The 57671-nt window shown below is 65.4% G+C and carries 48 protein-coding genes and 1 pseudogene (1 of these 49 running past the window's edge); 25 read left to right on the top strand and 24 right to left on the bottom strand.

Translation table 11 applies throughout. The features are described from left to right. Positions 1 to 1896, top strand: the 3' portion of a protein-coding gene (locus BMF89_RS02630; RefSeq protein WP_078105522.1) for a DNA topoisomerase IV subunit B. It extends 213 nt beyond the left edge of the window; the window shows 1896 of its 2109 coding nt (coding positions 214-2109); its start codon lies off the left edge, out of view; the stop codon is at positions 1894 to 1896. A gap of 32 nt (positions 1897 to 1928) precedes the next feature. On the opposite strand, the gene BMF89_RS02625 is transcribed toward BMF89_RS02630, so the two are convergent. Both BMF89_RS02625 and BMF89_RS02620 read right to left on the bottom strand, forming a co-directional pair. Then, the gene (locus BMF89_RS02625) at positions 1929 to 2921 is read right to left on the bottom strand and encodes a M56 family metallopeptidase (RefSeq protein ID WP_078105521.1); all 993 of its coding nucleotides are present in this window, start codon (positions 2919 to 2921) and stop codon (positions 1929 to 1931) included. Positions 2922 to 2927: 6 nt separating this feature from the next. Continuing rightward, entirely contained in the window at positions 2928 to 3314 is a 387-nt protein-coding gene (locus BMF89_RS02620; protein ID WP_078105520.1) for a BlaI/MecI/CopY family transcriptional regulator, read from the bottom strand. Positions 3315 to 3588: 274 nt separating this feature from the next. On the opposite strand from BMF89_RS02620, the gene BMF89_RS02615 reads away from it, so the two are divergent. From BMF89_RS02615 to cydD, 3 genes are read left to right on the top strand one after another with little or no spacing between them, the layout of a single operon-like run. Continuing rightward, the gene (locus tag BMF89_RS02615) at positions 3589 to 5202 is read left to right on the top strand and encodes a cytochrome ubiquinol oxidase subunit I (RefSeq protein ID WP_078105519.1); all 1614 of its coding nucleotides are present in this window, start codon (positions 3589 to 3591) and stop codon (positions 5200 to 5202) included. Positions 5203 to 5222: 20 nt separating this feature from the next. Next, complete coding sequence (gene cydB / locus BMF89_RS02610; protein WP_078105518.1) at positions 5223 to 6320, top strand: cytochrome d ubiquinol oxidase subunit II; 1098 nt, start codon at positions 5223 to 5225, stop codon at positions 6318 to 6320. 3 nt (positions 6321 to 6323) lie between these two features. After that, positions 6324 to 9728, top strand: a complete 3405-nt coding sequence (gene cydD, locus BMF89_RS02605) for a thiol reductant ABC exporter subunit CydD (RefSeq protein ID WP_078105517.1) — start codon at positions 6324 to 6326, stop codon at positions 9726 to 9728. Between the two features lie 244 nt (positions 9729 to 9972). Here cydD and BMF89_RS02600 read toward each other — a convergent pair whose 3' ends face one another. Then, positions 9973 to 11055, bottom strand: a complete 1083-nt coding sequence (locus tag BMF89_RS02600; protein WP_078105516.1) for a nitronate monooxygenase — start codon at positions 11053 to 11055, stop codon at positions 9973 to 9975. 8 nt (positions 11056 to 11063) lie between these two features. Continuing rightward, positions 11064 to 11582: a DinB family protein gene (locus tag BMF89_RS02595; RefSeq protein ID WP_078105515.1), complete on the bottom strand. Its 519-nt coding sequence runs from the start codon at positions 11580 to 11582 to the stop codon at positions 11064 to 11066. Between the two features lie 125 nt (positions 11583 to 11707). Here BMF89_RS02595 and BMF89_RS02590 point away from each other — a divergent pair, with 125 nt between their 5' ends. Further along, positions 11708 to 12088, top strand: a complete 381-nt coding sequence (locus BMF89_RS02590) for a glyoxalase (RefSeq protein WP_078105514.1) — start codon at positions 11708 to 11710, stop codon at positions 12086 to 12088. A 56-nt stretch (positions 12089 to 12144) separates the two neighbouring features. Here the strand turns inward: BMF89_RS02590 and BMF89_RS02585 are convergent, their stop codons facing one another. Continuing rightward, positions 12145 to 14682 carry a DNA topoisomerase IV subunit A gene (locus BMF89_RS02585; RefSeq protein WP_078105513.1) on the bottom strand — a complete coding sequence of 846 codons (2538 nt, stop codon included), beginning with the start codon at positions 14680 to 14682 and terminating at the stop codon, positions 12145 to 12147. 54 nt (positions 14683 to 14736) lie between these two features. Between BMF89_RS02585 and BMF89_RS02580 the strand changes: the two genes are divergently transcribed. From BMF89_RS02580 to BMF89_RS02565, 4 genes are all read left to right on the top strand, one after another. Continuing rightward, positions 14737 to 17430 carry a GNAT family N-acetyltransferase gene (locus BMF89_RS02580; protein WP_078105512.1) on the top strand — a complete coding sequence of 898 codons (2694 nt, stop codon included), beginning with the start codon at positions 14737 to 14739 and terminating at the stop codon, positions 17428 to 17430. Positions 17431 to 17496: 66 nt separating this feature from the next. Next, the gene (locus BMF89_RS02575) at positions 17497 to 18225 is read left to right on the top strand and encodes a DUF5998 family protein (protein WP_078105511.1); all 729 of its coding nucleotides are present in this window, start codon (positions 17497 to 17499) and stop codon (positions 18223 to 18225) included. Next, positions 18225 to 19454, top strand: coding sequence for a nucleotide pyrophosphatase/phosphodiesterase family protein (locus tag BMF89_RS02570; protein ID WP_078105510.1), 1230 nt, complete (start codon positions 18225 to 18227; stop codon positions 19452 to 19454). Before BMF89_RS02575 ends, BMF89_RS02570 begins: the two co-directional genes overlap by 1 nt. After that, positions 19447 to 20163: a thymidine kinase gene (locus tag BMF89_RS02565; protein ID WP_078105509.1), complete on the top strand. Its 717-nt coding sequence runs from the start codon at positions 19447 to 19449 to the stop codon at positions 20161 to 20163. The genes BMF89_RS02570 and BMF89_RS02565 overlap by 8 nt, the downstream gene beginning before the upstream one ends. A 23-nt stretch (positions 20164 to 20186) precedes the next feature. Here the strand turns inward: BMF89_RS02565 and sepH are convergent, their stop codons facing one another. Continuing rightward, complete coding sequence (gene sepH / locus BMF89_RS02560; RefSeq protein WP_078105508.1) at positions 20187 to 21569, bottom strand: septation protein SepH; 1383 nt, start codon at positions 21567 to 21569, stop codon at positions 20187 to 20189. A gap of 284 nt (positions 21570 to 21853) precedes the next feature. Here sepH and BMF89_RS02555 point away from each other — a divergent pair, with 284 nt between their 5' ends. Beyond that, positions 21854 to 22153: a DUF4193 domain-containing protein gene (locus tag BMF89_RS02555; RefSeq protein WP_078105507.1), complete on the top strand. Its 300-nt coding sequence runs from the start codon at positions 21854 to 21856 to the stop codon at positions 22151 to 22153. Here BMF89_RS02555 and BMF89_RS02550 read toward each other — a convergent pair. Continuing rightward, a complete protein-coding gene (locus tag BMF89_RS02550) occupies positions 22150 to 22650 on the bottom strand; it encodes a DUF3093 domain-containing protein (protein WP_078105506.1) in 501 nt (166 codons plus the stop codon). The two genes, BMF89_RS02555 and BMF89_RS02550, sit on opposite strands and share 4 nt — an antisense overlap. 108 nt (positions 22651 to 22758) lie before the next feature. Between BMF89_RS02550 and dut the strand changes: the two genes are divergently transcribed. The 4 genes from dut (at position 22759) to BMF89_RS02530 (ending at position 25261) form a co-directional block, all read left to right on the top strand. Then, the gene (gene dut, locus BMF89_RS02545; RefSeq protein ID WP_253190670.1) at positions 22759 to 23271 is read left to right on the top strand and encodes a dUTP diphosphatase; all 513 of its coding nucleotides are present in this window, start codon (positions 22759 to 22761) and stop codon (positions 23269 to 23271) included. A gap of 109 nt (positions 23272 to 23380) precedes the next feature. Next, the gene (locus BMF89_RS02540; protein ID WP_078105505.1) at positions 23381 to 24130 is read left to right on the top strand and encodes a DUF3710 domain-containing protein; all 750 of its coding nucleotides are present in this window, start codon (positions 23381 to 23383) and stop codon (positions 24128 to 24130) included. Further along, on the top strand, positions 24123 to 24473 hold the full coding sequence (locus BMF89_RS02535) for a hypothetical protein (protein ID WP_078105504.1): 351 nt from the start codon (positions 24123 to 24125) through the stop codon (positions 24471 to 24473). Before BMF89_RS02540 ends, BMF89_RS02535 begins: the two co-directional genes overlap by 8 nt. Continuing rightward, complete coding sequence (locus tag BMF89_RS02530) at positions 24470 to 25261, top strand: DUF3159 domain-containing protein (RefSeq protein ID WP_078105503.1); 792 nt, start codon at positions 24470 to 24472, stop codon at positions 25259 to 25261. The genes BMF89_RS02535 and BMF89_RS02530 overlap by 4 nt, the downstream gene beginning before the upstream one ends. Here BMF89_RS02530 and BMF89_RS02525 read toward each other — a convergent pair. Then, positions 25231 to 25962 (bottom strand): NAD-binding protein, encoded by a 732-nt coding sequence (locus tag BMF89_RS02525; RefSeq protein ID WP_078105502.1) that lies wholly within the window; start codon positions 25960 to 25962, stop codon positions 25231 to 25233. The genes BMF89_RS02530 and BMF89_RS02525 overlap by 31 nt on opposite strands. After that, positions 25959 to 26633 carry an NAD-binding protein gene (locus BMF89_RS02520; protein ID WP_078105501.1) on the bottom strand — a complete coding sequence of 225 codons (675 nt, stop codon included), beginning with the start codon at positions 26631 to 26633 and terminating at the stop codon, positions 25959 to 25961. The genes BMF89_RS02525 and BMF89_RS02520 overlap by 4 nt, the downstream gene beginning before the upstream one ends. Before the next feature lie 110 nt (positions 26634 to 26743). Here BMF89_RS02520 and BMF89_RS02515 point away from each other — a divergent pair, with 110 nt between their 5' ends. The 9 genes from BMF89_RS02515 to BMF89_RS02475 all read left to right on the top strand — a co-directional run bounded on the left by BMF89_RS02515 (position 26744) and on the right by BMF89_RS02475 (position 39328). Beyond that, positions 26744 to 28717 carry an APC family permease gene (locus tag BMF89_RS02515; protein ID WP_078105500.1) on the top strand — a complete coding sequence of 658 codons (1974 nt, stop codon included), beginning with the start codon at positions 26744 to 26746 and terminating at the stop codon, positions 28715 to 28717. Continuing rightward, positions 28717 to 30114, top strand: a complete 1398-nt coding sequence (locus BMF89_RS02510) for a TRAM domain-containing protein (RefSeq protein WP_078105499.1) — start codon at positions 28717 to 28719, stop codon at positions 30112 to 30114. Before BMF89_RS02515 ends, BMF89_RS02510 begins: the two co-directional genes overlap by 1 nt. A gap of 139 nt (positions 30115 to 30253) precedes the next feature. Further along, positions 30254 to 33067: an aconitate hydratase gene (locus BMF89_RS02505; protein ID WP_078105498.1), complete on the top strand. Its 2814-nt coding sequence runs from the start codon at positions 30254 to 30256 to the stop codon at positions 33065 to 33067. Positions 33068 to 33220: 153 nt separating this feature from the next. Beyond that, positions 33221 to 35194 carry a 1-deoxy-D-xylulose-5-phosphate synthase gene (dxs, locus tag BMF89_RS02500; protein WP_078105497.1) on the top strand — a complete coding sequence of 658 codons (1974 nt, stop codon included), beginning with the start codon at positions 33221 to 33223 and terminating at the stop codon, positions 35192 to 35194. Between the two features lie 94 nt (positions 35195 to 35288). Next, positions 35289 to 35849, top strand: a complete 561-nt coding sequence (locus BMF89_RS02495; RefSeq protein ID WP_078105496.1) for a hypothetical protein — start codon at positions 35289 to 35291, stop codon at positions 35847 to 35849. A 30-nt stretch (positions 35850 to 35879) separates the two neighbouring features. Further along, on the top strand, positions 35880 to 36095 hold the full coding sequence (locus BMF89_RS02490) for a hypothetical protein (RefSeq protein WP_028266791.1): 216 nt from the start codon (positions 35880 to 35882) through the stop codon (positions 36093 to 36095). A gap of 39 nt (positions 36096 to 36134) precedes the next feature. Beyond that, the gene (locus BMF89_RS02485) at positions 36135 to 37112 is read left to right on the top strand and encodes an aldo/keto reductase (protein ID WP_078105495.1); all 978 of its coding nucleotides are present in this window, start codon (positions 36135 to 36137) and stop codon (positions 37110 to 37112) included. Between the two features lie 10 nt (positions 37113 to 37122). After that, positions 37123 to 38184, top strand: coding sequence for a nucleoside hydrolase (locus BMF89_RS02480; RefSeq protein WP_078105494.1), 1062 nt, complete (start codon positions 37123 to 37125; stop codon positions 38182 to 38184). A 40-nt stretch (positions 38185 to 38224) separates the two neighbouring features. Next, complete coding sequence (locus BMF89_RS02475) at positions 38225 to 39328, top strand: FUSC family protein (protein WP_078105493.1); 1104 nt, start codon at positions 38225 to 38227, stop codon at positions 39326 to 39328. A 23-nt stretch (positions 39329 to 39351) separates the two neighbouring features. Here BMF89_RS02475 and BMF89_RS02470 read toward each other — a convergent pair whose 3' ends face one another. The 9 genes from BMF89_RS02470 to BMF89_RS02430 form a co-directional block, all read right to left on the bottom strand. Then, positions 39352 to 41502 carry a 3-hydroxyacyl-CoA dehydrogenase NAD-binding domain-containing protein gene (locus tag BMF89_RS02470; RefSeq protein WP_078105492.1) on the bottom strand — a complete coding sequence of 717 codons (2151 nt, stop codon included), beginning with the start codon at positions 41500 to 41502 and terminating at the stop codon, positions 39352 to 39354. Next, positions 41499 to 42791: an acetyl-CoA C-acyltransferase gene (locus BMF89_RS02465; RefSeq protein WP_078105491.1), complete on the bottom strand. Its 1293-nt coding sequence runs from the start codon at positions 42789 to 42791 to the stop codon at positions 41499 to 41501. Before BMF89_RS02465 ends, BMF89_RS02470 begins: the two co-directional genes overlap by 4 nt. A 280-nt stretch (positions 42792 to 43071) precedes the next feature. After that, positions 43072 to 44424 carry an HRDC domain-containing protein gene (locus BMF89_RS02460; protein WP_078105490.1) on the bottom strand — a complete coding sequence of 451 codons (1353 nt, stop codon included), beginning with the start codon at positions 44422 to 44424 and terminating at the stop codon, positions 43072 to 43074. Positions 44425 to 44493: 69 nt separating this feature from the next. Beyond that, positions 44494 to 45159 carry a DUF3000 domain-containing protein gene (locus tag BMF89_RS02455; RefSeq protein ID WP_078105489.1) on the bottom strand — a complete coding sequence of 222 codons (666 nt, stop codon included), beginning with the start codon at positions 45157 to 45159 and terminating at the stop codon, positions 44494 to 44496. A 61-nt stretch (positions 45160 to 45220) separates the two neighbouring features. Then, positions 45221 to 46321 (bottom strand): low specificity L-threonine aldolase, encoded by a 1101-nt coding sequence (locus BMF89_RS02450; protein WP_241708334.1) that lies wholly within the window; start codon positions 46319 to 46321, stop codon positions 45221 to 45223. 21 nt (positions 46322 to 46342) lie between these two features. Then, positions 46343 to 47074, bottom strand: coding sequence for an SDR family oxidoreductase (locus BMF89_RS02445; RefSeq protein ID WP_078105487.1), 732 nt, complete (start codon positions 47072 to 47074; stop codon positions 46343 to 46345). Next, complete coding sequence (locus BMF89_RS02440; RefSeq protein WP_078105486.1) at positions 47071 to 48441, bottom strand: DUF6421 family protein; 1371 nt, start codon at positions 48439 to 48441, stop codon at positions 47071 to 47073. The genes BMF89_RS02445 and BMF89_RS02440 overlap by 4 nt, the downstream gene beginning before the upstream one ends. Before the next feature lie 215 nt (positions 48442 to 48656). Beyond that, the gene (msrB, locus tag BMF89_RS02435; protein ID WP_241708291.1) at positions 48657 to 49148 is read right to left on the bottom strand and encodes a peptide-methionine (R)-S-oxide reductase MsrB; all 492 of its coding nucleotides are present in this window, start codon (positions 49146 to 49148) and stop codon (positions 48657 to 48659) included. Positions 49149 to 49162: 14 nt separating this feature from the next. Beyond that, positions 49163 to 49654: a hypothetical protein gene (locus BMF89_RS02430; RefSeq protein ID WP_078105535.1), complete on the bottom strand. Its 492-nt coding sequence runs from the start codon at positions 49652 to 49654 to the stop codon at positions 49163 to 49165. 142 nt (positions 49655 to 49796) lie between these two features. On the opposite strand from BMF89_RS02430, the gene BMF89_RS02425 reads away from it, so the two are divergent. Continuing rightward, a complete protein-coding gene (locus BMF89_RS02425; protein WP_253190669.1) occupies positions 49797 to 51047 on the top strand; it encodes an alpha/beta fold hydrolase in 1251 nt (416 codons plus the stop codon). A gap of 30 nt (positions 51048 to 51077) precedes the next feature. On the opposite strand, the gene ybaK is transcribed toward BMF89_RS02425, so the two are convergent. The 3 genes from ybaK to BMF89_RS02410 all read right to left on the bottom strand — a co-directional run bounded on the left by ybaK (position 51078) and on the right by BMF89_RS02410 (position 53054). Continuing rightward, on the bottom strand, positions 51078 to 51569 hold the full coding sequence (ybaK, locus tag BMF89_RS02420; RefSeq protein ID WP_078105485.1) for a Cys-tRNA(Pro) deacylase: 492 nt from the start codon (positions 51567 to 51569) through the stop codon (positions 51078 to 51080). A 17-nt stretch (positions 51570 to 51586) separates the two neighbouring features. Then, positions 51587 to 52042, bottom strand: coding sequence for a SufE family protein (locus tag BMF89_RS02415; RefSeq protein WP_171983380.1), 456 nt, complete (start codon positions 52040 to 52042; stop codon positions 51587 to 51589). A gap of 88 nt (positions 52043 to 52130) precedes the next feature. Continuing rightward, the gene (locus tag BMF89_RS02410; RefSeq protein WP_078105484.1) at positions 52131 to 53054 is read right to left on the bottom strand and encodes a sulfurtransferase; all 924 of its coding nucleotides are present in this window, start codon (positions 53052 to 53054) and stop codon (positions 52131 to 52133) included. A gap of 209 nt (positions 53055 to 53263) precedes the next feature. Here BMF89_RS02410 and zapE point away from each other — a divergent pair, with 209 nt between their 5' ends. Then, positions 53264 to 54301: a cell division protein ZapE gene (gene zapE, locus BMF89_RS02405; protein ID WP_078105483.1), complete on the top strand. Its 1038-nt coding sequence runs from the start codon at positions 53264 to 53266 to the stop codon at positions 54299 to 54301. Positions 54302 to 54319: 18 nt separating this feature from the next. On the opposite strand, the gene BMF89_RS02400 is transcribed toward zapE, so the two are convergent. From BMF89_RS02400 to BMF89_RS02395, 3 genes and pseudogenes are all read right to left on the bottom strand, one after another. After that, on the bottom strand, positions 54320 to 55537 hold the full coding sequence (locus tag BMF89_RS02400; RefSeq protein ID WP_078105482.1) for a benzoate/H(+) symporter BenE family transporter: 1218 nt from the start codon (positions 55535 to 55537) through the stop codon (positions 54320 to 54322). A gap of 266 nt (positions 55538 to 55803) precedes the next feature. Beyond that, positions 55804 to 55932 (bottom strand): annotated as a pseudogene (locus BMF89_RS22310) (antitoxin); the annotation flags it as partial. A gap of 69 nt (positions 55933 to 56001) precedes the next feature. Continuing rightward, positions 56002 to 57462: an amino acid permease gene (locus BMF89_RS02395; RefSeq protein WP_078105481.1), complete on the bottom strand. Its 1461-nt coding sequence runs from the start codon at positions 57460 to 57462 to the stop codon at positions 56002 to 56004. Positions 57463 to 57671 lie beyond the last annotated feature (209 nt).

The raw sequence follows: 57671 nt of genomic DNA, 5'->3' as shown, positions 1-57671 counted from the left end.
ATCCACGACGACGGCCGTGGGATCCCGGTGGACCTGGAGCCCAAGACCGGGCTCACCGGCGTCGAAGTGGTCTTCACCAAACTGCACGCGGGCGGAAAGTTCGGCGGCGGCTCCTACACGGCGTCCGGCGGCCTGCACGGCGTTGGCGCGTCCGTGGTGAACGCGCTCTCCGCCCGTCTTGACGTGCAGGTGGACCGCGGAAGCAAGACGTACCAGATGTCGTTCCGCCGGGGCGAGCCTGGACGGTTCAAGGACACCGGCTCGAAGCCGAGCCCGACGTCGGTCTTCGAACCGTTCGTCGAGAACTCGGTGCTCGACGTCGTGGGCAAGGCCAAACGGGGTGTCACCGGCACCCGCATCCGCTACTGGGCGGACCGGCAGATCTTCACTCCGGACGCGAAGTTCGCCTACGAGGATCTTGCAGCCCGCGCCCGCCAAACGTCCTTCCTGGTTCCGGGACTCAAGCTCACTGTCCGCGACGAGCGCCGGCTCCCCGGCACCCCCGGCGAAAACGGACCGCACCAGGAGGTGTTCCACCACGACGGCGGCATTTCCGAGTTCGTCGACTTCCTCGCCGCGGATTCGGGCGTCACGGATATTTGGCGGCTCCATGGCGCGGGCAAGTTCAAGGAGACCGTTCCGGTCCTCGACGAAAACGGGCACAGCAAGATCGCCGAAGTGGAACGCGACTGTGAAGTGGACATCGCGCTGCGCTGGGGGATCGGCTACGAAACCACCATGCGGAGCTTCGTCAACATCATCGCCACGCCCAAGGGCGGCACGCACCAGGCAGGCTTCGAGCAGGCACTCCTGAAGACGTTCCGCAAGGCCGTCGAAACGAACGCGCGCAAGCTCAAAGCGGGCAACGACAAGATCGAGAAGGACGACGTCCTGGCCGGCCTCACCGCGGTGCTGACGGTCCGCTTGGCGGAGCCGCAATTCGAGGGCCAGACCAAGGAAATCCTGGGCACTTCGGCCGTCAGGGCCATTGTTGCCAAGGTGGTCGAGGACGAGATCACGGGGCGCCTGACCTCGGCGAACCGCAACGACAAAGCCCAGTCCGCGCTGCTGCTCGAGAAGATCGTCAGCGAGATGAAATCCCGCATCTCAGCCCGTGTCCACAAGGAAACGCAGCGCCGGAAGAACGCGCTGGAAACGTCGTCGATGCCCACCAAGCTGGCGGATTGCCGCACGGACGACGTCGGACGCTCCGAGCTCTTCATCGTGGAAGGCGACTCCGCCCTTGGCACCGCCAAGCTGGCGCGCTCTTCGGACTTCCAGGCGCTGCTGCCGATCCGTGGCAAGATCCTGAACGTGCAGAAAGCCTCGGTGGGGGACATGCTCTCCAACGCGGAGTGCGCAGCCCTCATCCAGGTGGTGGGTGCCGGTTCGGGCCGGAGCTTCGACATCGACGCTGCGCGTTACGGCAAGGTGATCCTCATGACCGATGCGGACGTCGACGGCGCGCATATCCGTACGCTGCTGCTCACCCTGTTCTTCCGATACATGCGTCCGATGATCGATGAGGGCCGCGTATACGCGGCCGTCCCGCCGCTGCACCGCGTGGAAGTCATCAACGCCGGCCAGAAAGCCAACGAGATGATCTACACGTACTCGGAGGCCGAACTGCACGTCCTGCTGGCCAGGCTCGCCAAGGAAGGCAAACGCTACAAGGAGCCGATCCAGCGCTACAAGGGCCTGGGCGAGATGGACGCCGAGCAGCTCGCCGAGACAACCATGGATCCGCGCCACCGTACCCTCCGCAAAGTGGGAATCGAGAACGCCAAGATGGCGGAGGATACTTTCGACCTGCTGATGGGATCGGACGTCGCCCCGCGCAAGGACTTCATCATCGCCGGCGCGGCGGACCTGGACCGGGAGCGCATCGACGCCTGATCCGGCGGGCCTACCTAGGCCGGCAGACCTGTTCAGCCCAGCAAGCCCGGCACGATCAGCAGGCCGGTCGGCACCGCGAGCAGCATTGCCGAGGCGGCAAGCACCAAGGAGCGCTGGGCTGCCGGAAGCGGCGGTTTGGGTGAGAGCAGGCGGCTGACGCGCGACGCCGTCGTGCGCGGTGAGTCGGCGCCGCCGGTGCCGCTCAAGGAGCTGTTTTCGGGGGAGGCGTCCTGCCCGCTTGTTCCGGGTGGCGCGAATTGCTCCACGGGACGGGCGGAGCCGCTGGCGACGATCGCGATCGCCTTGATGAGCGTTCCCTTGCTCTCGGTGCGCAGGGCCACGTCATCGGCGAGCATTTCGATCAGGGAGTTGACCGCCACCTGGGCGAGCCGGGTAGTCGGGAACCAGGGGAGTGCCTGGCGCCACGCGGCGAAGGCCCACAGAAGAAGGTCGTGGCGTTGCGAGAGATGGGCGTTTTCATGGATGAGGACGGCCCGGAGCTCGGCCGGCTCGAGGGCAGCCATGAGGCCGTCGGACAGGACGGTCACCGACCGTGCGCCGCCCGGCAGGCAGTAGGCAACGGGGGAGTCGTGGTTGATGACCACGGTGCCGGGGCCGTCGTCGGACGGTGAGGCCAGGAGGGCGAGGAGCTCGCGGTGCCTCCGCCGCTGCCGTTCGATCTTGACGTAGGTGAGCAGCAGGGTGAATACGAGGTGGGCGCTCAGCAGCGCCGCGGCGGACAAGGCGAACAAGTGCCAGAAACCCAGCGCCGTGGTGGGCTCGTTGTGGAGCACCATGCCAGCCAGGGAGCGCAGGCCTGCGATGAGGTTGTCGCCGATGGGCTCAAGCCCGTAGACGAGCATGGCACCGATCATGGACAGGCCACCGGCGAGTGCGATGGCCTGCCAGAGGACCATGGCCATGAAGGGTGCGCGCGATGGCCATTCGGCGCGCGACAAGAGGACGGGAACCGGCCAGGCCAACACCAAAGCAAGGACCGCCAGAAAATATGAGGTCCAGAACATGGGTGGTTAGTTTTTGCCGAGCAGCTTGCGCAGCGTGGCGGCTTCACTCTCGCTCACGGAACCGATGAACCGGGCCAGCACGGCTTCGCGGTCCGGCGCGGAGCCGAGTGCCTCGTGCATGAGGTCCGCCGTGTGGTCCGCGCGGCTCGAAACAGCCTGGTAGCGGTGTGGGCGGGTGCCGCGTTCGCGCTCGACGAGGCCTTTCTTCTCAAGGCGGGACAAGACCGTCAGCACTGTGGTGACTGCGAGGTCCTTGCCCTGGTGTCCTGCAATGCCGTCCGTGGCGGCAGAATCCTGCGCCAGCAGATCACGAAGTTTGTTGGCTGTCGCAGCCTCCTGGCCCGCCCAAAGGAGGTCCATGACCGCCCGTTCCAGTTCGCCAAGACTTGCCATCAATGCATCCCTACTTTCCGCATTTCCCTCCCCGTCTCATGGGCCGGGGGAAGTGCGATGTTCCAACATTCCACCTTCAATCTACCGCTTTTCAGGCGGCGATTCTACGTGAGGTAGAACATGCGGCGCGCCGTGTCCTTGCGGCACTGTGACGCCGCTGGAAGAGTGGTGAGCAGATCGCAGCGGGTTTGTTCTACACTGTGTAGAAGAAACAAGTTCTACGCTAGGTAGAAATGGACGCCGCTTCGCGGGCAGCCGGATAAAAAGGACAGCAATGGACGCCTTGGAAATCGCACGCTGGCAATTTGGAATCACCACGGTCTACCACTTCATGATGGTGCCGTTGACCATCGGACTGGGCCTTGTCGTGGCTGTCATCCAGACCCTTTGGTATCGCACCGGCAAGGTTGAATACCTCCGGATGACCAAGTTCTGGGGCAAGCTCTTCCTCATCAACTTCATCATGGGCGTGGCCACGGGCATCGTGCAGGAATTCCAATTCGGCATGGCCTGGAGCGAATACAGCCGGTTCGTCGGCGACGTGTTCGGTGCTCCCCTCGCCTTGGAAGCCCTTCTGGCGTTCTTCGTGGAATCGACCTTCTTGGGACTCTGGATCTTCGGCTGGAAGCAACTCAAGCGCGGCGTCCACCTCGCGTGCCTCTGGATCGCGGTGATCGGCTCGGTCTTCTCGGCCTACTTCATCATTGTGGCCAACTCCTGGATGCAGCACCCCGTCGGCGTCACGATGGTCAACGGGCGTCCCGTCATGACCGACGCGTGGGCGGTATTCACCAACAACACCGCGATGGTGGCCGTACCCCACACCCTCTTCGGCGCGCTGGCCGTCGCCGGTGCGTTCCTCCTGGGCATCGCCTGGTACCACCTCTGGCGCCGCCGCCACGACGGCATCGACACTGTCGGAACGGATGGCCGCGCCGTCGCCGGCGAAGCCGACATTCCCGGACGGGACAAGGCCGACTACAGGGTGTGGATCACGTCCCTGCGGATCGGCGCCGTCGTCGCCATGATCTCCTTTGCCGGTACCGCCATCACCGGCGATATGCAAGGCAAACTGATGTTCGAACAACAGCCCATGAAGATGGCCGCGGCAGAGGCCGCGTGCCACGACGGCACCGGGTTCTCCGTGCTGAGCATCGGCAACCTCGGGTCCAAGAACTGCAACGACATCGTGGCCGTGATCGAGGTCCCCGGTATCCTCTCCTTCCTGGCCAAGGGGGACTTCAACACCGAAGTGAAGGGGGTCAACAGCCTCCTCGACGAGTACAAGGCCAAGTACGGCACCCACCTGCCGAACAATCCCCTGTACGGCGACCGGGCAGGCCAGGAAATCCAGTACGTGCCCGTCATGGAAGTGACCTATTGGGGCTTCCGCATGATGATCGGCTTCGGCGGGATCGCCGCCCTTGCCGCTTTGCTGGCCCTGTGGGTCACGCGCAAGGGCCTGGTCCCGCAGTCCCGCTGGATCATGCGCCTCGCGGTCTTCGGCATCCTTGCTCCCTTCGGCGCCAACGCCGCCGGCTGGATCTTCACGGAAATGGGGCGGCAGCCGTTCGTCGTCGCGCCCAATCCGGACGCCAGCGGCGTCGACCAAGTGTTCATGTTCACGGCCGCGGCCGTCTCGCCAGGCGTCTCCGCCGGAGAGCTCATCACCTCGCTGGTGGTGTTGGCCTCCATCTACGCGGTCCTGCTCGTGGTGGAAGTCCGGCTGCTGGTCAAATACGCCCGCGGAGGCGTGGTGTCCGCGATGCCGGAGCTCGCTGAGGCTCGCGGGAGCGAAAAGAAGGAAAAGAAGGACGACGACGGCGGGACGCCGGGCGCCCCGGGCCAACCCGGCGACAGCGACGACGTCTTGGCATTCGCCTACTAGGAAGCAGAGGGAATTTTCGAATGGAACTGTTGCCTACCGTCTGGTTCGTGGCCATCGCCGTGCTGTGGACGGGTTACCTCTTCCTTGAGGGCTTCGACCTCGGCGTCGGAATGCTCATGAAGCTCTTCGCCCGGAACAACACCGACCGCCGGGTTCTGCTGAACACGGTCGGTCCGGTGTGGGACGGGAACGAAGTGTGGCTGCTGACCGCGGCCGGTGCCACCTTCGCGGCCTTCCCGATGTGGTACGCCTCGCTGTTTTCGGCGCTCTACCTGCCGCTGCTGATTGTCCTGGTGGCCCTGATCTTCCGTGCCGTGGCTTTCGAGTACCGGGGCAAGGTGGACACTGCGCGTTGGCGGACAGTCTGGGACTGGGCGATTGCCTTGGGTTCGTTCACGGCGGCGTTCGGCATCGGCGCCGCGCTGGCGTTGACCACCACCGGGCTGCCGATCGACTCGAACGGCGACCGTCAGGGCGGCCCCTTTGCCTGGTTCAGCGGATACGCCCTGCTGGGCGGTTTGGCCGTCGTCGCGTTCGCCTTGGTGCACGCGCTGGCGTTCCTGGCACTGAAGACCGACGGCGACGTGCGGCACCGTGCGCGCCGCTGGTTTGTGCGGCTCGCCCCGCTCGGATTGCTGCCGCTGCTTGCGTGGATGGTGGCCCTCCAGCTGCTCAGCGGCAAGCCGTTGACGTGGATCCTGGTCCTCCTCGGAGTCCTGGCGGGTGCAGCGGCCTGGGTCCTCGCCCGCAAGGGGGCTGAGGGCAAGGCCTTTGGAGCCCTGGGTGCTTTCCTGGTGTGCGCCACCGCTTCCATCTTCGGCGCGGCGTTCCCCGTGGTCATCCCTTCCACCGTGAACCCCGCCTTCAACCTCACGATTTCCAACGCCTCATCGTCGGCCTACACGCTGGGGCTGATGAGCATCGTGGCCGCCGTCGGCTTGCCGCTGGTCATCGCGTACCAGGCCTGGACCTACTGGGTGTTCCGGCGCCGTGTGAGCGCAGCCCACATTCCCGCCGCGCATGGCTTCCTGCCGGCCATTGCGGCCAAGGTGCTGGTGGGCCATGCGGCTCCGGGCGGACCGGCTGCCAAACACGCACCGCAGGACGCCGGCGAGTAGCGGATGAAGCCGCAGCTGCCGGCCGGAGCGGCCACCCGATCCGCCTTGTACGTCCTTGGTCTGCTGTCCTCGCTCAAGGCTTTGTCGCTGGTCCTGATAGCGCAGGCCATCGCGGGGATGTTGTCCGGCATTGCTGCCGGCGGCATGGGGTGGCGCGAAGGACTCGCCTGGGGAGCCGCCGGCGCCGTCCTGCGCTCGCTGACGGTCTGGGGCCAGGGAGTCGCGGCGCGCCGGGCAGCCCTCGGGGTCAAGGAAGAGCTGAGGCTCCGGCTGCTGGGGCGCGCCCTCGGCCCCGGGGCTGCGGGACGGGTCGGAGACGTGAACGACGGCGGTCTCGCCGTGCTCGCGACCCGCGGACTTGATGCGCTGGACAACTACTACACCCAGTTCCTGCCCGCCTTGGTCAATTGCGCTGCGCTGCCCTTGCTCCTTGGCGCGCGGATACTCTTCGCGGATTGGGTCAGTGCCGTGGTGGTGGTGCTGACCGTGCCGCTGGTCCCGCTGTTCATGGTGCTGATCGGCCGCCACACCGAGGACCGGGTCCACGAAGCCCAATCCACGCTGCGGAGGCTCTCCGGGCACATCCTGGAGTTGGCCAAGGGCCTTCCCGTGCTGGTGGGACTGGGCCGCGCGGGCGAACAGCGTGCAGCCCTCGAGGACCTCTCCGAGGAATACCGCTCACGGACCATGGGAACCCTGCGGACCGCGTTCCTCTCCGCGCTCGCCCTGGAACTGATAGCCACCATCTCCGTCGCTGTCGTGGCCGTCTTCATCGGCGTGCGGCTCGTTGCGGGCGACATGGGCCTGGAAGCCGGCCTGCTGGCCCTCATCCTCGCCCCCGATTGCTATCTTCCCTTGCGCGAGCTGGGTACGGCCCACCACGCCAGCGACGACGGGCGCGAGGCCTTGGCCGCAACCAACGCCGTGCTGGAGTCGCCGGCGGGCCGTTCGCTGAATGATGATTCCGGTGCTGAAGCGCACGACGCCGGAGCTTCCGCCGGCGTCGTAGTCACCGGGCTGACGGTGACGTACAGGGGAAGGGCAGGTGCCGCCGTCGGGCCTATCGACTTCGAGGCTCCGGCCGGGCGGATTACCGCACTGGATGGCCGCAGCGGTTCAGGCAAAAGCACCATCCTTGGCGTTCTCGCCGGCACGATCGGCGACGGTCCGGAGGCAACCATCGAAGGTTCCGTCACCGGACTGGATGCGCGCTCGGTGGCGTGGGTACCGCAGCATCCCGTCATGGTCGCCGGTACTGTCCTGGACGAGGTTGTCCTTTACCTGAACGGCGGCGACGCGGACTTCGCGTCGTCCGTCACTGGATCCACGCCGGACGCTGACATCGCGAGGGCCATGCGTTGCTTGGAGCAAGCCGCCGCGGAGCACCTCGCGTTCAAACATCCTGCCGAGTTGAGCCCTGGCGAAGTGCGGCGGGTGGCCGTGGCCCGCGGCTTGGCGCGCCTCGACGCCGGTGCCACGGTCCTGCTGCTCGACGAACCCACCGCCCACCTCGACGTCGCGTCCGCGGACGCCATTCGTGCGGCGATCGCGAGGCTGCGGGGGGCCGCGGCTGTCATCCTCGTGGCCCACGACGCCGCGACCCGGAAACTGGCGGATTACGTCGTGAGCGTCGACGGCGTGACGGCGCAGGAGCATGCCGGCCACGTGGCCCCGGAATCCGCTGTGTCCGTGCCGGCTCCGCTCCAGGGGGACGCGAATCCCGGAAGCACACCGGACGGGGGAATGGAACCCCCCACCGCCATCTCCATGCTCAAGGCCCTGGCGAGCATCCTGGCGCCCGTCCGTTACAAGTTCGCCGGTGCCGTGCTGCTTGCGGCGCTCGCCGCCCTGTTTGCCGTGGCGTTGTCCGGGCTGTCCGGCTGGCTCATTATCCGCGCCAGCGAGCAACCGCCCATCCTGTACTTGCTGGGAGCAATCGTCGGCGTGCGGTTTTTCGGCATAGGCCGGGCCGTGCTGCGCTACTCCGAGCGGCTCGTCGTCCATGACACGGTTTTCGCGGCGATGACAAGGCTCCGCGGCGCGCTCTGGGCGAGCCTCAGCGCGCGGGCCCTGTCCTTGCGGCGGCTCCTGCTGGGCGGCAATGTCCTCGGAGCGGTGGTGGACGACGTCGACACGCTGCGGGACGTGCTGCCGCGCGTCGTCCTGCCGCCCCTCTCCGCGGTTGCGGTCGGGGTGGCGGCGGTGGTCGCCTCGGCCCTGCTGGTTCCCGCCGCTGTGCCGGTGGTGGTCGCCACCGCCGTGCTCGGCCTTGTCGCAGCTCCTCTTCTTGCCCTGGCGGCCGACCGCAACGCGGCCCGCTCAGAGCAGCAACTGCGCTCATTGGTGCTTCGCGATGTTGCCGCAGCGCTCGACGCCCGTGCCGAGCTCAGCGCCAACGGCGTGGCGGGAATGGTTTTGTCGTCCTTGGCCCGGAGGGACAGCGCGGCCACTGCGGCGGCGCAGCGTTCCGCGTGGGCGGATGGCATCGGCCAGGGATTGACCGTGCTGGCGTGCACCCTGGGAGCGCTGGCGGCCGGAATCCTCGGCGCCCCCTCGGTGCAAACCGGAACTGTCGCGCCGGCTGTGCTGGCCGTCGTCGTCCTGGTTCAGCTGGCCCTCGCTGAGCCCTACGGAGCAGTTGTGTCCGCCGTGCGGCAGGGTCCGGCTTTGGCCGCGGTGCTGCGGCGGATCGCGCAGTCCGGAGCCTTCGACGCCTCGGATGCCGGCGGCGGCGTGCTGAGGCTGCCGGAGCGGCCCGACGGTGCCGCGGGGCTTTTGCTGGATGGCCTCGAAGCGTCATGGCCGGGTGGAACCCCCGTGTTCAGCGGGCTCAGCGCCGAAGCGGCTCCCGGGCAGTGGCTCGCGGTCACGGGACCCTCCGGTTCCGGGAAATCCACGTTGCTCTCCGTGCTGCTTGGCTTCCTGCCCGTGTCTTCCGGCAGGGCATGCGTCACCGGGAATGCCGCCTGGTGTCCCCAGGAGGCCCACCTCTTCGACTCCACCATCCGCGGCAACCTGCTGCTCGCCCGCCCGGCCGGCCACAAGCCTTCCGAAGCGGACATGCACAAGGCGCTGGGCGCCGTCGGGCTCTCAAGATTGGCATCCGGACTTCCGAAGGGCCTGGATACCCGCATAGGCCCCTCCGGTTCGTCCCTGAGCGGCGGCGAACGCCAGCGGCTCGCCATGGCCCGCACGCTCCTCACCGGCGCAAAAGTCCTGCTCCTGGACGAGCCAACCGCCCATCTCGACGCCGAGGCCGGGCGGCTCATGATGGCGGAGCTGCGCGCCGGACTGAAGGATGTCACCGTGGTGCTGGTGACCCACAACCCGGCCGACATCGCCGGGGGAGACGCCCGCCTGGATCTCGGCTCGCCGTCGGCACTCCCGATGCTCGTGCGCGGAAACTAGTGGTCATTTTCGTTGATTCTCGTTATTTCTAGTTATTCGTCGGGGGTTTAGGGGCCAAGTCCTCTTCGCGTCGGGAGGACATGCCCGTTCTTCGCGGCCGCGACCGGACATAACGGGAATATGTCCATCCGCTAGCGCTGGCGAGGGGCATGTCCAGGAGCCCGGCATAAGCGGCGAATCGAATTCAAGTATGACCGCGGCTTCTCGCCTCTCGCGACGTCAACGGGAAGTTAGCAGACGGAAACTAGCCGAGGAGGCGTCCGAAGGTGGCGTCCACGGACTCGACGATGTTCGCCACCAACTTCCGTGCGTCGTCCTCCCTGATGAGCGGCGTCGATTGACCCGCCCACAGCGACATCAGGTCAGGGACTCCCTGAGCCGCGGCAGCGGGCCGGAATTTGCCGGTCAGCCAGTTTTGGATCGGGAACGGGGCATGGGCGGAAGGATCGGCGAGTTCCGCGATGATCCGGTTGGGGATGCCGCGTGCCAAGCGGCCGCTGAGTGCGCGGGTCAGGACAGTATGGGCGGCGTCGGGTCCGCGCATCGCGGCCAGGTGCGCGGGACTGATGGCTGATTGCCGCGTGGCCAGGAAGGCCGAACCGATCTGGACCGCGTCCGCGCCAAGGGCCAACGCGGCAGCGACTCCGCGGCCGTCGGAGATACCACCTGCGGCGATGACCGGAACCGAGACTGCATCCACCACCTGGGGCACGAGGGCCATGGCCCCGACGAGGGAGTCCTCCGGCGCGCGGAGGAAGGAAACCCGGTGCCCGCCGGCCTCCATGCCCGTGGCGACGATCGCGTCAACGCCGCCGTTATCCAACGCCACCGCTTCGTCGACGGTGGTGGCAGTACCCACCACCACGATGCCATTCCGGTGGGCCTCCTCGATGACGGCCGCGGACGGAACGCCGAAGACGAAGCTCAGCACGGCGGGCCGGGCATCGATGGCCGCCTGGATCTGTTCCTGCAGATCGGGCTGGTAGGCATCCGGTTGCGCGGGTGGTTCTACGCCAACCAGCTCGAAATACGGCCGGAGGATGTCCACGTAGGCGGCAAACTGCCGGGCGTCCGCGGTTGGTGGCTCTTCACCCTCGATGGGGAGCCAAAGGTTCAGCGCGAACGGTTTCCCGGTGGCCTCCTGGAGTTCGCGGGCCGTGTCGGCAATCCGTTCCGCGTCGTAGCCGTAGAGGCCGTACGAACCCAGGCCGCCAGCCTCGCTGACCGTGGCCGCGAGCTCCACCGAGGACAGGCCACCGAACGGACCGAGGACGATGGGCAACCCAATGTTGAGGAGGCGGGTAGCCCGCGTGTCTTTCCACGACATCGCAGCGCCTAGCCGTCCACGTCGTGGAGGTGATGGACTACGTCGTGCAGGAAGTACTGGGCGAATGTCAGCACGGTGAAGGTGGAGCCGTTGCTGCGGACCCCGGTGCGGGGCCACTCATCCTCGTGGACAGCGGCGAAGGAGTTGGCAATTTGGGTGCCCTCGGCGGCCAGCTGCGTAGCCACTTCTGCCGGGTCCGCGTTGGCGTAGTCGCCGTCGATCGCGGCCTTGTCCTGGTCCCAATTGGCGAAGTGGGCGTCGTCCTCCCGCAGCATCAGGTTCAGGCGCTGGTCGAACAGGCTGAAGACGTCCCGCACGTGGCAGGCATACTCCAATGGCGACCATGTGTGCTCGTCCGGGCGGGTGGACGCGTCTTCCCGGCGCAGAACGGCCCGCCACCGCGGCAGCATGTTGAGGACTGTCCCCGGGACGGTGGACGGGGTCACGGTGGCGGCGTCGAAGCCGCATTCGGGACAGGGCGTGGACAGGACCCAGGTCCAGTCCTTGTCATCAGGAATGATCGGCATGGCAGTAGTCTAGGGCCCGGATTCCTGATCCGGTCACACTGCCCGGAGAGAGGCACATCCCCGGTCTGATCAGCCCGATCAGGAGTAAAGTTAGGTGCTGGGGAAGCCTGGAAAGTGAAATTGCCATGCTTAAGGATCTAAACGTCGCCGGTGTGCTCCCTGCCAGCGATATCGCCCGCGCCCGCGACTTCTATCGTGACAAGCTCGGTCTTGAACCGGATAATCCGGAGGCAAGCGACAACCTGATGTACAAGTGCGCCAACGGCACAGCCTTCCTGCTCTACGAGACGCCCAACGCCGGAACCGCCAAGAACACCCAACTTGGATTCCAGAGCACGGACCTGGACCAGGACATGGCCGATCTCAGGACGCGCGGAGTCGTTTTCGAAGAATACGATTTCCCTGGCCTGAAGACCGAAAACGGCGTAGCCACTTTGCCGGACGGCGAAAGGGGAGCCTGGTTCCTCGACTCGGAAGGAAACATCATCAGTATCGCGACGATGTAGGCCAGCGGGGCCAGGACGTGGCCAGCCGGGACGTAGCAGTCAACGGCGGCTTCCGGTCAATTCTCCCCGGCGTTTCCTTCTTCCCACGCCATGCTCGCACCGATGGCATCCACGGGCTGGGAGAGGGGAACACCGGAGCCGTCGCGGCGGCCGTGCTCTTGCGGGAGGGACCGGGCAACGCCGGCGCTTGATGACGCCTTCGCCGGACCGTGACCCGCCCATCCGAGCAGCAGAGTGTCTTCACCCTTGAGGAAGCGGTGGGCCCGCACGCCTCCCGTGGCCCGGCCCTTGGCCGGGTACTCCTCGAACGGGGTGATCTTCGCCGTGCCTGGAGCGGTTCCCGGCAGCGCACCGTTGCTGCCGGCAATCGTTACGACGACGGCGGCAGGGTCGGTGGCGCGCACTGTGCCGAAGTGGATGACGTCGTCGCCGTCACCAAGCTTGATTCCCGCCATGCCGCCCGCGGTGCGGCCCTGCGGCCGGACGGCGGAGGCGCTGAACCGCAGGAGCTGCGCAAGCCGGGTCACGAAGACGAGGTCGACGTCGTCGTCCTGGGCAGGCTCCACGCCCACCACAGCGTCCTTGTCCTTGAGGGCAATGATTTCCCAGTCTTCGCGGTTCAACGGGTAGTCGGGCTGGACGCGCTTCACCACGCCCTGGACCGTTCCGATGGCCAACACGGCATCCAGCGGCACGAACGCCACAAGCGATTCGCCCTTGAGCAGGGTGATGAAGTCTTTAGCTGCGACGCCCCCGGCAAGATTGGGCAGGCCGGACATGGGCGGGAGCGCCGGCATGTCCATCACCTGTACCCGGAGCATCCGGCCCTGCGAGGTGACCGCGCCGATCTCGCCGCGCGCGGTTGTCTTGACCACCGAGCGGTAGACATCGTGCTTGCTCCGCGGGCCGGATTCGGCCAGCGGCTCCTGGTTGGAGGTACGCGCGATCTGGCCGGAGGCGCTGAGGATTGCCCAGCAAGGGTCGTCGGGTATTTCGAGCGGGAGCGCGGCGGCCTTGCCCTTGCCGGCCGGGACGGCTGCTGCGAGCGCCGCTGCGACGGTGGGAGATACGGCCTCGGATTCGAGGAGGACCGTGCGCCGCGGGGTGCCGTATTTCTCGGCCACTTCGGCCAATTCTCCGGACACCAGCTCGCGAAGGAGCACGTCGGACGCCAGGATCGCCTCGAGTTCGGCGATCTCCCGGCGCAGTTCTTCCTGTTCTTTCTCGAGTTCGATCCGCGAGTACTTGGTCAGTTGGCGCAGGCGGAGTTCCAGGATGTAGTTGGCCTGGATCTCTGACAGGTCGTAGATCGACATCAGCCGTTCGCGGGCCGCCGATGCCTCGTCGGAGGAACGGATGATCTGGATGACCTCGTCGATGTCGACGATGGCGATCAAAAGGCCCTCCACCAAGTGGAGGCGGTCCTTTTTCTTGCCCAGGCGGAAAGCAGTGCGGCGGCGCACCACGGACAGGCGGTGGCCGACATAGACCTGCAGGAGCTGGAGCAGGCCCAAAGTCTGAGGCTGCCCGTCCACCAAAGTCACGTTGTTGATGCCGAAGGAGTCTTCCATCGGGGTGAACCGGTAGAGCTGCTGCAGCACGGCGTTGGGGTTGAAGCCGTTCTTGATCTCGATCACGAGCCGCAGCCCGTGCTTGCGGTCGGTGAGGTCCATGACATCGCTGATGCCGGTCAGCTTTTTGGAGTTGACGGCATCCTTGATCTTCTCGATGACCTTCTCCGGACCCACCATGTAGGGGAGCTCGGTCACCACCAGGCCGGTGCGGCGCGCGGTCAGCTGCTCGATCTCCACCTTGGCGCGGGTCTTGAATGAACCACGTCCGGTGGCATAGGCATCGCGGATTCCGTCGAGTCCCACGATCCGGCCGCCGGTGGGCAGGTCCGGGCCGGGCACGAACCGCATGACGTCTTCCAGCGTGGCGTCCGGAGTGGCGATGAGGTGCCGGGCGGCCGCGATGACTTCCACGAGGTTGTGGGGAGCCATGTTGGTGGCCATGCCGACGGCGATGCCCGTGGTGCCGTTGACCAGCAAATTGGGGAAGGCCGCGGGCAGTACGTCCGGCTGGGTGAGCTGGTTGTCGTAGTTGGGGACGAAGTCCACCACGTCTTCGTCGAGGTGCTCGGTCATCGTCATCGCGGCCGCGGCGAGCCGGGCTTCCGTATAACGCGGTGCGGCCGGGCCGTCGTCGAGCGAACCGAAGTTGCCGTGGCCGTCGATCAGGGGCAGGCGCAGTGAGAAGTCCTGTGCCATGCGCACCATGGCGTCATAGATGGCTGCATCACCGTGGGGGTGCAGCTTTCCCATGACTTCGCCCACCACGCGGGCGCTCTTCACATGCCCGCGGTCGGGGCGCAGGCCCATGTCGCTCATCATGTACAGGATGCGTCGCTGAACGGGCTTGAGGCCGTCGCGCGCATCGGGGAGCGCGCGGGAATAGATCACCGAATACGCGTACTCCAGGAAGGAGCCTTCCATTTCGGAAGTGACGTCGATATCGATGATGTTCTCGGTGAAGTCCCCGTCGAGGGCGGCCGAGGCCGCGTTTGCGCGGGAGGGACTTTGGCTGCGTGCCATGGAGTCGGTGGATCCTTAAACGTGTACTGCGGAAGACTTGGCTAGGCTAAGCCTATGGTGGATCAGCCCGGCGCCGGCGTATATCCGGAATATTGGGAGGCCGATGTCGTGCTTCGCGACGGCGGAACGGCCCACTTGAGACCAATTTCACCCGGGGATGCCGACGCGCTCCAGGCTTTCCACGCGGCGCAGTCAGAGACCTCCATCTATATGCGGTTCTTCTCGTTCAAACCGAGACTCTCCACCAAGGAACTGCACCGCTTCACCGAAGTGGACCATAAAGACCGGGTGGCGTTCGTCATCACCATCGGTGGAGAGATCGTCGGCGTCGGCCGCTACGACCGGCTCGATGACCCGACCGAGGCCGAAGTCGCCTTCAATATTTCCGATGTCCAGCAGGGCCGGGGCATCGGCTCCATCCTCCTCGAACACCTGGCCGCGGCCGCACGGGAGAACGGCATCCGCCGTTTCACGGCCGAGGTCCTGCCGGAGAACCGCAAAATGCTCCGCGTGTTCGCGGACGCCGGGTACGAGCTGGTGCGCAAATTCGACGACGGCGTGGTGAGCGTTGATTTCAACATCGACCCCACCGAAAAATCCCTGGCCGTCATGGAATCGCGGGAACACCGTGCCGAGGCCCGCAGCGTGCGCGACTTGCTGGCGCCGTCGTCGATCGCCGTGGTGGGTGCCAGCCGCAGATGGGGGACCATCGGGCACCAGTTGCTTGAGCACATCGTGGAAGGCGGCTTCAAAGGCGCGGTCTACGCCGTCAACCCGGAGGCGTTCGAACTTGCCGGCATGAAGTCCTTCGCCCGGATCGCCGACGTGCCCGGGCCGGTGCAGCTCGCAGTCATCGCAGTACCGTACGAAGAAGTTCCGAAAGTAGTGGACGAGTGCGGTGCAGCCGGGGTCAAAGGCCTCGTGGTCGCCACAGCCGGGTACGCGGACGACGGCGAACGGGGGCTGCGGAAGCAGCGGGAACTCGTGCGCCGGGCCAGGTCCTCTGGGATGCGCGTGATCGGCCCTGAATCGTTGGGGATCGTGAACACCAACCCGGAGGTTTCGCTGAACGCGTCCATGGCTCCGAAGCTGCCCGGGCGCGGGGGACTGGGGCTGTTCACGCAGTCAGCGGCCATCGGCGTTTCCGTCTACGCCGCCGCAAGTCGCCGCGGCCTGGGTCTTTCCTCGTTCCTCTCCACCGGCAACCGCGCCGATGTCTCCGGCAACGATGTCATGCAGTTCTGGGAAGACGATCCCGATACCTCCGCCGTCGGACTCTACCTGGAGTCGATCGGCAATCCCCGCAAGTTCTCCCGGCTGGCCCGGCGCTTGTCGCGCAGCAAGCCTGTCATCGTGGCCAAATCGGACGTCACCGGTCTCCGCCTTCCCCCGGGGCACGTGGTCAGGACCACGCTCGCGCCCGTGGCAGCCCTGGACGCGATGATGCGGCAAGCCGGGGTCATCGCCGTGGAGACCATCGAACAGCTCATGGACGTGGCGCAGATCGTTTCCAGCCAACCGTTGCCCAAGGGCCCGGCGCTCGCCGTCTACAGCAATTCAGCGGCCTTCGGGAAGGTCGTGGCGGACAACGCGGCGCCGCAGGGACTCGTCGTCGACCGGATCGTCACCGACGTGGACCTGGACGCGGGGATGTCCGCAGCGCGGGAAGGGCTGCGGCGCAGCCTCCGGAAGACACTTGCGGACGATGCCGTGCATGCCGTGGTGGCGGCGATGGTCCCGTCCCGCAGCCTCACGATGGACGCGATCGCGGGAGTGCTCTCCGAATGTGCGGCAGAGGCCGGCAAACCCGTCGTGGCGGCATTCACCGGGATCCTCGACACGTCCGTGCAATTGGACCGAGTGATCGCTCCCGGCGGAGAGTCCGGCCCGGCACTGCCTTGCTATTCCAGTGCGGGCAGCGCAGTGGCGGCCCTGGCGGCCGTGGTCCGGTACGCAAAATGGCTGGACCGGGACCAGGGCATCTTCGTGGAGCCCGCGGGTTGCGACCGCGAGGGTACCCGCGAACACATCGCACGGCTCTTGTCCTCCGTCCCGGGGGAGCAATTGATCCGGCTCGACGACGGCGAAGCGGCCGCGCTGCTGTCCCGCTACGGCATCAACGTGGTGCCGTCGGCCGTGTTCGAGAGCGACGACGAAGCGGTAGCCGCCGCCGAACGGCTTGGCTGGCCCGTGGTGCTCAAGACCACGGATCCCGCCCTTCGACACCGCCTGGACCTGGGAGGTGTGCGTCTGGACATCGAGGATGCGGACTCGCTTCGGCGCAATATCGCGCAGATGCGTCGCGCACTCGAACCCTACGGTTCATCGGCCATAGAGGTGCAGGCCATGGTTCCCGTGGGGCAGGCCTGCACCTTCCGGGCCATCGAGGATCCGCTCCTGGGGCCCGTGGTCTCTTTCGGTCTGGCGGGTGACGCCGTGAACCTCCTGGACGATTGGGCGCACCGGGTGCCGCCCTTGTCCACTACTGATCTGCACGACTTCATCAGGGCACCCCGGGCTTCCCTGAAACTGTTCGGATACCAAGGGCTGCCGGCAGTGGACGTGGCCGCCCTCGAAGACCTGGGAGCACGGCTGGTCCGGCTCAAGGATGAACACCCCGAAATCGCGCTCGTGGAGTTCAATCCCGTCCTGGCCGGGACTCAGGGCGCGAAAATCCTTGCCGCCGAGGTGTGGATCGGGAACGCCGCACAGCGCACGGACAGTGCCCGCCGCGCGATGCTCAGCTGACCGGACAGTTGACCGCCGGAGGCCGGACAGTTATGAAGTCCCCAGCCGATCTGTGAAAATGGGGGAATGAGCTCGAAGTCCCCGACGCCTCCGTCCGGTCCGGCTACCACCGGGCACCATGCAGCACACAACCACAGCTCGCAGGGGCAGAGCCTGGACCAGGCACTTCAACGGGCAGGTTTCTACCCTGTCCTTGTTGCCGATGTTGTGGCCGATGCCTTGGACGGGCGTGACTGCCTCGCGCACCTGGTGCATTTGGAAACGCATTTCGACCGGGCCGAGGTCCGGCGGCACATCACGGTCCTGGTCCTCACCGAAGACATGCTGGTGATCACCCACGTCGACGACCAGCAGCTCGACGAAGCCGGAGAGCAGATCGTCGCCCAGATTTCCACGGAGTCCGTGCCCGTGGCACAAATCCGCTCTGTGGTCCTCAGCTACATGTATGCGCAGCCCCAGAACTACACTCCAAGCGACCCCGTCAGGGAGCTCACCCTGTCCATTGCCTGGTCTGGTGGCCAACGCCTGGACGTGGGCCCCGCCAGCTGCGGCGATCCCCAGTGCGAAGCCGACCATGGATACACGGGCACCATCTCCCAGGAGGACATCGTGCTGCGGATCAGCTCCGAGGCCGACGGACCCAGGGCTGTCCAGGACGCGAAGGTCTTTGCCCGGGCCCTGCGGGCTGTGAACACAGGCGCTCCCGGGCCATCGGTCCACCCCGGTATGATGTCCGCTCCGCGGCTCCGCTCGGGCGTCTTCGGCAACAGGCTCAGCCGCGGGCACCAGCGCTGATGGCGACGTCGGAACCCATCGCCCAGGACACCGTCTCCGTTTCCAGCGCCGTCACTGAGCTTCCCGCTGCGCCGCTGTACGGCAACAAATCGATCGCCGAGGTCTTCACCAGCGCCGCAGCGAGCATGGGGCTGCCCGGCTTCGAAAACAAGCTGCAATTGCCTTCGTCGCAACGCGTGTGCGTAGTCCTCGCAGACGGACTGGGGCGCAACCTCCTGAAGCAGAAGGCCGCCCACACTCCGTTTCTGAGGTCAATAGCGAACGCGGGACAGGGAGCCGTCCCTGCGTGGCTTGACGCGGCTTTTCCTTCCACCACGGCATCGTCCTTGGCGAGCCTTGGAACCGGCCGTACGCCGGGCGAACACGGCATGGTGGGCTATGACGTCCTGGATCCCGACCAGGACAAGGTAGTCAACCTGCTCGGCAACTGGGACGCCGGTGTCGACCCCCTGCGCTGGCAGCCGTTCCCCACAATTTTCGAACGCGTGGCGGCCGACGCCGACGTCGTCACCGTGAGCCTGCCGCAATTCGGCGCGTCACCGATGACCCGCGCGGCGCTCCGGGGAAGCCGGTTCGTGGGCGGCAGCTCGCCCCATGCCCGGACGGCAGCGGCGGGGGAGGAGATGGCGGCTGGAACCCGTTCGCTCATGTACTTCTACGTCAACGAACTGGACAAAGCCGGGCACCGCTACGGCTGCCACTCCGATCGCTGGGAGCACCAGCTCGAGGAATTGGATGCAACGGTCAAGAGGCTCTCTGCCGCATTGCCCGCGGGGACTACCATCCTGCTCACCGGCGATCACGGGATGGTGGACGTCCCGGAGTCGCAGCGCATCGACTACTCGGCCGATCCCGCCCTGATTGCCGGGGTCCGGCACACTGCAGGCGAGCCACGCATGGTTCACCTGTACTTCGAACCCGACGCCGGGGAGCTCCAGCGGGAAGCCGTGTTGGATGCCTGGCGCGCCCGCTTCGGCGATCGGATCTGGGCCTTCACCCGCGGGCAGGCCCTTGAAGCAGGACTCTTCGGGGTCCATCGGCCGGAAGTTTCCCGCCGGATCGGGGATGTCATGATCGCCGCCAAGGATGCCTTGGCGCTCTACGACGTCCGCCGTGTCCGTCCAACTGCCTTGGAAGTGGTGGGGCAGCACGGTTCGCTGACCAAGGCGGAACGCGAAGTTCCGCTGCTATGCTTCCGAGCCGGAGGTCCCAAGGGCCGCCGTGGCTGAGCTCATTTTCTTCTCCGGAACCATGGACTGCGGCAAGTCCACCCTTGCTTTGCAGATGGACTACAACCACCGTGCCCGTGGCCGGGGCGGGGTCCGCTTCAGCTGCAACGACCGTGCCGGCGGTTCCGTCATCTCCAGCAGGCTCGGACTCCAGACCGACGCGGTGGAAGTCATCGACACGACGGATTTCTGGGACGAGGTGGTCCGACGCCGGACCACAGGCCTCACGGTGGACTACCTCATCTGCGACGAAGCCCAGTTCTACTCACCGGAGCAAGTGGAACAACTCGCGCGCGTCGTCGATGAGATAGGCGTAGACGTGTTCGCTTTCGGAATCACGTCCGACTTCCGCACCCGTCTTTTCCCCGGATCCCAGCGTTTCGTGGAGCTCGCCGACAGGGTCCAGGTACTGCAGGTCGAGGCGCTTTGCTGGTGCGGCCGCCGGGCAACCCACAACGCGCGGACCGTGGACGGCATCATGGTGGTCGAAGGCGAGCAGGTCGTGGTAGGCGACGTTGCCATGGAGGCCGGCCGGGCCGAGGCTGCCCCGGCGCAAGCCGAAGGGTCACACCCGGTGGTCGGATACGAGACCCTATGCCGCAGGCACTACATGCGCCGGGTCACGGCACACGGGGCCAACCTCATGGCGAGCCGGGATCAGTTGCTGCCTTTCGACGTCGACGCCTGCCTTTGGCGCGGCGCCAGCTGAAGCTGCCGCGAAGTGAGAGCTTCCTAGTCTCCGCGGGTTCCGAAGAGGATGTCATCCCAGCTCGGAATGCTGGAGCGCTTGGGCCGTGACGGTTGGCGCTCGGCCACTGCGGCATCTGAAGGCTCTTCATCCTTCTGGCCGGAGGGGGTGGGCTTCGGCTCTTCGCGTTCCCGTCGGGGAGCTCCGCCGAGCAGTTCGTCCAGACCCGCCCGCGGTGCGGCCGCTTCCTGGGTTTGGGAGTCGTCGCGGCCGGTCCGGGCATCATTGCCGGCCCGGGCGTCGTCGTCGTTCCTGCCGCGCAACAGGGTCACGGGGCGCAGCGGACCCGGTACCACTGTGATTTCCCTGGTGTTCGTGCTGACCCCATCGTGAAGATGGAGGGAGTCGTTTTCGTTGTCGTCATGCTTCGGGGCCAGGCTAAGCCGCGAGAGCATGGATGCGCGAGCGTCACGGCGGCTGGGAGCGGGTTCGGCTTTTGCCTGCTCGTCCGTGTCGTCTGATTCCGTGTCAGTTGATTCGCTGTCAGCGGATCCGTCTTCGACGTCGCCGGGCCGCGGATGCGCTGCGGGAACGCCACTGCTGAGCAGCAGCGCCAAAGCGTCGTCGCTGTCTTCGTCCAGTCCCAGCCGCTGTCCGCGACGGGAGCGCAGCATGTCCAGGAGCCCGTCGGCTTCCTTGGTGGCAGCCGCGGCGGCCGCACGGGCGGCGGTTCCGGCGTCGGCCTCAAAGTCGAAGGGCCGGTCCGAAACGGCCGCGAGCCGTCGCGCCGGTACTGGTCCATCGAGGGGTTCCAGTTCGCTGAGCTGCTGGGCCCAGCGGTTGGCGTTCTGGATGGATTTGCGGGCGGGATGGAACGTCCACATCGCGGGCGGCTCTTCGCCGATGCTCTCCAGGCTGCCCGGCTTGGTTTCGAAGCGCGCGACGACGGTCCACGTGCCGTCGGTCCGGCGCCAGGAGTCCCATTCCACCGCCGAAGAGTCGATCCCGTGGGCAGTGAGCCGGTGGGCAACCATTTCGCCGAGGCTTGCAGGTTCGTCGCCGAACGCCGCGCGGTAGGTTTCCTGGCCGGGGGCAGGGGCTGCGACTTCGACTTTGCGGGCTTGTTGGGCGATGTATTCGCGCTCGGCAAGGACAGGACCTTCGTACCGCTGCACATTGGCGAGCGGGAGCCCTGAAAGCTCCGCCACCTCCGCGGCCGTAGCACCGCTGCGGATGCGTGACTGAATATCACGCGGGGACATGGCGACGGGCGTGATGGAGGCACGTGCGGCCACCTGGGCAGGTGTCCGGCTCGCTGCAACCCGCAACGCCTCATCAATCGGAAGCTGGAACATCTCGCCGCCGGTACCGCTCAACAGAAGATGTCCGCCGTCGTCGTGGACGCCAACCAGCCGTAGATCCCGCATAAAATCCTCCACCATGGCCTATCTGACATTCGAAACTCTGCCACCCGGTAGGGCCTTTTCCTACTAGGACAAAGGGCGCGCCGCGATATTCCGCGATTTTCCGGCATTCTCCCGTTCAGGCGGCCGCCAGGGGGTATGGACATCCTGGTCTGCCGGGAGGACAATCTGCCCGGTATCGGGCACAAAAATGCAGCCTGCCGCGTTACATCCTTAGACCGGAGCAGGTTCCGGCCGACAGGACCGCGAGCCCTGCGTGAAGCACAAGGGAGAACGAAGAAGGGACCATGGCAACGGACTACGACGCCCCTCGGAAGACGGAAGAAGACACCGAGGACTCGATCGAGGAACTCAAGTCGCACCGCACGGAGAAGCAGTCGTCATCGGCTGTTGACATCGATGAGACTGATCTGGCTGATGCCTACGAGCTCCCCGGGGCGGACTTGTCCGGCGAAGAGCTGCTGGTCCGTGTGCTCCCGCCGCAGGCGGACGAATTTACGTGCTTCAACTGCTTCCTGGTCAAGCACCGCTCCCAGATTGCGCGGGAGAAGGACGGGCACCTGTACTGCAAGGAATGCGAAAGCTAGCTTCGGGAGCCCTGCTTCGACAATGCTGCCACCAGTTCGTCGGGGTGGCGAGTGGAGGTCAGCCAATACGGAGTGCGGTCCGCGGGGTCGGTGATTTCAATGCGCACCACGGGATCAATCCAGCCGCGGAGGCACAGGAACGCCAGTCCATGGAGCCGGACGCCCCGCTCCGCGGTGGCTTCGTCCTTGCGGAACGCGGTGACGGCGCCGACAAACTCGCGCTGGATGCTGGCCCGGCCCACTTGGACGGTGTCCTGGTCCACCACGATCGAGGGAGTGGACGTCACCAGCAAGACGGTGGTGATGGCGAAGAGAACCAGCGCGGCGATAATGCCCGCGGTGATGCTGATCGGCGCGAACATGAGGATGCCGGCGGCGGAGAAGCCCACCACGACAATCCAAATCCAAGGGGAGGGCCGGAGCTTTTCCGTATACAGGACGCCCGATTCGCTTGAGGAATGGTGCGGCACGGGTACGGAAGCAGTCGATTCAGGCATGCCACCAGCTTATCGGGACTGTGCCCTCGGGAAATAACGCGCCTTTGCCGTGCGCTGCCCTCCGACCGCAATCGTGGCAGTATCCCGCGGACGATAGAATGTGTGACTGTGAGCCACGAGACAGCAGTAGCCAACCCAGCAGACACCTCCGCCGAATACGGTGCGCCGACCCTTCAGGTCCAACTGAAAATGCTCGACGCCGGTTTGGAAGCGCCGTCCTACGCGCACCCCGGTGACGCAGGCGCGGACTTGCGCGCCCGCGCGGACGTGTCGCTCGCTCCGGGAGAGCGGAAGCTCGTAGCAACAGGCGTCTCCATCGCACTTCCGAACGGCTATGTCGCCCTCATCCACCCCAGGTCAGGGCTGGCAACCAAGCACGGGCTCACCGTAGTGAATGCTCCCGGGACGGTTGATGCCGGCTACCGAGGTGAAATTTCCGTGACGCTTTTGAATACGGACAAAAACCAGGCAATCGAACTCAAGCGCGGCGATAGAATTGCTCAAATGGTGATCCAGCGCGTCGAGTATGCGCAGTTCGTTTCCGTGGAGGAGTTGTCCGACACCTCGCGCGGCACCGGCGGCTTTGGATCCACCGGAGGCTTCGCGCCGGCCGTGAGCTAGCAACAACCTCGACAATCAGCGCCGTTCGGAGCTGATTGCCATGCTGCCCGCGAGTTGACGGGCAGTCTGCGGTTTACTGGGGGTAGACCACTACTAAGGAGACAACCCGATGCTTTTTGGGCGCGGAAAGAAGTCCAAGGCTGAGCAGCCGAAAGACAACGGTACTGAGCAGGCCGATGCCGCGACGTCGCGGCAGGAGGCCGGCACGGAAGCCAGTGGGGCCGCCAAGGGCGACTTCCGTCTGTCCAAGGGGCCATTGGATGCCAGTGAAATTGATAGCCAGGATGGCTACGTGGATCTTGGCGCCCTGCTGATCGAACCTTCCGAGGGTCTTCAATTGCGCCTCGAGGTGGAGGAGGCAACCCAGCGGGTCGTCGCGGTCACCATGGACCTCGATGGATCGAGCCTCCAGCTCCAGGCGTTCGCCGCTCCCCGCTCCGAAGGGCTGTGGGACGAGATCCGCGAACAAATCGGCCAGTCGGTGGCCAGCCAGGGAGGCGAAGTCGAGGAGATTGCCGGCACGTTCGGCACTGAGCTCGTCGCCAAACTTCCCACCGAATCCGCCGATGGCGGACGAGGCTTCCGGGCGGCCCGATTCATGGGCGTGGACGGACCCCGTTGGTTCCTTCGTGGCGTCATCGGCGGCCACGCGGCCCTGGACAGGGACGCGGCCGAAGGACTCGAGAACCTCTTCCGCAAGGTTGTGGTCATTCGCGGAGACAACCCCATGCCGCCCCGCGAGCTGCTTCAGCTGAAGCTGCCCAAGGATGCCGTGGCCTCCGGGCAGCATGGTGTGCCTGACGAAACGCCGGAGCTTCAGCGGCCAGAACGCGGCCCGGAGATCACCCAGATTGGCTGACAAAGCGGTCCGCGCCGCTGCCGCTCAGGGCACCCCGGCAGTGCCCCTCACTGAAATCCCCGCACGGGGCCGGGTCGACTGCACGGGTTTCATCGAGTCGGTGACCTACCAGCCCGCCAACGAGCAAAGTCACTTCTCGGCGATCGTCGTCGACCGGATTGCGCACAGGGGCGACACGGGCCCGTTGACCCGTTTGCGCGTCATCTGGCTCGGGCGCCGGAAGGTGCCCGGCATCGAGCCCGGGACTGTCCTGCGGCTCGAAGGCATGGTCACTCCGCGGGACGGGATGCCCACGATGTTCAATCCGCGCTATGAAATCCTCTCCCGGCAGGAGCACCAATGACCGTCGCCAACGGATCCGATCCCCAGGAAAAGCCAGCACAGGAAAAGACCGGCCCGGCAGGGGAGTCCCGGCAGGGCGCCCAGGGGCCGAGCATTGCGGACATCGCCGCCGGCTACGCCGAAAAAGCCGGGCTGCAACGCAACAGCCACGGGCACGTGGACATCCTGAAATCGGCCGGGGGCGTGCAGGGGATCGCCGAGAGCATCGTGCCGGGCCTCGTCTTCCTGATCGCCTTCATGGTCACCCGAGACCTTCCTGCCTCCCTGATTGCCTCCCTCGCGGCGGCAGCAGTCTTCACCGTGGTCCGGCTGGTCCAACGGCGCCCGTTGACCCAGGCGCTTGCCGGGATCGCCGGCGTCGCGATCTCCGCTTGGCTCGCGAACACCACTGGCAAGGCAGAGGATTTCTACGTCCTGGGTTTCTACACGAATATCGCCTACATCGTGGGAATGGTGCTGTCGATCCTGGTCAAGTGGCCGATCGCCGGCCTGCTGTTCGGTTTCGTCCGCAACGAAGGCTTCGAATGGCGGAAGAACCCGGAACGCCTGCGGGCCTATTCCATCGGTACGTGGGTGGTCATTGCCGTGCTGGCGCTACGGCTTGTGGTCCAGGTGCCCCTGTATTTCATGGGTGATCCCGGCCTTGCTGCACTCGCCACGATGCGGCTGATCATGGGTGCCCCGCTGTACATCCTGGGCCTGTGGATTGCCTGGCTCCTGACCCGGCCGGTGCCGGGCCAGAAGCCGAACCGCGATGCTCAGCCGTCGAAACCGTCGTCGTCGGACTGATCCGAGAACTCTTCCTCGACGTCGGCTGAACCGTGGTCCGCGGCGGACGGGGAGAGCAAAGCCCTCAAGCCGTCCTCGGCCGCAATGGTCGTGACGAAGAACAGTTCGTCGCCGCCGTCGATCACGTCGTCGCGGCTGGGTGTGATGGGGGCATGATCCCGGAGGATCGCCACCAAGGTGGCGTCTTCGGGCCATTCGATGCCGCCCACGGTGCTGCCGATGATGTGCGAGTCGTGGGGAACCGTGAATTCCACGAGCGAGGACACTCCGGTCTGCAAGGTCAGCAAGCGGACGAGGTCGCCGATTTCCACGGCCTCCTCAACGAGTGCCGTCATGAGCTGCGGGGTGTTGACGGCGACGTCGACGCCCCAGGAATCGTTGAACATCCAGTCGTTCTTGGGATTGTTGACCCGGCCCACCGTGCGGCCCACACCGAATTCGGTCTTGGCCAGCAAGGACACCACAAGGTTGACTTTGTCGTCGCCGGTCGCGGACACGACGACGTCGGCCCCTTCCAGCTTCGCTTCCTGCAGCGTGCTCAGTTCGCACGCGTCGCCCACCAACCAGCGGGCCCCGCGGAGTCCGCTGCGTCCGATGACCTCGGGCTTGAGGTCGATCAGCATGATCTCGTGTTTGTGGGCGAGCAATTCGCGCGCGATCGACGAACCGACGCTGCCTGCGCCGACAATAACGACTTTCACTCAGACTCCTTGGCGGGTGCGCTGGAAAGGATGCGCGCTACCTCGGCGCTGCGGTCCAGATTCAACATGGCGTGCACGGTGTCGCCCTCCTGGTACGCCGTTCCGGCCTGGGGCAGGACACCCTCGCCAAAGCGGGTAAGGAAGGCGATGCGGATTCCGGACGCTGCTTCGATGGCAGTCAATGGGTGCCCGATCCAGCCTTCGTCGAGGTCCACTTCGGACAAAACCAGCCGGCCCGATGGCTCGCGGTAGTCCCCGGCCAAATGTTGTTCGGGCAGGATCCGGCGCAGGACCTGGTCCGCGCTCCAGCGCACGGCGGCAACCGTGGGGATGCCGAGGCGCTGATAGATTTCGGCGCGGCCTGGATCGTAGATGCGGGCAACAACATGCGAAACATGGAATGTTTCGCGGGCTACGCGGGTGGCCAGGATGTTGGAATTGTCACCGCTGGAGACGGCGGCGAAAGCGTACGCCTCCTCGCAGCCTGCCTGCTTGAGGGTGTCCCGGTCGAAGCCGACCCCCGTGACCTTCCTGCCGGTGAATCCGCTGCGCAAACGGCGGAAGGCACGATCGTCCTGGTCGATGATTGCCACCGAATGGCCGGCGTCTTCCAAGGTGTGCGCCAACGTTGCGCCAACTCGTCCGCAACCCATGATCACAAAGTGAGCCACGGTTTCTCCTTCACTCTTATGCATGCCGCTCGGTAAGACTCTACCGGGGCAAGTCGCGGAAGCCAGTCCGCCGTCATGACATCGCGTTCGATTCAGAGTAGCTTTGCGGAGTGCTGACAATTCTCAACGCCGCGAAGCGGGTGTTGGTGGGGCGGCCGTTCCGGAACGACCGCCTGGCCCACACACTGCTTCCCAAGCGCATCGCGCTGCCGATTTTCGCTTCGGACGCCCTGTCCTCCGTGGCGTACGCCCCCGACGAAATCCTGCTGACGCTGGCCCTCGCGGGCGTGAGCGCCGTGGCCATTTCGCCGCTGGTGGGCCTCGCAGTCATGGTGGTCTTGCTCACGGTCGTTGCCTCTTACCGGCAGAACGTCCATGCCTACCCCTCCGGTGGCGGAGACTACGAAATCGCCAACGTCAACCTGGGGAAGTTCGCCGGACTGACCGTCGCCGCCGCATTGTTGGTGGACTACGTCCTCACGGTCGCCGTGTCGATGTCCTCCGCAGCGGCGTACCTGACCACGGCGATCCCCTCGATGCACGGGCAGCAGGCGCTCATCGCCACTGTCGGCGTCGTGGTGCTGGCACTCGTGAACCTGCGCGGCATCAAGGAAGCCGGCAGTGTCTTCGCGGTTCCCACCTACATCTTCATGTTCTCCATCCTGGGCATGACGGCGGTCGGTATTTTCCAGGCGGCCACAGGCCAACTCGGCCAGGCCCCGTCGGCGGCCTTCACGATCGTCCCGCAAGAGGGATTCGACCAGGGGCTCGTTGGCCTGGCGGGGGCGTTCCTGCTCCTGAGGGCCTTCTCCTCCGGCGCCGCAGCGCTGACCGGCGTGGAGGCCATCAGCAACGGTGTGCCGAACTTCAAGAAGCCCAAGAGCAAGAACGCGGCCGCCACGCTGTTGCTGCTTGGAGTCATCGCCTCGGCGATGCTCGCAGGCATCATCTACCTCGCCAACGCCACCAAGGTCCACATCGTGCTGGATCCGGCCAAGGAATTCCTGCTGAATGGGCAACCGCTGCCGGGCGACTACATCCAGAACCCTGCCATCAGCCAGATTGCGCAGACCATTTTCGGTGCCGGGTCCCTCCCGTTCTACATTGTGGTCGCCGCCACCGGCGTCATCCTCGTCTTCGCCTCCAACACCGCATTCAACGGATTCCCGGTGCTGGGGTCCATCCTCGCCCAGGACGGCTACCTTCCGCGCCAGCTTCGGACCCGCGGAGACCGCCTGGCTTTCAGCAACGGCGTCCTGGCGCTTGCAGCCGGAGCCTTGGTCCTGATCATTTCCTTCAACGCCGATGTCACCAAGCTGATCCAGCTGTACATCGTCGGCGTCTTCATTTCCTTCACGATGAGCCAGCTGGGCATGGTCCGGCACTGGGGCAGGGAACTCAAGCTTGCGCAGGACAAAGCCGTCCGCCGCAGGATCGTGAAGTCCCGCACCATCAACGGGCTCGGCTTCGCCATGACGGCTCTGGTGCTGACCATCGTGCTGATCACCAAGTTCGAGCAGGGAGCCTGGATCGCGCTCCTGGCGATGTTCGTGCTGTTCCTCATCATGTGGAGCATCCGCGCCCACTACGACAATGTTGCCAAGGAACTGGCCGTTGACGAGGACTCGTCGCCCCGCGCGTTGCCCACCCGGGTCCATGCCGTGCTCCTGGTGTCCCATGTCCGCAAACCGGTGCTGCGTGCCCTCGCCTACGCGAGGGCGTCGAGGCCGTCCCGGCTGGACGCCATCATCGTCGACATCGACCACGAGGAAACCGCGCACACCGTCGAGGCGTGGGACAAGCTGGACATCCCTGTCCCGTTGACCGTTTTGGCGAGCCCGTACCGCGAGACCGTCACCCCCATCCTGGACTACGTCAAGAACATGCGCCGCGATTCTCCGCGGGACCTGATTGTCGTCTACATCCCGGAGTATGTCGTCGGCAAGTGGTGGGAACAGCTCGTCCACAACCAGACCGCCTTGCGCATCAAGGCCCGGCTCCACTTTGAACCCGGCGTCATGGTGGCCAGCGTCCCATGGCAATTGAAGTCCTCCGAAGAAGCAAAGGCATTGCAGGATACCTGATGACCCACCCCAGCAACACCGAATCCAGCTCGCCCACGGCCCAGGACGGAGCTGCCACGGAGCTGGTGGTGGACGTCGGCCCGGTCGCCCACGGCGGCCACTTCGTCGCGCGGCACGAAGGCCGCGTCATCTTTGTCCGGCACGGCATCCCGGGCGAGAAGGTCCGGGTCCGGCTGACCGACGCGGGGGAGTCGTCCCGCTTCTGGCGTGCCGACGTCGTCGAGGTCCTGGAAGCGTCGGACGACCGGATCCGCCATTTCTGGCCGCTCGCCGACTCACTTGCCGCATGGGGCAAAGGCGGTCCGCCCGTGGGCGGCGCGGAACTCGGGCACGTAACACTGGAACGGCAGCGCCTCCTCAAGTCCGAAGTCCTCGCCGAGCAGCTGAAGCGGCTCGCCGGCGTCGAACTCACTGTCGACGTGGAGCCCGCAGCCGCCGGTGACCCGGGCTCCGGCGGCGTTACCGGGACCGACGGCGGAACCGGACTCGGCTGGCGGACCCGGGCCAGCTTCGCTGTGACCCCGGGCGGCCGGCTGGGGATGCATGCCCACCGCTCCGACGTCGTGATTCCGGTCCACGAGATGCCCCTGGCACTGCCGGGCATCAACGAGTTGCGGCTTTGGGACATCGACCTGCGGGGGATCTCGCGGGTGGAAGTGGCGGCGCCTGCGAACGGATCGCGTCCGCTCGTGCTGCTCGCCCCGGAAGAAGGCACCGATGCCCGACGCCTCAACCGGATCCTGGGCCAGATCCCGCATGACGTGTCCGTGGCCAGCTTCGACCCCGTGGGCGGCGACGTCCTGCAGTTGCGCGGCAGGACGTGGGTCCAGGAATCGGCTGCCGGTCACGAATACCGCGTCACGGGAGAAGGGTTCTGGCAGATCCACAAGGATGCGCCCGCCACCCTGGTGGGAGCGGTGACGGGATTCCTGCACGACGGCGGGTACCTCCTTCCGGGATCGGCCGTCGCCGATCTTTACGCCGGAGCCGGTTTGTTTACGGCACCCTTGGCCGATGCCGTGGGGATCACCGGTTCGGTGCTCTCCGTCGAGGGATCGCCCGGGACCAGCCGGGACGCCCGCAAGAATCTGCATGGAGAGACCCAGGTGGAAATCGTCCAGGGCCGGGTGGAACGTGTCCTCCGGCAGCGCCGCCGGAGCTTCGACGCCTTGGTGATCGACCCGCCGCGCGCCGGTGCCGGCAAGGGTGTGGTCAGCCAGCTCATCGAGTCAGGGCCGCGCGCCATCGCCTATGTGTCGTGTGATCCGGCCTCCTTCGCGCGTGATCTGGGGTACTTCCGGAACGGCGGATGGCGCCTCGAATCCCTCCGCGCCTTTGATCTGTATCCGCACACACATCATCTGGAGACCGTTGCATTGCTGGTGCCCGCGGCATAGCCACCACTACGATGGTGGAGAAGTCCTACGTCGCGCTTCACTTCTCCACCGGCCGGCAGTTGCTTAGCTTAGGTTTGCCTAACTAGCTAGCGGTCAACCACGCGACAAAGATGAAAGCTGTTGCGAGAGGAGTCCTGCCATGAGCACTGTGGACAGCTTCGGTTCCAAAGGCGTACTGAATGTAGCCGGCACCGATTATGAAATTTTCCGGTTGAACTCCGTTGAGGGCGCAGACAGCCTTCCGTTCAGCCTTAAAGTATTGCTTGAAAACCTCCTGCGGACGGAAGATGGCGCCAATATCACGGCCGACCACGTCCGCGCCCTGGCCGGCTGGGATCCGAATGCCCAGCCAGACACCGAGATCCAGTTCACCCCGGCCCGAGTCATCATGCAGGACTTCACCGGGGTTCCCTGTGTCGTTGACCTTGCCACGATGCGTGAAGCCATCAAGGACCTCGGCGGCGACCCCAAGCGCGTCAACCCGCTGGCTCCGGCCGAGATGGTCATCGACCACTCCGTGCAGATCGACGCCTTCGGCAACTCCGGCGCCCTCGAGCGCAACATGGAGATCGAATACCAGCGCAACGGCGAGCGTTACCAGTTCCTGCGCTGGGGCCAGACTGCTTTCGACGACTTCAAGGTTGTTCCCCCGGGAACCGGCATCGTCCACCAGGTCAACATCGAATACCTGGCACGCACCGTCATGACCCGCGAAGTCGACGGCGTCCTCCGCGCCTACCCCGACACCTGCGTCGGCACCGACTCGCACACCACCATGGTCAACGGCCTGGGCGTGCTGGGCTGGGGCGTAGGCGGCATCGAAGCCGAAGCTGCCATGCTCGGCCAGCCCGTCTCCATGCTGATCCCGCGCGTTGTCGGCTTCAAGCTCACGGGCTCCATCCCCGCCGGCGCCACCGCCACCGACGTCGTCCTGACCATCACCGAGCAGCTGCGCAACCACGGTGTGGTCGGCAAGTTCGTGGAGTTCTACGGCGAAGGCGTCGCGGCCGTGCCGCTGGCCAACCGCGCCACCATCGGCAACATGAGCCCGGAATTCGGTTCCACGGCAGCGATGTTCCCGATCGACGACGTCACGCTCGAGTACTTGCGCCTCACCGGCCGCTCCGAGCAGAACGTTGCCTTGGTCGAGGCCTACGCGAAGGAACAGGGCCTCTGGCACGATCCGTCGCACGAGATCAAGTTCTCCGAGTACCTCGAGCTCGACCTGTCCACGGTTGTTCCCTCGATCTCGGGTCCGAAGCGTCCCCAGGACCGCATCATCCTCACCGAGTCCAAGGCCCAGTTCCGCGAGGACCTGCGCAACTACGTGAAGGAAGACCTGGCCGACGGAAGCCTGGACGAAGCGATCGACGAGAGCTTCCCGGCCTCCGATTCGCCGTCGTTCACCGCCACTGCGACGCACCTGGCCGACGTAGCTCCGCACTCGCACGGTCCGAAGTCCAACGGTCGTCCGTCGAACAAGGTGAGCGTCACAACAGCTGACGGCCGCGAATTCGAACTGGACCACGGTGCCGTTTCGATCGCTTCGATCACGTCCTGCACCAACACGTCCAACCCCTCGGTGATGCTGGCCGCCGCGCTGCTTGCCCGCAACGCCGTTGACAAGGGCCTCGCGTCCAAGCCGTGGGTCAAGACGTCGGTCGCTCCCGGCTCCAAGGTCGTCACCGACTACTACGAGAAGTCCGGCCTGACTCCCTACCTGGAGAAGCTCGGCTTCTACATCGTGGGCTACGGCTGCGCGACCTGCATCGGCAACTCCGGTCCGCTCGACGCAGAGATCTCCGAGGCCATCCAGGCCAACGACCTTTCCGTCACCGCTGTCCTCTCCGGCAACCGCAACTTCGAAGGCCGCATCAACCCGGACGTCAAGATGAACTACCTGGCGTCCCCGCCGTTGGTCATCGCCTACGCCCTGGCCGGAACCATGGACTTCGACTTCGACGCCGATCCACTGGGCCAGGACCAGGACGGCAACGATGTCTTCTTGAAGGACATCTGGCCGAACCCCGTCGAGGTCCAGAAGGTCATCGATTCCTCGATCGACAAGGAAATGTTCGCCCGCGGCTACGAAGGCGTCTTTGACGGCGACGACCGCTGGAAGGCACTCGACACCCCGGCAGGCGACACCTTCGCCTGGGACGCCAAGTCCACGTACGTGCGGAAGCCCCCGTACTTCGAAGGCATGAAGGCGCAGCCGGAACCGGTAACGGACATCGCCGGAGCCCGTGTGCTGCTGAAGCTCGGCGACTCCGTCACCACGGACCACATCTCCCCGGCAGGTTCCTTCAAGTCGGACACCCCGGCAGGCCAGTACCTTCTGGCCAACGGCGTGGAGCGCAAGGACTTCAACTCCTACGGTTCACGCCGTGGCAACCACGAGGTCATGATCCGCGGTACCTTCGCGAACATCCGCATCAAGAACCAGCTGCTCGACGGCGTCGAGGGTGGCTTCACCCGCGACTTCACCCAGGCCGACGGCCCGCAGGCCTACGTTTACGACGCTGCCCAGAACTACCAGGCAGCCGGCACCCCGCTGGTGGTCCTGGCCGGCAAGGAGTACGGCTCCGGCTCTTCCCGTGACTGGGCTGCCAAGGGAACCGCGCTGTTGGGCGTGAAGGCTGTCATCGCCGAGAGCTACGAGCGTATCCACCGCTCCAACCTCATCGGCATGGGCGTCCTCCCGCTGCAGTACCCGGCCGGCGAATCGGCTGCGTCGCTCGGCCTGGTCGGCACGGAAACGTTCGCCGTCGAGGGCGTCACCGAGCTGAACAACGGCACGACGCCGAGGACGCTCAAGGTCACGGCAACGGCCGAGGACGGCAGCACCAAGTCCTTCGACGCAGTGCTGCGCATCGACACCCCGGGCGAAGCGGACTACTACCGCAACGGCGGCATCCTGCAGTACGTCCTGCGCCAAATCTCGGCACACTAGCCGAATCCAGCGCGGGCCCCGCCAGCGTTGAAAGGCAACAGCTACAGCCCCGGCTGGTCATCGACCGGCCGGGGCTGTAGCCTTTGCTGCGGCCTTGGCTCCGGCCAAGGCGTTAGAGTTGTATAGCACGTCAATCACCCTAAGGAGGGGCCGTTGGGACTTTTGGAGACAATCCGGAACCCGCAGGACCTGAGTAAGCTCACCAGCCAGCAGTTGGAGCAGCTTGCAGGCGAGATCAGGACTTTCCTCATCACCAACGTCGCCCAAACAGGTGGTCACCTCGGACCGAACCTCGGCGTGGTGGAACTCACCATGGCCATCCACAAAGTCTTCGATTCCCCGCGCGACAGCATCGTTTTCGACACCGGCCACCAGTCCTACGTCCACAAATTGCTGACCGGCAGGCAGGATTTCAGCACCCTCCGGCAGCAGGGCGGCATGTCCGGATACCCCGATCGTGCCGAGTCCGAGCACGACATCGTGGAAAGCTCGCACGCGTCCTCTTCCTTGTCCTGGGCAGACGGTATCTCCCGCGCCCGCCAGTTGACCGGCGAGGGTGATCGCTGCGTTGTCGCCGTCGTCGGTGACGGCGCCCTGACGGGCGGCATGGCGTGGGAGGCGATCAACAACATTGCTGCGGACAAGCGACGCCGCGTGGTGATCGTCGTCAACGACAACGGGCGCTCCTATGCGCCGACCGTCGGCGGTGTGGCAGACTACCTCGCTTCACTACGCCCCACGATCGACTCCCTCCGGGCAGCCCCCACCTACGAAGTGGTGCTGGACTGGTGGAAGAAGAAACTTCAGAGCGGCGGACCGATCGGCCAGTTCACTTATAAGAGCCTGCATGCCATGAAGAAGGGCATCAAGGATTGGTGGGCTCCGCAAGGCATGTTCGAAGACCTCGGCATGAAGTACATCGGCCCGGTTGACGGCCACAACATGCGGGCCCTTGAACACGCGCTCACGACTGCCCGGAATTACGGTGGCCCGGTGATCGTCCATGCGATGACCGAAAAGGGGCACGGTTACGCACCTGCCCTCGCCAATGAGGCGGACCAGTTCCACGCCGTCGGGATCATCGATCCCGAAACCGGCGAACCCACAGAAGCCGGCGGCGCACGCTCGTGGACATCGGTGTTCGCCGAGGAAATCGCGGACATTGCCGACGAGCGCGCAGACATCGTCGGCATCACCGGGGCCATGCTGATTCCCGTCGGACTGCACAAGTTCGCGGAACGCCACCCGGAAAGGGTGATCGACGTCGGCATCGCCGAACAGCACGCCCTCACGTCGGCCGCGGGCATGGCCTTTGGCGGACTGCACCCCGTCGTCGCCGTTTATGCGACCTTCCTGAACCGTGCCTTCGACCAGCTCCTCATGGACGTCGCCCTGCACAAAGCGGGGGTGACGGTCGTGTTGGACCGCGCCGGCGTGACAGGCCCGGACGGGGCCAGCCACCACGGCATGTGGGACATGGCGATGGTCCAGATCGTTCCAGGGCTGCATCTCGCGGCTCCCAGGGATGCCAGCCGCCTGCGGGAAGAACTCCGCGAAGCGGTAGCCATCGCCGACGCACCCAGCGTGGTGCGTTTCTCCAAGGGCAGCGTGGGAAGCGAGATCGAGGCGATCGAACGGCTTTCCGACGGCGTCGACGTGCTGGCGCGCCGCCCCGAAGGCTCCACGGAGAACGACGTCCTGATTGTCAGCGTCGGCGCGATGTCCGAACTTGCCCTCGACGTCGCGTCCCGGCTCGGATCCCAAGGCATCAGTTCCACCGTGGTGGATCCGCGGTGGGTCCTGCCCGTTCGCAAGTCCATCATTGCCCTCGCGGCCCGGCACCGTTTGGTGATCTGCATCGAGGACGGCGTCCGCGCGGGCGGCGTCGGATCCAGGATCCGGCAGGAGATGCGCGCCGCTGGCGTGGACACGGCCCTCAACGAAGTGGGGCTTCCGGTCGAGTTCCTCGACCATGGAACCAGGAGCCAGGTTCTCGAGCGGGTGGGGCTCACCGCCCAACAGATAACGCACGACGTCGTCGCGCAGGTTCTGGGGACAAAGGTGCCTTTCGCGCGGCCCCTGCCGGGACAAGAACATCCCACGACGGGCAGCCTCCCCACGCTGTAAGTGGCTGTTCCGGGCGGTATTCAACAATCAAGCACCCCTTCGGCGGGGCAGGTCCACACGGCACCTGCCCGGAGTGGTCTAGTAAAGGACAAGCATGAGCGGCATCATCCGCACGTATAAGCGCGACGACGAAGCGGTCCTGCATTTCCGGGAGGCTTGGTACGACGACGAATTCAAGCAGTTCGTCATCAACCACGGGGTCGTAGGACACCAGAGCAGCACTGACGAAACGGACGTCGAGGACGAATCCGCCGTCGAAGGACTCATGACCGCTTTTGCCGCGCAATGCGAAGAAGACGGCTATGCGGAGATTCCCGAGACCGAGCAGTTCTGGGTGGTCGCGCAGATTGCGCTGAAGACGAAGGACGGCACCGACCGCGACCGCTACCTCGAACGCAAGGCCAAGGCCGCGTTGACGAGCGAACTGGCCTGGCGGGGCCTGGGTACCGTGGACCGTTCCGATATCAGCGACTCGAAGCTGAACATTTTCTGCCTGTGCCCGGACGTCAACAAAGCCGTCAACGCCATCAAGGTGTGCATCCGGGGAGAAGACCTGGACTTCACGAAGCTGAGCATCGCGGCAGCACCCCATGCCGAACCCACCGCATTCAAAGTAAAACACTCGCCGAAAACCGGTGCGGGCTTTACCCTCTAAGGACTACTTCACCGCTTCGAAGGGACAAACATGGCGCCCAAGAGCAACTGGCCCGGACACACTCCGCTGCCCAAGGGCTTGTCCGCTCCGGCGCGGAGGGCACTCGCCCACGAGGGTCTGGAAACCCTTGAACAACTCGCCGAGTTCGGTGAGGGGCGGGTGGCGGCCCTGCACGGCATGGGCCCCAAGGTCATGGCCCAGTTGCACGACGCGATGGAAGAGGCAGGAATCGCCTTCGGATCCTGAGCGGCGGACCGGCCCCCGCGGGCGTTGTAGGGTGAAACCATGACTGAATATCGCCGTCTTGGAAATTCCGGATTAACCGTCTCAGTAGTCGGTTTGGGGTGCAACAATCTCGGCCGGGCCAATACCGCCACGGAATCGCAGGAAGGTACCAACGCGGTAGTGCATGCCGCCTTGGACGCCGGTGTGACCCTTTTCGATGTTGCAGACGTCTATGGCCGGGAGCCCGGCCTCAGCGAGACCATGCTGGGCGCCGCCCTGAAGGGTCGCCGGGACGACGCGATCGTGGCCACGAAATTCGGCATGGACATGCATGGCGCCAACGGCAACGATTTCGGCGCGCGGGGATCGCGCCGCTACATCGTCCAGGCCGCGGAGGCGTCGCTGCGCCGCCTCGGCACCGACTGGATTGATCTCTACCAGTACCACACCCCGGACCTCCTCACCCCGGTTGACGAGACCCTCGCAGCCCTCGACGACCTCGTGACAAGCGGCAAGGTCCGGTACATCGGCCACTCCAACCGTGCGGGCTGGCAGATCGCGGAAGCCGAGTACGTCGCCCGGATGCAGGGCGGTACGCGGTTCATTTCGACGCAGAACCACTACAACCTGCTGGACCGCCGCGCGGAACTCGAAGTGCTGCCGGCCGCCCAGGCCTTCGGACTCGGCGTCCTGCCGTATTTCCCCTTGGCGAACGGCCTCCTGACGGGCAAGTACGCCCCGGGCAACGCCCCGGAAGGATCCCGCCTCAGCCACACGCGGACCAACATGGTCGACGACGCCGATTGGGTCCAGCTGGGCAGGTTCAGCCAGTTCGCCAAGGAGCGGGACCTGAACGAACTGCAGCTGGCCTTCTCTTGGCTGGCCGCCCAACCCGCGGTCAGCAGCGTTATTGCAGGAGCCACCCGCCCGGCGCAAATCGCCGAAAACGCGAAGGCGGTGCGCTGGGTACCCACTGCCGAAGAACGCGCCGAACTGGATGACATCTTCCCGCGTACCCCCAAGGTTGCACTCTTCTAAGGAGCGTTCCATGAGCGGGGAGCAGGCGACAGCTGGAGGCCAACGCGAGCCCGTGAGCTTGCTGGTGGACTGCGACACGGGAATCGACGACGCCCTCGCCCTGGCCTATCTGTGCAGCCAGCCGCAGGTGGAGCTCGTTGCCGTGAGCAGCACCCCGGGCAACGTCGGGGCGGAGCAAGTGGCACTCAACAACCTGTCCCTGCTCGAGCTGTGCGGCCGCCCCGACGTGCCCGTTGCCATTGGCGCCCGGGCGCCGCTGCGGATCCCGCTGACCACCACGCCGGAAACCCACGGGCCCCAAGGCGTCGGCTACGCCGAGTTGCCGGAACCGCGCGGAAAAGTAAACGACGTCGACGCCGTCGAACTCTGGATCGAAGCGGCCCGGTCACGGCCGGGGGAGCTGACCGCACTGCTGACGGCGCCCCTCACCAACTTCGCCCTCGCCCTGCGGGCCGAGCCGCGGCTGCCCGACCTGCTGCGCGGCGTCGTGATCATGGGTGGCAGCTACTACTACCAGGGCAACACGACGCCCACCGCCGAGTGGAACACCCACGTTGATCCGCACGCAGCCGCGGAGGTGTTCGAGGCCTACTCCGGGATTCCCGAGGAGCGGCTGCCGGTGGTGTGCGCCCTGGAGACCACGGAACGGATCGAACTGACGCCCGAACACGTAGCCGCCTTGGCTTCCGAGGCAGGCTGCACGGAGCCGGAACTTGTCCTTCCGGAGCAGCCGGAGGGGCGGCGCAGCACCGCGTCCAACGAACTCGTGCGGCACGTCAGCGATATGCTGCGCTTCTACTTCGAATTCCACCGCCACTACGGCCAAGGCTACGTGGCGCACATCCACGACTACTTCGCGGCATCAGTCGCCGCCGGAACCGCCAGGTACAGCACTCGCACGGCGACAGTGCACGTCGAGACAGCAGCCCCCAGGCTCTTCGGAACCACTGTGGCGGACTTCCGCGGACTGTGGGGCGAGCCGCCCAACGCGCGCATCGTCTCGGAAAACCACCCAAGCGAAGCCTTCGCCGAACTCGTGAGCTCATTGGGCGGCCTTGCCCGGAGGCTGTGAGAGACGACCGGATGGGAGCGTCCCTGAAACGAGGTGGAGCATGATGGATCCGTTGGCGGCGCCACCGCGCTGGCGTCACCACCTCAAACGCGCTTCCAGCGCAGGACGCGACGTGATTGTCGACGCGACGCGCTGGAAACGGGTAGAGCTCAACGTGGTCCACGTCGTGACCGCGGGACTCTCCCTCGGGGTCCCGATCGTCCTCGGGCTCGTCCTTGGCGACATCGGGGCGGGAATGGTTGCTGCGCTCGGCGCGTTGCTCGTCTCCGGAAGCGGCCACGTGGGCGGCCTGAAATACAGATCCCTGGAGCTGCTCAATACCTCGCTGGCCGGTGCCTACGGGGCGGCGGCCGGCATGCTCAGCACCGTCTTTCAGCCGTGGGGCGGCATCCTCATTGTCACGCTCGCTGCCATCGCTACCATCTTTGGCGGTCTTCGGCCGAGTGCAGCCAAGGCGAGCACCCAGGCCATCGTCTTCATGATCATTGGTGCCTCCCTCGCCTCAAGTGCGGTCCCGATCGAAACCCTGCTGTGGTTCTTCGCTGCCGGAGCGCTCGGGGGAAGCTTGTTGACGCTGCTGGTGTTCGGCGTCGAATACCACCTCCTGGGTAAAACCGCCGCGGAGGTGGCCCCGGCACGGCGTTCCTGGCACAAGGACCTCGAGGCATGGCGACGCCGGATGGCAACCCTGTCCGGTTGGCAATACACGCTGCGTTTGGCGAGTTGCATGATCGCCGCCCAGGTGGTGGCCATTCTCGTGAGAGGCCCGCACTCCCAGTGGATCCTGCTGACGGTCGTGCTCGTGGTGCAACGCGACCACCGGGCCGGTCTTGCGCGCACTGTCCAGCGAGGCCTGGGTACGGCGCTGGGTGTCCTCGTGGGCGGACTGCTCCTCGGTGCCCTTCCGATCTGGGCAACGGTCGGCATCATCTGCGTCGTCGGGGCGGCCCGGCAATACCTCAAGGCCGCCAACTACACGGCCTATGCGTTGGTCATGACCCCGCTTGTCGCGGTGCTCAGCGGCCTGGGGCACCAGCTGTCCCCTTCACTCCTCGGCGAGCGTCTTGTCGACACGACCATTGGTTGCCTCATTTCGCTGGTCATCGGCTATGCCGCCTGGCGCGGTACGCGGCAGGCGGCATAGCCGACGTCACGAGGAGCAGGGAGCTACCCGGCTACCGGCTTCGAAGCGATCCCGGGTGCCAGGAAGCGTTTGCCGTTGACACGCTCGGAGGCGCCCACCCGGTCCAAATACGGCGTGATCCCGCCCAGGAACATCGGCCAGCCAGCTCCGAGGATCACACAGAGGTCAATGTCTTCGGGACCGGCCACCACGCCTTCGGAGAGCATGAGTCCGATTTCCTCGGCCAGGGCGTCCTGGGTGCGACGCAAGACTTCCTCGGTCGTGGACGCGGTGCTGCCGAAGGACATGAGGGCCAACGTCTCCGCCGGGATGGCCGGCTTTCTGTCAGGACCCTGGACCCAGAGCGACTTCACGCCATTGTCAACCAGCTTCTGCAGGTTCTGGGACACCGCAAAACGTTCGCCGAAGGCAGCGTGCAGCGATTCCTGGACGTGCTGGGCGACCGGAAGGCCCACCATCGCGCTGAGGGTGAACGGACTCATTGGCAGGCCCATGGGTCGCAGCGCCGAATCGGCCACTTCCGCCGGCGTGCCTTCGTCGAATGCGGCAATGACTTCGCCCATGAGCCGCAGCAGGATCCGGTTGACGACGAAAGCGGCGGCGTCCTTGACCAGCACCGCTGTCTTCTTCAAGCCCTTGGCGAGCTCGAACGCGGTGGCCAGCACGGCGTCGTCGGTCTTCGGAGCACGCACGATCTCCAGGAGCGGCATGACCGCAACGGGGTTGAAGAAGTGGAAACCGACCAGGCGCTCCGGGTACTGCAGATCTTCGGCCATCGCGGTCACTGAGAGCGAGGAGGTGTTGGTCGCGAGGATGCATTCGGCGGAGACAATGGCCTCCACTTCCGCGAAGACCTGCTTCTTGACATTGAGTTCTTCGAAGACGGCTTCAATGACAAAGTCCGCATCGGCGAAAGACTCTTTGGAGACGGACCCGCTGACCAGGGCCTTGGTCCTGTTGGCGGCGTCGGAGCTGATCCGCTTCTTGCCGAGCAGCTTGTTCACCTCCGCATGGACGTAGGCAACTCCCTTGTCCACGCGTTCCTGGTCGATGTCCGTCAGGACCACGGGTACTTTGAGCTGGCGTGCGAACAGCAACGCGAGCTGGCTCGCCATCAGGCCGGCACCGACGACGCCGATCTTCGTCACCGGACGCGCGAGCTTGCGGTCGGGTGCGCCGGCGGGACGCTTGGACCGTTTCTGCACGAGGTCGAGGAAGGCGTAGACGGTGGAACGGAACTCGTCCGTCTGCATCAAGTCGGCGAGCGTCTCGCATTCCAGGGCCGCGGATTCCGCCTTGCCCATGGTCCGGTTGGCTTCGAGGATGTCCAGCACCTTGGCTGGAGCCGGTGATGCGTTTGAGGTCTTGGCCTCCACGAAGGCCCGGCCCGCCGCTACGGCGCCGGCCCAGCGTTCGGCAACGGCGGGATCCTCCGGGTCCACGGAGTTGCTCCGCTCCGGGACGGTTTCACCCGCGATCACTTTCGCGGCCCAGGCGATGGACTGCTCCACGAAATCCGCGGGTTCGAAGATGGCGTCGGCAATTCCCAGCTGGAAAGCCTGGGGGCCGGTGAGCGTGCGGTTGTTGCTCAGCGGGTTCTCGATCATGACCTTGACGGCGTTTTCCGGGCCGATGAGCCGCGGCAGGATGTAGACGCCGCCCCAACCGGGGACAAGCCCGATGAACGCTTCGGGCAAAGCGAGGGCGCCCGCGCCCGTCGAGACCGTGCGGTAGGTGGACTGGAGGGCGATTTCGAGGCCGCCACCGAGCGCGAGGCCGTTGATGAAGGCGAAGCTGGGAACACCCAGATCGGCGAGGGTCGCGTAGACGTCGTGGCCCAGCTGGGCCATCCACAGGCCGTGTTCGCGCTCTTCGAGCTGCTTGACCGCCGAGAGGTCCGCTCCGGCCACCAGGAAGTACGGCTTGCCCGTGACGCCGACGCCGACGATCTCGCCGCGCGCAGCGCGGTCCTTGAGTCCTTCAAGGACCGTCCCGAGCTCGACGAGGGTGTTGGGTCCGAGGGTGGTGGGCTTGGTGTGGTCCAGGCCGTTGTCCAGGGTGATCAGGGCGAACGTTCCTGCATTGCCGGGGAGTTCGATGTCCTGGACGTAGGAGTGGGTCACTGTCTCATCCGGGAACAGTCCGGCCAGTTTCTGGAATTCTGCGGCGCTCATGCTGCGGCTCCCTTGCTCTCGGTGTCGGCGGCGGTCCGGGTCTCGCTGTGGTCGATGGTGTGTCCGTTGTAGCTCGGGTGGTGAGGGTTCTCCCAGATTACTGTGGCGCCCATTCCCAAACCGATGCACATGGTGGTGATGCCGTACCGGACGGACGGGTCTTCCTCGAACTGGCGGGCAAGTTGATTCATGAGCCGCACGCCGGACGACGCGAGGGGATGCCCGACGGCGATCGCCCCGCCATAGCGGTTGACGCGCGGGTCGTCGTCGGCGATTCCGAAGTGGTCCAGGAAGCTCAGGACCTGAACCGCGAAGGCCTCGTTGATCTCGAAAAGGCCGATATCCTCGATGCCCAGTCCGGCGTTCTTGAGGGCCTTTTCGGTGGCCGGGACCGGTCCGATGCCCATGACTTCGGGCTCGACCCCGGCGAAGGCATAGGAGACCAGGCGCATCTTCACGGACAGGCCAAGCTCCTCGGCAGCTTCGGCGGACGCCAGGACTGCCGCCGTTGCGCCGTCGTTCAAGCCGGCGGCGTTGCCTGCGGTGACCCGGCCGTGGGCCCTGAACGGGGTGCGCAGCTCCGAGAGGTCGTCCACCGTGGTGCCGGGGCGCGGCGGCTCGTCGACAGTGTTCACTGTCCACCCCTGTCCGGGCTTCATCGTGGCGACCGGGACCAAATCGGGCTGGATCCGGCCCTTGCCGTAAGCCGTGGCAAGCTTTGCCTGCGACGCCGCTGCGTACGTGTCCGTCCGCTCTTTGGTGATCGACGGGAAACGGTCGTGCAGGTTCTCGGCGGTGTTGCCCATGTTCAGGGCGGCCGGGTCCACGATCCGCTCGGACATGAGCCTCGGGTTGGGATCGGCGCCGGCGCCCATCGGGTGGTTGCCCATGTGCTCCACACCGCCCGCAATCACGACGTCGTACGCGCCGAAACCGATGCCGCTCGCCGTCGTCGTGACCGCGGTCATTGCACCTGCGCACATGCGGTCGATGGCAAAGCCGGGCACGCTGCGAGGAAGGCCCGCCAGGAGGGCTGCGGTGCGGCCGATGGTCAAGCCCTGGTCGCCGGTCTGCGTCGTGGCGGCGATGGCCACTTCGTCGACGCGCTCGGCGGGCAGGCTCGGGTTGCGGCGCATCAGTTCGCGGATGCACTTGACCACGAGGTCGTCGGCACGGGTGCCCGCATAGATTCCCTTGTCGCCGGCCTTGCCGAACGGCGTCCTGACACCGTCCACGAAGACGACGTCGCGGACTGTACGCGGCGTGGCGCTGTTTCCGGTTTGGCTCATTGTGGCTCCTCGTTGAGACATGGATGCCGGACACCCCGCAGAGGGGAAGCCGGTCTCATTCACGGCCATGTTACTCGCCAGTAACTTAGCGCGCAAGGAGACCCCCGCTCACATATGGGGGCTTTCCGCCGGACGCTCGCTCACGTATGAAGGGTTTCCGACGGACCCCCGCTCACATCACTCATGAATGGACGTGGAAACAGGCTTGTCTGTGAGTGGGGGTCGCGTCGGAGGGGCTTGTTTGTGAGCGGGCGTCGCAAGGGGGTGCCGGAACCTTCCGCTAAGGGGCCGGGGTTCGTTCCTTGGAAGCCGGGTTCCGCGGCTCTTTGGGATCCTTGGGCGGCAACGGTTGCGGATTCAGTGACGCCTCGGTGAGGATCGGCGCCGTGATGGCGATTTGCCACTCGCGGGCGCCGAGGGCGCGCAGCTCTTCCGACACGGACTCCACGGTGATGTCCGACGGCGGCCGCCACAGCACGCGCCTCATGTAATCCGGGGTGAGCAGGTTCTCCACGGGGAGCTTGAGCCCATCGGCCGCTTCCTGAAGCCGGGGCCGTGCAGTGCCCAGGCGCGCCGCGGCGTCGGGATCGCGGTCTGTCCAGACACGCGGGGGTGGGGGAGCGTTGGTTGGGAGGTGCAGCGGCGGAAGGTCCTCGGTGTTCCGTGCGCCGGCGATGCAGCGCAGCCAGCGTGGTGCTTCGCGCTGTGCGGCCCGCCCGTGGAAGCCTTTGGTGGCCAGGAGTTGCGGAACGGTTGCCGGCATGGCCTTGGCCGCGGCGACCAGGGCGGAATCGGGAATGAGGCGGCTGGGTGCAACATCCCGTTTGCGCGCGAGCTGATCCCGTTCGTACCAAAGCTCACGTACGGCAGCCAATTGACGGCGGTCGCGGATCTGGTGCAACCCGGAAGTCTTGCGCCACGGGTCCACCCGCGGGACCGGAAGGCCTGCTCCAAGGATGCCCGCGAATTCCTGTTCGGCGAATTCGAGCTTGCCGTCTGTTTCCAGGAGTTCGATGAGTTCTTCACGCAGTTCGGCGAGCACCTCGACGTCGAGGGCCGCGTACCGCAGCCACGGTTCGGGGAGGGGCCGGGTGGACCAGTCGGCGGCCGAGTGCTCCTTCGCGAGGCCGAAGCCGAGGAGCTGCTCGATGACGGCTGCGAGGCCTACGCGGGGCAGTCCGGCGAGGCGTGCGGCGAGTTCCGTGTCGAAGAGCTTGTCGGGCCACATGCCAAGCTCGGCCAGGCACGGAAGATCCTGCGTGGCGGCGTGCAGGATCCACTCGACGCCGCGCAGCGCCTCGTTGATGATTTTCAAGTCATCGAAGGGTTCGGGGTCGATCAGCCAGGTTCCTGCGCCGTCGCGCCTGATCTGCACCAGGAAGGCGCGCTGCCCGTATCGGAAGCCGGAGGCCCGCTCGGCGTCGACCCCGGCGGGGCCGGATCCTGCGGCGATGGCGGCCGCGCACCGCTCCAGGCCAGCGAGCGTGTCGATGACAAGGGGCACGCCCTCGCGCGGGGCATCCAGATCGATGATCTCGGGTATCCGGCCTTCAAAGCCGTCTACCGTGATGTGTGGTGTGGGATCAGCAGCCGGAGCGCCGGCCGTGGTGGGTTCCAGGTTTTCAGGGGTCATGGTGCCTTCAGTTTACCGACTCTGTGCCTGGCCGGTCCGGCCGGAGCTTCCAGCGGACTGTCACAGGCTTCATGTGAGCCTCCGGTTCGGCAGGGGCGTGACGCCGGGAGGCAGGGGAGGAAGCCCTGCGAACGTGCAGACCATGTCACACCAGGCCTCCAGATGGGCCTGGACATCGGAAGACGCAGGTGTCCATGAGGCACGGAGTTCGATGTCGATGGTTTCCGGTCTTTCGGCCAAAGTGCCGAAACTCTCGGACAGGATGCGCGTGGCCGTTCCGCCCGCGGCCCGGTACCGGGCTGAGTGGTTCTCCAGGGCGTCCACGAGCCACGTCCAGGCCACGGAACCGAGCATGGCATCGTTGCCCATGTCGGCTTCGAGCTGGGCCCGGATATAGGTGACGATCCTGAATTCCCCGTCCCACACAGCCGAGCCGTCGGGATCGTGGAGCAGGATGAACCTGCCTGTTGCAAGCTCATCGTCTTCGTCATCGGCCGCGCCGGGGGATCCCGCGTTGTTCTCACGGGAAAATGCCATGGCCGCGGGGCCATGGACAGGGGTCTGGCCGGGACGCGCCGACCGGCTGAAGACCTCGGCGCCCAAGGCCACGGCGAAGGGCGCCAGGCGGGACGGCGCCGGGATTTCCGCGAGGCGCAGCTCGCTCCGGCACTTTGCTTTTCGTAGCGTTCCCAACGCATGCAAGAAATCCGCGGGAACCTGTGCGAGTGCGTTCACCTTCGCAGATTATGTGTCAGGGGCGGCGAAACCTTGAAGCCACGCCGCCCCGTCCCATGCCCTATGCGGACGCCAGTTCGCGCTTGATTGCGGCAACGAAGGAATCGATGTCCTCTTCCGTGGTGTCGAAGGAACACATCCAGCGCACCTCGCGGTTCGCTTCGTTCCAGTCGTAGAACTTGAAGGAGGATCGGAGGCGATCAGCGACGCCGGCGGGCAGGACCGCGAAGACGCCGTTGGACTCTGTGGCCTGGGTCGGCTCCACACCCTCGATGGAGTCGACGGCTGTACGCAGCCGCGAGGCCATGGCATTGGCGTGTTCCGCAGAGCGAAGCCACAGCCCGGACTCAAGAAGCGCGATGAACTGGACCGAAATGAAGCGCATCTTGGAGGCAAGCTGCATGTTCATCTTGCGCAGGAACTTCAGTCCGTGGGCGGCCTCCGGATTCAGGGCAACGACAACCTCGCCGAATAGCAGCCCGTTCTTGGTACCGCCGAAGGACAAAATGTCCACTCCGGCGTCGCGGGTGAAGGCCCGCAACGGCACCCCAAGGTGTGCGGCGGCATTGGCGAGCCGGGCGCCGTCCATGTGCAGTTTCATGCCCTTGGCATGGATGTGGTCGGCGATCGCCCGGATCTCTTCCGGCGTGTAGCACGTGCCGAGCTCCGTGGTCTGCGTGATGGAGACCGCCAGGGGCTGCGCACGGTGCTCGTCGCCCCAGCCCCAGGCTTCGCGGTCGATCAACCCGGGGGTCAGCTTGCCATCCACAGTGGGGACCTGGAGCAGCTTGATGCCGCCGATACGCTCCGGCGCGCCGTTCTCGTCCATATTGATGTGGGCGGTCGAGGCGCAGATGACGGCACCCCAGCGCGGCAACAGTGATTGCAGGGACAACACGTTCGCGCCGGTCCCGTTGAAGACGGGGAAGCATTCGATGCCCTCGCCGAAGTGTTGCTCCATGACTTCCTGGAGCCGTTCCGTGTATTGGTCCTCCCCGTAAGAGACCTGGTGGCCGCCATTGGCTGCGGCGAGGGCCGCCAGGATTTCGGGGTGGACTCCTGAGTAGTTGTCTGAGGCGAATCCGCGGATGGAGGGATCGTGGAGGCGCCCGCCGGCTTCCGTATCGAAGGCAGCCGGGAATTCTTCTGTAGTGCTCGTCACTTGTTCGTTCACGCTTTCAGTCTATTTGGCCAGGAGGAGGCGCTGTCCGTTCAATTCCGCTGCCGGCTTGTCGAAGAGCCCGACGGCGGCCGCCGCCAAGTCGTCGACGTCCGTGTATCCGGGGAATTTCCGTTCCGGGTGTTCCCGCCGCATCGCCGCGTCCAGGAGCGACTTGACCACGAAGACGACGGCCGCACTGTGTTGGTCCGTAGGTTCGTCCTTATTGCCTGATTGATCGCGGCGGAACCCGTCGGCCAGGGCCAGGGTCCAGGTCTCCGCCGCAGCCTTGGCGGCCGCGTAGGTGGCGGCTCCCGCGGTGGGTGCGGCGACCGCCGTCGAACTCACCATGGCGAAACGACCCGTGGGGGAGGACGCGAGATCCTTGTAGAAAACCCTGGAGACGTTCCTCAGGGTGGTGATGGCGCTTTGCTCAAGCGCGGCCCAGTCTTCGTCCGGCTGGTCTTCGATTCCCTTGGCGCCGCGCCACCCACCGACCAGGTGGACGACGCCGTCGACCCTTTCCGTGCTCTGGTGGATCTCCGCGGCGAGTTCGCGCACAGACTCCAGCCGGGAAAGATCGCACACGAGGGGAGTGACGTCGTTGCCCGCCTCGGCCGCGGCGGCCTTGATGCGGGCCTCGTTGGAGCCGATCGTGAAGACCCGGTGCCCGGCCTGGGCGAAGGCGCGGGCCACGGCGATGCCGGAGGAGTTACTGCCGCCGGTGACGACGACAGTCAGCGGTTCGCCCGTCATGAGGCTGCGGTCTGCCCGGTGATACCGGTGGTTGATTCGATGATCGGACGCATTTTCTTCTCCAGTGCTTCGTAGAACATGGACAGGGGGAATTCGTCGTCGAGGACCTGGTCGGTGAGGCCGCGGGGCGGCCCGTCGAGCGGCAGTGCCTCTGGGCCCTTCGCCCAGACCGAAGCCGGGTGGGGAGTGACCGTACCGGAAATGAGCTTATACGCTGCGAGCCAGTGGGCGGCCTTGGGGCGGTCGATGGAGCGCCAGTACAGTTCTTCGATCCGGGCGCCGAGTTCGACGACGACGTCGGCCGCCTCGTCCCAGTCGATGCTGAGCTTGCTGTCGGTCCAGTGCAGGACGTGGTGCTGGTGCATCCAGGCGAAGAGGAGCTGGCCACCCAGGCCGTCGTAATTGCGGACCCGGTTGCCGGTGATGGCGAACCGGAAGATGCGGTCGAAGATGACCGCGTACTGCACGAGCTTCGCGTGGCGCCGGGCGTCCGGGGAAGCGTCCTCGTCCTTTTCGATCCGGACGGATTCTCGGAAGGCTGTCAGGTCGCAGCGGAGCTCTTCGAGCGAGTAGAGGAAGAACGGCATCCGCTGCTTGATCATGAACGGATCGAAGGGAAGGTCGCCGCGCATGTGGGTGCGGTCGTGGATCAGGTCCCACATGACGAACGTCCGCTGCGTGAGTTCCTGGTCATCCAGGAGCTCGGCGGCATCCGCGGGCAGCTCAAGGGAGGTGGTTGCGGCGGCCGCTTTGAGGACACGGCGGAAGCGTGCGGCCTCGCGGTCGGCGAAGATGGCGCCCCACGTGAAGGCGGGCGTTTCGCGAACTGCGACGGTCTCGGGAAAGAGCACGGCCGAATTGGTGTCGTAGCCGGGAGTGAAGTCCAGGAAGCGGATGGGGACGAACAGCTTGTTGGAGTAGTCTCCGGCCTCCAATGCGCCGATGAACTCGGGCCAGATCACTTCGATCAGGACGGCTTCCACGAGCCGGCTCGTGCTTCCGTTCTGGGTGTACATGGGGAATACCACGAGGTGCTGGAGCCCGTCTTCACGGTGTTCCTGCGGCTGGAACGCAAGGAGCGAGTCGAGGAAGTCCGGGACTCCGAAGCCGGCGTCTGCCCAACGGCCGAAATCTTCCACCAGGAGGTCAAGATAGGCAGCGTCGTGCGGGAACGCAGGAGCCAGGGTCGTGATGGCCTCCGTGATGGTGGCTGTGTAGGCCCGGGCAGCCTCATGGTGGAGGGAATCCTGGATTGAACCGTCCTGGCTTTGGAATGTCTGCAGCGCGGTGGCTGCGGCCTTCAGGGAGATCCAGTCCCGGTTGTCCGACGTGATGCGCGGACGGGTGGTGGTAACGGTGGTGGTCATCGTCGACGGTGCCTTTCCTCAAGAATCATTGTTCTGAGGTGAGCGTAGCAAGCAGTCAGAGTAGCTAATTCAAAAGTGGCATGAGCATAAGAAACTCTTGTGCAAGTGGTTCCGGCGACCCCCGGAAGATCCAGCCCGGGGAGGGCTGGCCGCGGGGGACCGCCGGTAGCTTGTCGTTTGCGTCCGGAGCCGGGGCTCGGATTTACTGCCCGGGGCTACTGCCCTGCCGGGGATTCGACGAGCTTGAGCGAAACGGAGTTGATGCAATACCGCTGGTCAGTCGGCGTGCCGTAGCCCTCGCCCTCGAAAACGTGTCCCAGGTGCGAATCGCACGTGGCGCACCGGACCTCCACCCGTTCCATTCCCAAAGTGCGGTCATGGATGTACCGGACGGTGCCTTCCGCGAGCGGGGCCCAGAAGGACGGCCAGCCGCAATGGGAATCGAATTTCTCATTGCTGGTGAATAGCTCGGCGCCGCACGCCCTGCATTGGTACACGCCCGCTGTATGGGTGTCCCAGTACTCACCGGTGTAAGGGCGTTCCGTTCCGGCCTGGCGGAGGACCCTGAATTCCTCAGGGGTAAGTTCCTCGCGCCACTCCGCGTCTGTTTTCTCCACGCATTGCCCGTCCTTCGGGACGTCCTGGTGGGGAACCCCGGCCAAGGGGTCCGCTGCTTGGAAATATTTCCTGTTGTCTGCAGTGCTCATGCTCTCTCCAACGTTCACGAGTCGCCGATAAATCCCGAGCCGGCATAGAGATGAAGCACGGGCAGCCCCAACTGGTCCTGGGCCTTGTTCGCCCAGTCCGTGTGGAAGGTATCGGCAATCGCGTGCGGGCGGGTGACCACGACGGCCTGTGCCGCGTTGAGTGCCTTGACCTTGGACACCAAGCCCGCCACGGCACCGCCGTCGACGATTTCACCCGTGACGCCGCCACCCAGCCCATCCAAGGCGACGAGGGAAGCCGACAAGGTCTCCGCAGCCTGTGCCCGCTCCGACTGGGGATCCGGTGCCTCCGCGACCAGGTCCCGGAATGCCTTGGCTACGTCAAGCAGCGAGAGGTTCTCGAGGAAGTCGACCAACAAGTGCCGTTCCGTGTTCGACGGCACCAACACCACCAGGGGCGAGTCTCCGCCGTCGATCAGCTTGGCAATATTGACGCGGTCGTCCGGGCCGAGGGGCTCTTCGGTAAGGATCACGATTGGTTCACTCATGGCTACAGCGTAGACCTGAGCTGCGCCGGGAGGCATGGTTTGGCGCGGCAATTCTGTTGTTGCTATGGCGTCGCGTGCCGGGACGAAACGCCCCAGGGGGCGCTGTTCGGAACACTGCCCCCCCAACCGGGAGAATGGTCATATGGCAACCATGACCCGAGCTGCTCCGACCGTTGAGAACGGCGCGAAAATGTCCGTGCGCGCGAAATGGGCCGTTGCCGGGATCGTTGCCGGAAGCGGCATCGCCGGCTTGCTCGGCGCAGGTTCTTCCGCGCTCGCAGCCTATTTCGCCCGGCGGGTCATCACGCCTTCAACGCGCGAAGCCGACCAGGAAGTGTTGGCGGTGGTGCGCGGCGACAAAGGGCTTCAGGTCATCCTCGCAGCGACCCCGGACACCACTGTCGACGGCGTCTTCAGCCTCTACTTCGCGGGCGGGACGGGGTTCGCGCGGATCGGACGGATAGTGTCCTATTCACCCGCTGAGCGGACGGTGCAGCGCGAAGTCGAGGAAGTCTACAGCGGGGATCTGGCGACAGCCCGGCGCGCATGGTGGAGCGGTGCAGTCTATGACTCCCCGGCGGCGCTTGGCCTGGATTCGGAAGACATACAGATCGACGTCGAGGGTGGCCACGCCCCTGCGTGGCTGATTCCGTCGGGCGCGGGGGAGCCGGCGAAGGTGTGGGCGATCATGGTCCATGGCCGTGGTGCTACCCGGCTCGAAGGCTTGCGCGCCGTGCGCACCGCTCGCGAACTCGGGCTCGACAGCCTCCTGGTTTCGTACCGGAACGACGGACTGGCACCGTCGGCCCCCGACGGGCGTTACGGCCTGGGGTCCACGGAATGGCACGACGTCGACGCCGCCATTGACTACGCACTCGCCCAAGGCGCCCACGAGGTGGTCCTGTTCGGTTGGTCGATGGGCGGGGCGATCTGCCTGCAGACTGCCGATCTTTCGCGCAACCGCCACGTGATCAGGGCCATGGTCCTGGACGCGCCGGTCATCAACTGGGTCAACGTCCTGGCACACCACGCACAGATCAACAGGATTCCCTACGCCGTCGGCCGCTACGGACAGCTGATGTTGGGGCACCCATTGGGCCGGCGCCTCACCGGCCTCGCCGCGCCCGTTGACTTGAAGGCAATGGACTGGGACACCCGTGCCGTCGAACTGCGGACTCCGACGCTCGTGATCCACAGTGTGGATGACGAATACGTTCCCTACGAGCCCTCGGCCAGCCTCGCCGAAAAGAATCCGGACATGGTCACCTTTGAGCCCTTCGACGGCGCCCGCCACACGAAAGAGTGGAACGTGGATCCGCAGAAGTGGGAACGGCTGGTGAGCTCGTGGTTGGCTCCACGGCTCACGCCCCGTGGCGGGCCGGCGTCGGATTGAGAGCCTTGGCGCCCGTGCTCCCTGCGTATGCTAGGGGCTGCCGATCGGCGCAGTCCGGGCGCCGGTCAGTCGAATAAGGTCTGCGGGATCCAGCTCAATATCCAGGCCACGGTGTCCACCGGAGACGAGGATCGTTCCGAAGGCCAATGCCGATTCGTCGAGCACCGTGGGCGATGCCTGGCGTTGGCCCAGCGGGGAAATTCCACCCAGGACATAGCCGGTGCGTCGCTCGGCCATCTTGGGATCGGCCATGGTTGCCTTCTTCGATCCGAGAGCCGCGGCAATTGCCTTGAGATCCAGCGTGCCACTGACCGGAACGATGCCGACCGCCAGCTTGCCTTCAATGTCCACCATCAAGGTCTTGAAGACCCGCCCGGGATCGATGCCGAGGACCTCGGCTGCCTCGAGGCCATAGCTGGGCGCCGAAGGATCATGCGCATAGGGGTGCAGCGTGAAAGGAACGCCGGCCGCAGCCAGTACGGCTGTGGCCGGCGTTCCCTGTGAAGCCTGTTTCCTGGCCATTCCCGGAGTATCCCGGATCAGGACAACAAGCGGTCTGCCGCGGCGACTTTGCGCTTGATCCGTCCCAGCATGGCCGTCATGCCGCGCATGCGCAGCGGTGTGATGGCCCGGGTGAGGCCCAGCAATTCGGGCATGTCGTCGGGAACAGCCAGGATCTCTGCGGCAGTCAGCCCGTCCAGGCCCTCGTGCAAAACCCCCGCGAAGCCGCGCGTGGTGGGCGCCTCAGGCGGTGCCTTGAAGTACAAACGGTACGCGACGCCGTCGGGGGTCTTTTCCTGCTCAATGGTCAGGAACAGGGGCGACTGGCACTCCACCACTTGCTCCAGGAGCTCGGGGTGGTCCAGCAGCCGTTCCGGCAAGGCCGGGAGCCCGCGCGAGAAATCAAGCAACAGCTGAAGGCGATCGGGCTCGGTCAGTGCCTGGAAGTCATCGACAATTTCCGCCAGTGCGGCGGGCAAAGTATTGGTACTCATCACTTCCAGCTTACGCAGGTCCGGGCCGGTCTGGCTCCCTGTTGCTTCAATATGGCCGCGCCAGGACGGCAAGGCACGGAGGTCCGGACTACTTTCCGGCGAGTGCGGGGACGGAGCCCCGCTCGGCGCCCTTGACGATCGGGACGCGCACTGCATTGCCCCACTCTGTCCAGGAACCGTCGTAGTTGCGGACCGTTTCGAAGCCAAGCAGGTACTTCAGCGCGAACCAGGTGTGGCTGGAACGCTCGCCGATGCGGCAGTAGGCCACGACGTCGTCGCCTTCCGTGAGGCCTGCTTCTCCGAGATAGAGGTCCTCAAGTTCGGTCCGGTTGCGGTAGGTGCCATCTTCGGCAGCGGCGCGTGCCCACGGGATCGAGGCTGCGGTGGGAATATGGCCGCCACGCAGGGCGCCTTCTTCGGGGTAGGCCGGCATGTGGGTGCGCTGTCCGGTGTATTCCTCGGGGGAGCGGACGTCGATCAGCGGCTTGCCGAAGTGAGCCAGGACATCGTCCTTGAAGGCGCGGATCGGGGCGTCGTTGCGTTCGATCACAGGGTATTCGCCCGCGGCGGGCTGGGGGACGTCGGTGGTGACTTCGCGGCCTTCGGCGATCCACTTGTCGCGGCCTCCGTCCAGGAGCCGGACGTCTTCGTGGCCGAAGAGGGTGAATACCCAGAGGGCGTAAGCGGCCCACCAGTTGGACTTGTCGCCGTAGATCACCACGGTGGTGTCACGCGAGATTCCCTTGGCGGCCGCCAAGGCTGCGAATGCTTCACCGTCGACGTAGTCCCGCGTGACTTCATCGTTCAGGTCGGTGTGCCAGTCGATCTTGACTGCCCCCGGGATGTGGCCGGTCTCGTACAGGAGGACGTCTTCGTCGGATTCGACAACAACCAGCTTGCCGTCGCCGAGCGCACCGCCTTCAAGCGCCGCGGCGAGCCACTCGGTGGACACCAGTCGTTCCGGGTGGGCGTACGCTGCGAACTTCTCGTTCTGTTCAACGGGGTAGGACATTGGTATGGCCTTTCACTGACACTTTCACTGACACCGGGCGGCGCCGGGCGATAGGACGTGCCCGGGCATTAATCCCACAGTATCGAGGGCCGGGGACTAAAGCTCCTCCCCGTTCATATGATGAAATATGGCCTTCATCACGTGGCCGCCCGGGGCGTGTCATTGCCGGTATTCTTGCTGGGGACTTACGACACGAAGAACGGACCGCATTGGTACAGATCGAACAGCTCGTCGCGCGCACGCCGGCGGCCTCAGCGGATGAGATTCTCAAGGGTTTCTACCCTTCGCCACGGTTCGGAGCGGTGTCCTTCAAGAGCTACCGGCCGGATCCGAACCAGCCCAGCCAAGCCGCGGCGGTCAAGGCCCTGGAAGCTTTCGGGGCGACGGTGGGAGCCGGCGACGGAGACGGTCTTTTCAAGCGCCTTTTCAGCAAGAAGGTCAACACCAGGGCCGGGATCTATCTCGACGGCGGATTCGGCGTCGGAAAGACCCACCTGCTGGCTTCCCTGTGGCACTCCGCTCCCGGGCCGAAAGCCTTCGGGACCTTCGTGGAGTACACCAACCTGGTAGGCGCCCTGTCCTTCCGGAAGACCGTGGAGGCTTTGAGCAGCTACAAGCTTGTCTGCATTGACGAATTCGAGCTCGACGATCCGGGCGACACGGTGCTGATGTCGCGCCTCATGCGTGAATTGTCCGACGCCGGTGTGAAGCTCGCTGCCACGTCCAACACTTTGCCTGGTTCACTAGGGGACGGCCGCTTTGCCGCCGTCGACTTCCAACGGGAGATCCAGGTCCTTGCGGACCAGTTCGATGTTGTCAGGATCGACGGGGAAGACTTCAGGCACCGCGGACTGCCCGCAGCCCCGGCACCCTTGAAGACCGAAGACCTTAAGCGGCAGATGCACGCCGAGTTCGATGGCCAGACAGTGGCCGTGGACGATTTCCGCGGCCTGATCGACCACCTCGCGGGTGTCCACCCCAGCCGTTACCGGAAGCTGATCGCAGGAATCGACGCGGTCGTCTGGCGCGATGTGGCAACCATTACGGAGCAGGCCGTTGCCCTGCGCTTCGTGGTGCTGGCCGACCGCCTGTACGACAAGGACGTCCCGATCCTTGCCAGCGGCGTCCCCTTCGACAAGCTCTTCACCGAGGAAATGATGACCGGCGGGTACATGAAGAAGTACTTCCGCGCCGTGTCCCGCCTGACCGCCCTGGCGCGTGAGGGCCAAAACCACGAGCCTTCGTAGGGACCCTGCTGCCCCACTCTAGTTTTGGGGTTCCCTGTCTTTCAGGACCCAACGAACCAGGATTCCGGCGGCGAGTGCCCAGAACGCGGCGCCGATTCCTGCGAAACTGAGGCCCGAGGCTGCGATCAGGAACGTCACGGACGCTCCGATGCGTTCTTCGGCGATAGCCAGCGCAGAAGCGATGGCGGAGGCCAAGGTGCCCAGCAGGGCCAATCCTGCGACGGCCTCCAGGAGCCCTGGTGGTGCCGCCGCCACGACGGTCACCAGCGCGGCGGAGAACGCTGCCAGCACGAGGTAGGCAAGGCCGGACGTGAAGGCCGCGATCCAGCGCCGGCCCCGGTCCTCACCCGCTTCTTCCCCGGCTGCCAGCGCGGCGCTCAGTGCGGCAAGGTTGATCGCATGTCCACCGAAGGGAGCCCCGAGCGCAGTCCCTGCCCCGGTCACCAACATTGACTGGCGCCACGGGACGGTGTAGCCGAAGGACTTCAGCACAGCCACCCCGGGAATGTTCTGGGATGCCATGGTGACAATGAACAAGGGCAGCGCGACGCCGGCCACCGAGCTCAGCGTGAAAGCGGGGGTGGTCCACTGCAACCCGGGCAACAACCGGTTCGTGGGAATGCCCGCACCGTTGGCCACGATATAGATTCCAATGACGGCCAACGCCACCAACAACGCGGCAGGGACCGACCAACGGGGCGCCAGCTTCATCATGACGAGCCAACAGAGGATCACGGGAGCCACCAGCAGGGGAGCGGTGCCCAAGGCCTTGAACGGGGCAAGGCAGAGGGACAGGAGCACTCCGGCCAGCATCGCCTGGGCGAGGGCCGTGGGAATCTTCGCCATCAGCTTGCCGAGAGCCGGAATGAGCCCCGTCAGGGCGATCAGCACCCCAGCGACAAGGAAGGCGCCGACGGCGGCCGGCCACCCGCCGTCGGGCACTCCGGCTCCTGCCAGTAAAGCGGCGCCGGGCGTCGACCACGCGAGCGTAACCGGCAGGCGCGAGCGCCAGGACAGCCAGAGCACTCCGACCCCGAAGGTGAGAGTGAGGGCAAGCAGCCCGCTGGCGGCCTGTTCCTGACTGGCCCCCATCGCCCTGAGGCCTGCGAGCACCACTGCGAAGGATGAAGTGAAGCCGACCAGCGCGGTCACGATTCCGGCCACAAGCGGCCGGGAGAGCTGCCTCGAAGCGGGCGCTGGACGTGTCTGTCCGGTGTGGAGAGGTGACGCTGGCATAGTCCCTCACGTTACCGGAGCCGCGGCCCGTCTGCCGAGGACGCGGCGGTTAAACGCCAAGGGCACCGGCGGCGCCTCGCGGCGGGACCGGTGCCCCGTTGACGTAACTGTATTCGGGAGCTCTGGCCGGTTGAACCGGCTACGGAGCCTCATTGGCGGAGGGAGCTGTCCGGGCCGAAGCCCTCACAGCAAACCGTCGAGGTTGCCCACGAACCTGGAAGCGGCTCTCTGAACCGCATCTAGTCGTCGATAAAATCGGCGGCCTATTCGATGCCATCCTTGATGGCTTCTTCATTGCCACCAACGAGGTCCTGAACTTTGCCCTTCAGATCGTCAAATAATCCCACGGGCACCTCCTTTCCATCCCGGAGCCAGTTCGCTCCTCCGTTTTCGATCCTAACCCGAGACCTTGGAGGTGCCAAGGGAAAATTTGACTGGGATGTCAAATGCCTCTTCGAGGGGCGTCACAGCTGGGCCTCGTGGGCAGAAAGCTCCTGATGGCGGGGACTGTCCGGATTCATGAGGGAATGCTTGCGGCCGTAGCTGAAGTAGATCACGAGTCCGATGGCCAGCCACACGACAAAGCGCAGCCACGTTTCCCAATGCAACTGCGTCATGAGGAAGGCTGACGCAAGCATGCCGAATGCCGGAACCACGGGCATGAACGGCAGCCGGAAGGTACGCGGCGCGTCGGGCTTCTTGTACCGAAAGATGATGACCGAGAGGCAAACGACGACGAACGCGGCCAGGATACCGATGTTGGTCAGGTCCGCAACGGCCTTGATGGGGAACACGCCCGCCAAGAATGCCGACGCAAGGCCTGCAATCCACGTGACACGCTGCGGGGTGCCATGGCGGTCCGTCTTCGCAAACCAGCCCGGGAGCAGGCCGTCACGGCTCATGGAGAACCAAACACGGGTAACGCCGAGGAGGAAGGTCAACATGACGGTGAGGATGGACAGGACGGCGAACACCGAGATGATGGTGGCGATGACAGGCAGGCCAACACCGCTGAAGGCGGAGGCGAAACCGGCCGTCGGGTTGATGTCCTTGTAATTCTGCATGCCGGTGAGCACCAGCGTCGCCGCAACGTAAAGGAGCATGGCGATGACAAGCGAGAGCACGATCGCCTTGGGCATGTGCTTCTTGCCGTCCTTGGCTTCCTCGGCCGCGGTGCTCATGGCGTCGTAGCCGAACACGGCGAAGAACACGGTGGCCGAACCGGCCACCACCGGGCCGAAACCGCTGGGCATGAACGGGTTGTAGTTGTTGGTGTTGATGTAGAAGATGCCGAGGCCGATGATGAACAGGATCAGGACCACCTTGATGGCCACCGCCACCAGCTCGAAGCGGCCGAAGGCCTTGGTTCCACGGGACAGGATCCAGGTGACCAGCAAACAGACCAGGATGGCAGGTAGGTTGATGATGCCGCCATGCCCCTCGTCCGCCGTCGAGGTCATCCACGCCGGCATGTGGACGCCGATCCCGGAAAGGAACGCGTCGAAGTATCCGGAAATCCCGATCGCGACGACGGCGACGATTGCGATGTACTCCAGCAGGAGGTCCCAGCCGATGAACCATCCGATGACCTCGCCGAGGGCAACGTAGCCGTAGGTGTAGGCGGATCCCGCGCGGGGAATCATCCCGGCGAATTCGGCGTAGGAAAGTGCTGCGGCCGCTGAGGCAAGCCCCGCGACGAGGAACGAAATCAGCACAGCGGGGCCGACGCCCGGCGTGTCCGCGCTTCCGTGCGCCACGAGACCAGCCAGGGAGAAGATCCCGACGCCGATGATGCCGCCGACGCCGATTGCAGTCAGTTGCCAGAGGCCCAGGCTTTTGAAGAGTCCGCTGTGCTTATTTTCCTCCTCGATGTCGTCAATGGGTTTCTTCCTCATGATCGAACGGACGAGTGTTTGTTGATTCATTGTGTGCTCCTGCCTTGTGGCGTTGGCGAATGAGTGCCCGAAGAAAAGTATGCGATCTGAATAACATTGGATAAAGTGATTTTTGCTGAGTAGTATCGATCAGTTTTACCGATCCTTCCGACGTGCGGACCCGGGTTATAGGACAAAACGTGTGTATGGGATGGGGTTGCTTCCCAGTGTTGGCGGGCGAATTCCGGGATAGCTAAGCT

The sequence above is a fragment of the Arthrobacter sp. SRS-W-1-2016 genome (assembly GCF_002009585.1).
GTDB classification, from domain to species: Bacteria; Actinomycetota; Actinomycetes; order Actinomycetales; family Micrococcaceae; genus Arthrobacter; species Arthrobacter bambusae_A.
Note: the sequence above shows the minus strand (reverse complement) of the source record. Positions and strands in the feature narration are given on the sequence as shown.

Bases quoted from the DNA above. Each gene is read 5' to 3' on its own strand.
- BMF89_RS02570 (WP_078105510.1), top strand. From the start codon at position 18,225: ATGGCGACGTCGGAACCCATCGCCCAGGACACCGTCTCCGTTTCCAGC.
- BMF89_RS02430 (WP_078105535.1), bottom strand. From the start codon at position 49,654: ATGAGTGAACCAATCGTGATCCTTACCGAAGAGCCCCTCGGCCCGGAC.
- BMF89_RS02410 (WP_078105484.1), bottom strand. From the start codon at position 53,054: ATGTCCTACCCCGTTGAACAGAACGAGAAGTTCGCAGCGTACGCCCAC.
- cydB (WP_078105518.1), top strand. From the start codon at position 5,223: ATGGAACTGTTGCCTACCGTCTGGTTCGTGGCCATCGCCGTGCTGTGG.
- BMF89_RS02465 (WP_078105491.1), bottom strand. From the start codon at position 42,791: ATGAGCCAAACCGGAAACAGCGCCACGCCGCGTACAGTCCGCGACGTC.
- BMF89_RS02555 (WP_078105507.1), top strand. From the start codon at position 21,854: ATGGCAACGGACTACGACGCCCCTCGGAAGACGGAAGAAGACACCGAG.
- BMF89_RS02590 (WP_078105514.1), top strand. From the start codon at position 11,708: ATGCTTAAGGATCTAAACGTCGCCGGTGTGCTCCCTGCCAGCGATATC.
- BMF89_RS02460 (WP_078105490.1), bottom strand. From the start codon at position 44,424: ATGACCCCTGAAAACCTGGAACCCACCACGGCCGGCGCTCCGGCTGCT.
- BMF89_RS02530 (WP_078105503.1), top strand. From the start codon at position 24,470: ATGACCGTCGCCAACGGATCCGATCCCCAGGAAAAGCCAGCACAGGAA.
- BMF89_RS02475 (WP_078105493.1), top strand. From the start codon at position 38,225: ATGATGGATCCGTTGGCGGCGCCACCGCGCTGGCGTCACCACCTCAAA.
- BMF89_RS02400 (WP_078105482.1), bottom strand. From the start codon at position 55,537: ATGCCAGCGTCACCTCTCCACACCGGACAGACACGTCCAGCGCCCGCT.
- BMF89_RS02495 (WP_078105496.1), top strand. From the start codon at position 35,289: ATGAGCGGCATCATCCGCACGTATAAGCGCGACGACGAAGCGGTCCTG.
- BMF89_RS02510 (WP_078105499.1), top strand. From the start codon at position 28,717: ATGACCCACCCCAGCAACACCGAATCCAGCTCGCCCACGGCCCAGGAC.
- BMF89_RS02395 (WP_078105481.1), bottom strand. From the start codon at position 57,462: ATGAATCAACAAACACTCGTCCGTTCGATCATGAGGAAGAAACCCATT.
- BMF89_RS02445 (WP_078105487.1), bottom strand. From the start codon at position 47,074: ATGACGGGCGAACCGCTGACTGTCGTCGTCACCGGCGGCAGTAACTCC.
- BMF89_RS02440 (WP_078105486.1), bottom strand. From the start codon at position 48,441: ATGACCACCACCGTTACCACCACCCGTCCGCGCATCACGTCGGACAAC.
- BMF89_RS02585 (WP_078105513.1), bottom strand. From the start codon at position 14,682: ATGGCACGCAGCCAAAGTCCCTCCCGCGCAAACGCGGCCTCGGCCGCC.
- BMF89_RS02425 (WP_253190669.1), top strand. From the start codon at position 49,797: ATGGCAACCATGACCCGAGCTGCTCCGACCGTTGAGAACGGCGCGAAA.
- BMF89_RS02625 (WP_078105521.1), bottom strand. From the start codon at position 2,921: ATGTTCTGGACCTCATATTTTCTGGCGGTCCTTGCTTTGGTGTTGGCC.
- BMF89_RS02580 (WP_078105512.1), top strand. From the start codon at position 14,737: ATGGTGGATCAGCCCGGCGCCGGCGTATATCCGGAATATTGGGAGGCC.
- BMF89_RS02490 (WP_028266791.1), top strand. From the start codon at position 35,880: ATGGCGCCCAAGAGCAACTGGCCCGGACACACTCCGCTGCCCAAGGGC.
- BMF89_RS02540 (WP_078105505.1), top strand. From the start codon at position 23,381: ATGCTTTTTGGGCGCGGAAAGAAGTCCAAGGCTGAGCAGCCGAAAGAC.
- BMF89_RS02470 (WP_078105492.1), bottom strand. From the start codon at position 41,502: ATGAGCGCCGCAGAATTCCAGAAACTGGCCGGACTGTTCCCGGATGAG.
- BMF89_RS02600 (WP_078105516.1), bottom strand. From the start codon at position 11,055: ATGTCGTGGAAAGACACGCGGGCTACCCGCCTCCTCAACATTGGGTTG.
- BMF89_RS02415 (WP_171983380.1), bottom strand. From the start codon at position 52,042: ATGAGTACCAATACTTTGCCCGCCGCACTGGCGGAAATTGTCGATGAC.
- BMF89_RS02575 (WP_078105511.1), top strand. From the start codon at position 17,497: ATGAGCTCGAAGTCCCCGACGCCTCCGTCCGGTCCGGCTACCACCGGG.
- msrB (WP_241708291.1), bottom strand. From the start codon at position 49,148: ATGAGCACTGCAGACAACAGGAAATATTTCCAAGCAGCGGACCCCTTG.
- BMF89_RS02550 (WP_078105506.1), bottom strand. From the start codon at position 22,650: ATGCCTGAATCGACTGCTTCCGTACCCGTGCCGCACCATTCCTCAAGC.
- BMF89_RS02505 (WP_078105498.1), top strand. From the start codon at position 30,254: ATGAGCACTGTGGACAGCTTCGGTTCCAAAGGCGTACTGAATGTAGCC.
- BMF89_RS02485 (WP_078105495.1), top strand. From the start codon at position 36,135: ATGACTGAATATCGCCGTCTTGGAAATTCCGGATTAACCGTCTCAGTA.
- BMF89_RS02620 (WP_078105520.1), bottom strand. From the start codon at position 3,314: ATGGCAAGTCTTGGCGAACTGGAACGGGCGGTCATGGACCTCCTTTGG.
- sepH (WP_078105508.1), bottom strand. From the start codon at position 21,569: ATGCGGGATCTACGGCTGGTTGGCGTCCACGACGACGGCGGACATCTT.
- BMF89_RS02595 (WP_078105515.1), bottom strand. From the start codon at position 11,582: ATGCCGATCATTCCTGATGACAAGGACTGGACCTGGGTCCTGTCCACG.
- BMF89_RS02480 (WP_078105494.1), top strand. From the start codon at position 37,123: ATGAGCGGGGAGCAGGCGACAGCTGGAGGCCAACGCGAGCCCGTGAGC.
- ybaK (WP_078105485.1), bottom strand. From the start codon at position 51,569: ATGGCCAGGAAACAGGCTTCACAGGGAACGCCGGCCACAGCCGTACTG.
- cydD (WP_078105517.1), top strand. From the start codon at position 6,324: ATGAAGCCGCAGCTGCCGGCCGGAGCGGCCACCCGATCCGCCTTGTAC.
- BMF89_RS02615 (WP_078105519.1), top strand. From the start codon at position 3,589: ATGGACGCCTTGGAAATCGCACGCTGGCAATTTGGAATCACCACGGTC.